This window comes from Telmatobacter bradus (assembly GCF_048629425.1).
In the GTDB taxonomy this organism is placed as follows: domain Bacteria; phylum Acidobacteriota; class Terriglobia; order Terriglobales; family Acidobacteriaceae; genus Telmatobacter; species Telmatobacter bradus.
Genome location: NZ_CP184532.1, coordinates 4,434,929 through 4,489,329 on the forward strand (window position 1 = coordinate 4,434,929; position 54,401 = coordinate 4,489,329).

Consider the following 54,401-nt stretch of genomic DNA (forward strand, 5'->3'; position numbering starts at 1 on the left):
TTCGGTCCCGCGAAAAGCCTGCTCAGGCCAGCCGCCAGACCACCAGGAATGCACTATGGAAGAACGCGACTTTTTTACAGAAACCACCGAAGTTCGGACCCATACGCTCCTCTGCCCCCGATGCGGTCAGAGCGGGGAATACAAGGTGAACTGGATCGTTCGCAGAAAGCGAGCCCAGATTCCCCGAGGAGCCGATGAGCGCGACCGAGCTCGTTTTGCCAAAGCTCAGTCCTATATGGTCCGCCGCGACGACAAACTGGCCTGCGCCAACATCCGCTGCCGTAAGCCATTTGAGATCAACTCACTACAATCCATTGCCTTTCTTACTGATTGAAATCGAGATTTCCTCGGTTTTTCTCGGGGTTTCAGGCCTGATCTGCTCTTCCTTTAGCGAATAACAAATTCAGGCCTCCAACATCTGTTAGAAAATAAATGGCTTACCGATGAAGTTTCTGGAAATATCCATTCGGACCCATAACTTCAAACAGAACACATCTTCCCTATGCCAGTCAGAAGCTTGTAAATCAATGTATCCATGACCTTTACAAGATGGACAGCAGTCAAAACTTCTATTTACGAATAGAACATATATTTATATTTTTCAGCAACTTACAATTTTCCTCTAATTCCCCATCCACGCTCAAACACATACCACAAAGGCACCCTTTGCCCCACCGACTCATAGCCAAAACAGAAGACGACTGGGGGCGGAGAATCCAGCTATTTTGTCTGCGGTCAAGCGAGCCTGCGTTCACAGCAATGAGTGGATCCTGCACTTGCAAAAATGATCTGGATTTATACGGCTTTTATCGGGAGAAAATATGCGCCTTCACGACCGACTATAGGCTAACCTACTGATTTTATGTGAAGTGGTGCACAAACATCAGTGCAGATAATTTTCTAACCTTCTCAAAATTCTTTCAGACACTCCCGTCATGCCTTCAACACGACAGTTTTAGTGCATTTTTGGAATACACCTAGACTTTGTGAACGCTTTTCGGAGTACCTTTTTCTTGATGAAAAAGATACTTGAGAGCATGCCTTCGATCTTCCGAGCAGATTTAGCTCGAAGGATCCAGACGTGCGAGCAAGCCAAAGACGTACTTAGGCCAACCTTTGCTTTGCTACGGCCCAAGGAGCAGAGAGTCTTAAAATTCGGGACAATTTGGGGAAGTATGGGGTTTTGTCCGCAGAGAGACTGCGTCTTCACCGTCTTCAAACTCTTAACCTGTTGATTTTTGCTACAGAACCGCACTTATTTCGGTGCATAATTTCGGCTAACCCAGTCAGAAAATCTGCAGGTCACCTACCAGAGGTCTAATCTGCAGTTTTCGAGTGCAATTCCCACGGGCCCTCTCCCAAAGAGTCCCGCTTTACGATCGTGGGCACCACCGAATTTCTTCGAGCGCAGTTACAATCGTCTTTCATCGACTTGCTTTTTTTTCAACATCATAAGGAGAATCCATTGACCCCGACCCCCAAGGGAAGAATGCCGCTGGACGACTTGCTCGTCTTTCATCGGCTCACCCGTTCCCTGACCTCAAGCTTTGATCTGGACAAGATTTTGCACACCATTCTGGAGCACATGGAGCAGACCATAGAAGCGGAACTCTGGACGCTTCTGATGCGGCAAGAGGAGGCGGATGAGCTGTACTATGCAATTGCTGCGGGGGGTGAACAGAAGGCGCTGAGTGGACTGCGGGTCAAAGTTGGCGAGGGAATTGCGGGCTGGGTAGCCGAGCATGGCGAAACCCTGATTGTGCCGGAGGCCAGCCACGATCCACGCCTGCAGGCAAGCAGCAGCGCCAAGCCACAGATTGTGCGCTCGGTGATTGCCCTGCCTCTGCGCGGCCGCAAGGGGATTCAGGGAGTTATCGAGATCTACAATCCGCACACTGAGCAGATGACCGACTACGCCATCGCGTTTTTACATATTCTGGCCGACCATGCGGCCATCGCCATTGAAAATGCGCGGGACGTGGCCCGTATACAGCAACTGACAATTACAGATGACACAACGGGGCTCTACAATGTACGGCATCTTTACGAAGTACTGACCCGTACACTCAATGAAAATCTGAGCCAGCACAAACCGCTGAGTTTGCTTTTTCTGGATCTGGACCATTTCAAACTGGTGAATGATGAGCATGGCCACCTGGTTGGCAGCGAACTGCTGGCGCGCGTCGGTCAGAAACTTCAGCAGCTAAGCCGCAAGCAAGACTGGTGCTTCCGTTATGGTGGCGACGAGTTTGTGATTCTTTTGCCAGAAACCAGTCAAGCCGAAGCTATGCATCAAGCCAACAAGCTATTGCGGCAACTGATGCAAGCGCACTTTGCCCTGAAGAACGGCCCCGTGCTGACGGTAAGCGCCAGCGTAGGTCTGGCCACGGCACCCGTAGATGGGCAAAGCATGCATGCGATCATCGGACAGGCTGATGCGCGTATGTACGAGGTAAAGAACAGCGGGCGGGGGCGCGTAAGCGCAGGCTGACAGAAAATGCGCAGGCAAGTCCATCGTCCGCATTCCCTTCCGAGAAACCTGCCCATTTTTCTTCGGTTTTTCCCGGATTTCCTCCACAATCACATGCTTCCAGCGAGCCAGGTACGCTCATTGTAAAAGGTTTCCAGTGTGCAATTCGGCGTAATTACCTAGTTTTCATCCAGTTTTTCGATATGGTCGATGATAAGCAACAACGCCTGACCTTTGCCTAGTTTCAGGGTCAAACCGGCGTTGCTGACTGGCATGCACGCCAGTCGGCTTCCGGGCGCGGAGTTCGGCTCATTTTTGTACCAGGGCAGCGTAAAGTCGTAACGCCAGCAAGCCTGTGACAAAAAATCAACAAAATGAGCCAGAATTTTCTTGACGACACACTCTCTATTTTATAGAGTTCTCTACGTAAGACCGGTTCACCGGTATCTCTTCCTGTGAGGGCACCATGAGCGAAGCTATCGACACACGCGAATTGCACGACCGCCTGGAATTGATCGAGTCCATGATTGCCGAGGGACGGCGCAAGACTGAAAGCTGGGGTTGGACCTTTGTACTGTGGGGCTTTGCCTACTTTGCAGCCATTGTCTGGTCGGGCTGGGCTCAGGTTCTGTTTCCGATGCCGCGGCTGGCGGGCAGCCAGTGGGCATGGCCCGCGACCATGCTAGGCACAGCCGCACTAACGCTGCTGATCGGACAGAAAACTGGCCAACATGAGGCGATAAACACGCTTTCGCGCACAATAGGCTCGGTCTGGATGGGGGTGGGAGGCTCGATGCTCGTGATCTTCCCTGCGCTGGGCATCTCCGGCCGCCTCGACACGCATATGTTTGTCGCTCTGGTTGCCACCATGCTGGGCGGAATCAATGCTGCCTCGGCTATGATTCTTCGCTGGAAGTTGCAGTTTTGCTGCGCCGTGGTCTGGTGGCTGACCTCGGCAGCGGCCTGTTTTGGTTCCGAGCGTCAGCTGCTGGTGGTGTTTCTTACCGCGCTGTTTCTGAGCCAGATCGTCTTTGGCGTGTATGTAATGATCCGGGACGGGCAAGCGCGTCGCGAGGTTCGCCATGGCTAAGCAGCCCGAGTTGCCGGAGCTGAATCCGGTGGTACATGGCAAGCTGCGTCTGGCCGTGCTGAGCCTGCTGGCCGGTGTGGAGCAGGCCGAGTTCACCTGGCTGCGCACAAAGACCGGCTCAACCGATGGCAACCTGGGCGCGCAGTTGCTCAAGCTGGAAGAGGCCGGGTATATCGCAGTGGAAAAGAAATTCGTGGAACGCAAGCCACAGTCGGTATACAGCATGTCCGAGGCTGGCCGTACGGCGCTGAGCGAGTACGTAGCGGCGCTCCGGCAGTTGCTGGGCGGAGCAATCTAAAACACATACCTTCGGCCTGCACCAATTCCGAAATACTCAAACGTTTTGGTCAAAAAGTAGTTGGGGGCAATTCCCCTGCCCCAAACATCTCCAGGAGGTCACAATGCAAACGAATCTAACCGCAAATCAACTGAGTGGCCGCGCCACGGGCGCGCTGTTCTTCGTCGGCTTTGGCACGCTTTGGCTAGGGCTTGCTTTGGTTGCACGGCAGCAGATGAATGCCGCCAGCATTACCGCCGTACTCTCGGGCGCAGTTGTGCTGGCTGCGGCTGCTCTCGGGCTGCTGCGCATCGCCGGGCGCTTTTCGCGCGTACCGGAAGACCCTGCGGTTGGCCGCGCCTTCAATCGCATCAACGCGCTGCAATGGATCACGATAGCACTGGTGGTGGCGGCGTTTTCCCTGCTGCACATCAGCCTGTATGCACTCTCAGCCATCACCGTGATCGTAGGCCTGCACATGTTTCCGCTGGCACGGCTCTTCCGCTATTGGCCACATCATTTGAGCGGCGCACTGCTGACAGCCTGGGGTGTTGCAAGCATCTTTGTAGCCCCAGCCGGCAGTCTGCAAAGCGTGACAGCCTTTGGAACAGGGTTACTGCTATGGCTAAGCGCGACGATGACGCTCGCGCTTGCCTGGCGGCTGGCCCTGCGCTCAGACCGCGCCGTTGCTGCCTGAGCTCTCCATCCCCAACCGCACCCGCTGCATGATGTTCAGGTAGTAGGCGAGGTTGTGGATGGAGTTCAGGGTGGCCGAGAGCGGCTCACCGGCCTGCATCAGGTGGCGCAGGTAGGCACGGGTGTAGCGGCGGCAGACCGGGCAGTTGCAGTTCGGGTCGGGCGGATTCTGATCCTCGGCATACTGCTTGTTCTTGATGTTGACGCGGCCCTCGCTGGTGAACAGCAGCGCATGGCGGGCGGCACGGGTGGGCAGCACGCAGTCCATCATGTCTACGCCCAGCTTGGCGTACTGCTCAATCTCGTCGGGGTAGCCTACGCCCATCACATAGCGCGGCTTGTCCTTGGGTAACAGGGGCAGCACTTCCTGAATCATCTCGAGCGTCAGGTCGCGCGGCTCACCCACGCTGAGGCCACCGATGGCGTAGCCGTCAAAGTCCATCTCCACTAGCCGCTCGGCGCACTGCTTGCGCAGATCGGTGTACATTCCACCCTGCACAATGCCGAAGAGGTTCTGCCGCTTGCCCGTATTCGCATCGAACCACGGCGTGTTGTGGCGATTGGCGCGATGGTGCTCAAGCGACCGCTTGGCCCAGGCCATGGTCAGGCGCAGGCTCTCTTCGGCGCGGCTGCGTTCGGCCGGATATTCCGTGCACTCGTCAAAGACCATGGCAATGTCCGCGCCGAGGGCGATCTGCACGTCCATGGAGTGCTCGGGGGTGAAGAAGTGGCTGCTGCCGTCCAGGTGGGAGCGGAATTTGACGCCGTCGTCGGTCACCTTGCGCAGCTTGGCCAGCGAAAAAACCTGGAAGCCACCCGAGTCGGTGAGCATGGCGCGATCCCAGCTGATGAACTTGTGCAGTCCGCCCATGCGGGAAATGGCCTCGTGACCAGGACGCAGGTAAAGGTGATAGGTGTTGCCGAGGATGATCTGAGCGCCCAGCGTCTCCAGCACGTCCTGGGGCACGGCCTTGACCGTTCCGGCCGTACCCACGGGCATGAAGACCGGGGTTTGGACCGTCTGGTGGGGCAGCTCAAGCGTGGCGCGCCGTCCACCGGCCGCCGTTTCGTTCAATACGTTGAATGCAAGACTCACCAGAAGATTTTACCCGTGAAGGAGGGAACGGACAGCGGTCAGGTAGACCGCGTCTGCGGGAAATTCCCGTAAAGACTCAGACGACGCGCACTTCCAGCCGCTTACCGAGGGCACGCAGAGCCTGATCGACGCGATCAATGCGGGTGTTGTGGCGGATGTTGGTCAGGCGATTGACCTCCTGCGGAGTGGTGTCCATGCGCCGCGCCAGCTCCGCCGGTCGCACCTTTTGCGCCAGCATCTCGTTGAGGAGAAGAACCTTGGAAGACAAGGATGGAGAAAGCTCCACTCCATGCTGGCCTCGCTTTGCACGCGAAGGCGCTGGAACGGGACGCTGATCTTCAAAATAAAAATCCAGCGCCGATTCCAGGGCGTCTGCAGCATGCAACAGCGCATCATCTACGTCCTCTCCCTGAGTAATCGCTTCGGGAATATCTGGAAAGGTTACAACATATCCGCCCTCTTCAGCTTCGTCCAAATTCACGGGATAGCGCACGATACCTCCTCCTACTTCAGCCCCAGTTGTCGTTTGACTGACTCCACAAGGCATTTCTTCAACTCCTTGGCGTGCATGGGCAGGATGGAACGCTTTCCGTTCAGCTCTACATGAAAATGCGAACCCTTGCCCGGAGTAAACGTTGCGCCCTGCTTGATCAGCCGCCGTTTAAACTCGCTGCTCTTCACGGCAGAAGCATAAACAAAAATGCTTATATATTATAAACATTTTTGTTTATATTTTCGGGAGTATTTCTGGTGAAATGCGGCGGGTCAGCCCTAGGGGTTCGGAAGTGGGTCTTCGAACAGGAAAACGTCACCGGCTTCGTCCCGGGCGCGCAGCCCATCCAGCAGCTCTGAAATCGTGCGGTGGGAGCGGGGATCGATCAGGTCAGGAGCGATTTCGACCAGTGGAACCAGCACAAAAGCGCGCTGACGCAGGCGCGGATGGGGAATTTCCAGATCATTGCCGGCCATGACCACATCGCCGTAGAGCAGCAGGTCAAGGTCGAGCGTGCGCGGTCCATTGCGGAAACTCTTCAGGCGCTCACGGCCGAACTCGCACTCAATGTACATGGTGCGGGTGAGCAGTTCGTGAGGCGCAAGCTTGGTTTCCAGCTCGACTACCGCGTTCACAAACCGCGGCTGGCCGCTGAAGCCCACTGGAGCGGTGGAATAGTAACGGGAACGGGCTGTCACCTGCCCGAGCTCGGACAGCCGTTCGGTGGCTGCGGCCAGCGTCTGTGCCGGCGATCCTGCCACGCTGGGCAGGTTGCCACCCATTCCGATGTACACCTTCACCATTCTCCTAGAAAGTATAGCTTTATTCTTCTCGCAAGGCCTCCATAGGCTCAATCGCCAGCGCCCGGCGGGCAGGTAAAAGCGAGGCCGCCAGTCCCACAATGGCAAGCGCCACGGCCACGGCGGCATAGGTCCAGCCATCCACGGGCTGCACTCCATACAGGTAGCTGGCCAGCAGACGGCCTGCCGCCAGCGCCAGCCCGAGACCGGCAACAAGGCCGGAACCCACCAGAATCGCCCCCTGCCCAAGCACCATGCGCGATACGCTCTGGCGGCTTGCGCCCAGGGCCAGACGCAGGCCAATCTCACGACGGCGATAGCCCACCAGCTGCGACAACACACCGTAGAGCCCGGCAAAGACCATCACCACCGCCAATCCTGCAAACGAGGCCACCAAATACAGGCCAAGCCGCTGGTTAAACGTGCTTTTCTCCACCGTCTCCTGCATGGAGACAAAATCGTCCAGCGCGTAGTCGGGGGCGTTCTGGTGGAAGATCGAGCGCATCTCAGCAGCCACAGGCACTTCGGCCCGGGTACGCACGGTAAAGCTGACCACCGTCTTGAGCAATGCCTGATAAAAGACCGACGTGGTGGGAACCTGCTCATAGGGAAGCAGCGCCAGCGGCATGGGAGCCACGCCCACGCTCTTGTCCACCTGATCGCCAAGCACGCCGACGATGGTGTAGGACTTGATCATGCCCGTGCTTTTGCCACCCAGATCGATCTGGCGGCCCAGCACGTCGCCCTGGGGAAAATACTTCTTCGCAAAAGTCTCGTTGACCACCAGCACGAAGGGCGCGGTAAGCGTGTCTCCAGTGTCGATCATGCGGCCGCGCACCACCGGGGTGCCCATGGCGTGGGCATAGTCGCTGCTCACCGCGGAAACCCGCGCCTGACGCTGCTCATTTTTGTCGCGGACCTGGCCCACAATATCGAATCCGCTATTCAAATCCATGCCGGAGAGCGGCGGCGCAGTGGCCAGCGCGGCCGACTCCACTCCGGGCGCATGGCGAATCTGTTCAAGCAGTGGCCGATAGACCGTGCCAGCCACCGAAGCCGGAGCATTGCCGGAATCCTCCGAAACGCTCATCCCAGAAAAACCGGCGGCATCGGCCGGCATGACGGTAAAAGTGGTCAGATGCTCCGCGTCAAAGCCAAGATGCGAGCGCTCCAGATTCCAGAGCGTGCGGAAGAGCAGGCCCGCACCCACCAGCAGCAGGACCGAAAGCGCCACCTGCCCTACCACCAGCCAGCTTGTCAGCTTGCCGCTGACCGAACGTGTGCCCAGTCCGCGGGAGGCCGTCTGCAACGCCTGCTGTGGATTGGCCCGCGCCACCAGCAGGCCGGGCAGCGCCGACGAGCAGAGCGTAGCCAGACAGGCAATGGCAGCCAGCACCAGAATCACCGTCCAGTGAATCGCCAGCTCATTCGTGCGGGGAATCGTATCTTCAGGCAGCTTATGCAGCGCCACAATCGCCAGTTGCGCAATGCCAATGCCTGCCACCGATCCCATCAGGGACAACAAAAATCCTTCCGCGAACATCTGGCTGACCAGACGCGCACGCCCCGCGCCCAGAGCGGCGCGCACGGCAAACTCCTGACGGCGCCCCAGGCAGCGGGCAATCATCAGGTTGGACACATTGGCGCAGGCGATCAGCAACACCAGCCCCAGCGCCGCAAAGAGCGCCCACAGCACGGGCCGCACGTTGCCCGTGAGTCGCTGCTGGTAAGAAATGACATGGAACTGCCGCGGATCGGTTCCAGCATCGTGCGGCATGTGCGCCGCCACGCTGCTGATCTCCTGCTGCAACTGATTCAGGCTCACGCCTTCGCGGATTTTGCCGGCGATGTGAAAGAACTCGTAGCCGCGATCCTTGAGCATCTCAGCCGAGGGCTGCAGGGGCAGCCACAGACCTTTGCTCAGGTCAGTTCCCACCGATTCAGGAAAACGGAAGCTGGCCGGCATAACGCCCACTACGATATGCGCCTGCCCACTCACGCGAATTGTCTTGCCCACAATGCTGGGGTCGGCGGCAAAACTCTTGCGCCACAGGCCTTCGGAGAGAATCACCACATTGGGGCCACCTGCCTGCGCTTCAGCCTCGGTAAAGCCACGGCCCAGCAGCGGCTGCGTGCCCAGCATGGTAAAGCTGTTGGCCGTCACGCGAGGTGCAACCACGCTCATCGTTTCGCTCGGCGTTTCCACCACGCCAACGTCTTCCGAGTAACCGGCCAACGCATCGAAGGAGCGCACACCGTCGCGCAGATCGCGGTAGTTCAACCAGGAAGTCGAGTAATCCATCTTGGGGTCAGTCCCTGGAGTAACCGCCACCAGCCTGTCTGCATTCGCGTAACCCAGCGGCCGCAGCAGCACGCTCTCAATCACCGTAAAGATGGCCGTGTTGGCGCCAATGCCCAGCGCCAGCGTCAAAATCGCCAGCAGGGTTACGCCGGGCGTTTTACGCAGTTGCCGGAGTGCGAAGCGCATGTCTTGCAGGAATCGTTCCATGAAAGTTTCCCCTTTTCCGTCCGTCGCCCTAAACAAAGCACGTTGCCTGCCGAACTCAAATCCGCATACAGTTCCCAGTTTTTCAAAGAGTTACACCACACGTCGGAGGCAGTACAGGCGGTCAGTTGCTGTTCAAGAACGAGAATGGGTTGTCCGCAAACGAACACCTCGGCCCGCGCCGCACGCCCTGACCAGTGCAACTGCACGCCGCAGACAGAATGCGCCGCCTGCTTGGCCGATTCCTGTCTGGCCGACTCCTGCCTGACCTGTTGCCCCGGTTGCTGCGGCAAGCTGGCAGACGTGGCCGCTGTCCCCGGCATGGCCACTGCCCCGGGCGCACCCAGCACCAGAACCAGGAACACCAATTGCACCCCGCGCAACCAGACCGACAGAACAGATTCCCGATTCCCCACAGCTTCCTCCTGCACTCAATCTTGTCGTAAGGAATTGCACGTAGACGACCAAATGAGCCCGCGAACAAAGCTTCCGCTTTCTTCCACTTGCGGCAGGAACACATTCCAAAACGAGAGAAAACTGTGCGGAAATGCGTTCCGCTGTCCGCAAACGGACACTCAACTGCCCTCCGTCGCGCACCAGTGGGAAGCGCCGGGCCTGATCTGCTAGCATCGATCTTTCGGAGACGAATCACCATGGATGCTCTGCAGAACGTGGGCCTTGGCGCCCGCCGCAATGAAGACATCGCGCTGGACCTGCTGAAGTTTGTGGCGGGCACCACTGGCGCGGGCAAACCCAGCCTTCCCACCGCCGGCTTTGCCGGTTCGACCACCCCCAAGACCGAAGATCAGGTGGCCCAGCTTCTGGAACTCTACAGCCGCTGCCTGAAAGCGGTGGAAGGAAAAGAACAATAAGCTCCATGAGCCCAGTACGCATTGCTGTTGCCGGTGCGGGAGCTTTTGGCCGCAATCATCTGCGCGTTTATCGTGAGCTGGAGACAGCCGGTGCGGGCGTTGCGCTCGTGGCCGCACTCGAGCCCGATGCCAAGCGCGCCGCAGAGATCCAGGCCAACTACGCCATTCCCGTCTTTGCCACGGCCTCTGAGCTGCTTGCCGCCGATCTGAAGCTGGACGCGGCCAGCGTGGCCGTCCCCACTGTTTACCACCACGCCGTGGCCTGCGAATTGCTTGCAGGCGGGCTCGATCTGCTGATCGAAAAGCCCATCGCGGCAACGCTTGCCCAGGCCGATGAGATCATCGCGCTGGCTGAAAAGCATGGCCGCATTGTGCAGGTGGGCCATCTGGAACGCTTCAATCCGGCCATCGTCGCAGTTGAGCCTCGTTTGCGCCGTCCCATGTTCTTTGAAGCCCACCGGCTGAGCATCTTTACGCCGCGCGCGCTCGATGTGGACGTAGTGCTCGACCTGATGATCCACGACCTCGACATTGTGCTGCGCTTTGCCAATTCGACGGTGCGCGAAGTCCGTGCCGTGGGTCTGCCCATCCTTTCGCCCAAGGTGGATATTGCCAACGTGCGGGTGGAGTTCGACTCGGGCTGCGTGGCCAACTTTACCGCCTCGCGCGTCAGCACGGAGCGAGTGCGCAAGCTGCGCTTCTTTGAGCCGCGCCAGTACGTTTCCGTCGATTACGCCCGGCAAGATCTGCTGGTGATCGGCATGGACAACAAGATTCCGCCAGAGATTGCCGCCGCCATCGCCAGTGGGCAGATGAGCGCCGCAGCCCTCGCGCAGTTGGCCGCGCAGTTCGGCCACAAGGCAGCCGACGGCCCTGAAGCCGCACTGGGCCCGGGCCTGAGCTTTGCCAAGCCCAAGGTCACGATCGGCGAACCGCTCAAGCTGGAACTGCAGTCGTTTGTGGAGTCGGTGCGCACCCGTCGTGCACCACGCGTGACTGCCCCGCAGGGCCGTGCCGCGCTGGAGTTGGCGCTGGCCATTCAGACCAGCATGAACGAACACGCCGACCGCGCCGGACTGCACAACTTCTTTCTGGCCAGCGCATAGTTGAGCCTTTCAATCAGATCCAGAGAAAACCAAGAAAAAGCTCCCGGGGAAGGCATTCCACGGGAGCTTTTTTCAGGCCTGATTGGCAGTGTTTCATGCTTTCCCAGGTCCCAGAAGCGGGACCTGGGGCACCCAGCGTGGATACAAATTCAAACGGTCACCACACCTAGACCGCCGCCGTCAGCTTTTCGCGGGTCAGTTCGTTCCAGTTGGCGATGGCCTCCGGCATGGGCGGGCTGAGCGTGCCGGGAGCCACGCCTTCTATCGCCGACTGCGGATCAACCACGCCCTCGCGGTTGCGCAGCACGCCCTTGATCCAGCCCACGGCCGCCAACCCCTGCTTGCCGCTGAAGGTCTGCTCAATGTAGAACCAGCGATCATCCCAGCAGATCATGCGCGAGGTGATGGAGTAGCGCGCAAACAGCGGCAGCGAGCGGCGATAGGTGAGCCAGGCCGCACCGATCATGGGCTGCCAGCGGGAACGCACAATGTGCTCAAGCAAACGGGTGCGGGCCAGCAGATGGGTACGCGCGTAGTCCATCACGTTCAGATAGCGCGCATTGTTCATGTGTAGATTGATGTCGATGTCATTGGGCAGCACGCGCAGGTAGAGCGTGTCTTCGTCGAAGATGCCCAAGGGCGGCAAGGGACGGATGTGCTCACGAATGGCAAGGGCAGGAATGCGGACAAAGTTGATGAAATGGGACATGCCGACTCCTTGCCGCCAGTCTATAGGAACGCAGCGTCATTTTTAGAGCATTCTGGGCTTCCCCCTCAGCAATCCGAAATGCCTCTCCACGGGAATAGTCAAAAGCAGGAGTGGCGCGGCAGGGCTCTGATCGGCGAAAATCCTTGCGATGGATTCAATCACACGACGCAATTTTCTTGCCATGACCGCAGCCCTGACCACCGCCGCAGTACCCGGCTTTGCCGCCCGCCACAGCAGCCACGCTGCGGCCCCCGCTCCGGCTGCACCCAAGCGGAAACGCATCTTTGTGGGCTCCGGCGGAGAAGATGGCGTGCTGGCCTATCACTGGGATCCAACTACTGCCGAGCTGATTCCCATCGGACCCGCCGCCAAGGTCTCTCACATCAGCTGGATCGTCCCCTCGTTCATGAACGAATACCTCTTCATGGCCGCTGAACTGGAGAGCTTTCAGGCGAAGCCCACCGGCGCGGTTTGCAGCTTCCGGCTGCTGCATGGCGACCTGCAACCAGTCTCTGCCGTGAACTCGGCCGGCCTGGGCACCTGCCATGTCGTGCTGGACCCCACCGGCCGCATGCTGATTGCCAGCGACTACGCTGGAGGCAACGCCGCCAGCTTCCGCGTGCATCAAGGCGCGTTGAGCGAGATCGTCTGGCAGGAACACTACACCGGCCACGGACCAAACAAGGACCGGCAGGAAGCTGCGCATGCCCACTCCGCCATCTTCTCGCCCGACAACCACTACGCTTATGTGAACGACTTGGGCGGCGACGCCATTCACATCTACAAGGCGAACGTGGCCACAGCCGAACTGACGCCAGCGGGAATCTATCGCAGCGCCCCGGGCGCGGGACCGCGCACCCTGCACTTCCACAACAACAACCACACCGCCTATAGCGTGAATGAACTGGATTCCACCGTGGACCAGCTGGAGTGGAACCGCGCCGACGGCAGCCTGACACTCGTCCAGCGCATTGCCCTGCTGCCCGAGGGCTACACCGGCCCCACACGGGCCTGCAACGTGGTCTTCACCCGCGATGGCAGCTTTGCCTACTTTGCCAACCGCGACAACAACTTCCTGTCGAGCTTCCGCGTGGAGGCAAAAACCGGCAACCTGGCGCCGATCAAGCGCACCAGCTGCGGCGGCAAAACACCCCGCGATCTGGTGCTGGACCCGACCGAGAAGTGGATGCTGGTGGCCAATCAGGATTCCAACCAGATCAGTGTCTTTGCCCGCAATCCCGTAACCGGCGAGCTGGCCGAAGAGGGCAAGAACTTTGCCGCCGCAACGCCGATGCGGATTCTGTTCACGTAGGGCGGCAGCAAGTCAGCGAGTTAGCAAGTCAGCGTTGTTCGCTAGTTCGCCGCGCCCTAAACGGTGCGGCGGTAGTCTTCGATTTCAGCAATCACCTGCTCCAGCACGCCCGCCCAGTCACCCTTCTGCTTTTGGCGCACCAGGCAGACCGAGGGGTACCAGGGCGTGGTTGCGCGCTCCTGCATCCAGCGCCAGTCGCTCTGCCAGGGAAGCAGCATCCATACGGGCTTGTTCATGGCTCCGGCCAAGTGCGCGATGCAGGTGTCCGTGGTCACGACGCAATCAAGCGTGGCGATCAGCGCGGCGGCTTCGCTCAGGTCTTTCTCCTGGCTGGAGCCATCTTCCACCCGCACTTCCTCAGGCAACTCGGCCAGTTGCGCGGCGGCCTCACCCTTCTGCAGTGCAAACCAGCGAAACCCTGGCGTACGCAGGAGCGGCAACAGCGTACAAAGGTGCATGCTGCGCCTGCTGTCGGCCTTGTAGCGCGGATTGCCTGCCCAGGCCAGTCCAACCCTTGTCTGACGGCCATCATCGGCAAATAGGGCCCTCTTGACGGCAATCGCGGCCTCTTCCGCCCCCAGATAAGCGCCCGGCCAAGGCACGGAATCGACCGTGGTGCCAAAGACCGCAGGCAGACTCAGCAGCGGGCACTCCAAATCGAACGGTGCCATCGGTTCACCCAACACGGAAACCTCGGCCAGCCCCTCGCGCACAATCCGCAGGGAGCGCAGCAGCTCCGCCACCGGCTTTTGCACCACCAGCAGCGGACGGCCACCCCGCTCCACCACCAGCTCGGCATAGCGGCAGAACTGAATCGTATCGCCCAGGCCCTGCTCGGCGTGGAGCAGCACGCGCTGGCCCTTCAGGCATTCGCCCTTCCAGCGCGGCTCATCAAAATGGCGCGGCTTCAGGTGCACACCGCGGAAGTTCCAGCGCATCTCGTAGTCGCGCCAGCCCTGTTCCCACTGGCCCATGCGCAAACGGGTCAGGGCCAGGTTATACAGTGCACCGGGATTCTCAGGATCGAGCCGGGCAGCCAGCGCTTGCGCCTCCAATGCCTCCTCCACACGACCCAGATCCAGCAGCGTATTGCCGCGATTGGCCGAGGCCGGTTTGTGGCCCAGCGCTTCCGCACGGAGAAAGATTGCAATGGCCTCTTCGTAGAGGCCCTCGTTGTGCAGCAGAATACCCTGCATGTTCAGGGCTTCTTCATGCTGCGGATTGCGCCAGAGCGCCCAGCGCAGCCAAGCCCATGCGCCGGCCCGATCATTTTCAGCCAAACGGAATTGGCACCAGGCCACCAGCGTCTCCACCTGATCGGGCTGCAGCTCGATGGCCTTGCGCAGATACTTTTCCGCCTCTTCCGGACGATTGCGGTCACGTTCCAGCAGGCCCAGATGGATCCAGCCCTTCAGCAAATCAGGACGCAGTTCCAAGGCTCGTTTCAGGGCTGCTTCCGCAAAAACATCCTGATTCTGCTCCCGCAACAGACAGCCCAGATTCAGCCATGCAGCAGCGTGCTCGGGTTGGGCAAACAGAACGCGACGATAACGCAGCATGGCCTCGTGATTGCGCCCCATGCGCCCCAGCACAAAGCCCGCCGCAAACTCGCCCTCGGGCAGACGGGGCTTGAGCGTCAGCGCCTGCTCGTAGGCCGCCAGTGCCTCTTCGTTTTTGCCGAGGAATGCCAGCGCATTGCCTAGCCCCAGATGCGCAGCAGCCTGCGCGGGATTTTTCCGCAAAACCAGACCAAACTCAGCTGCAGCCTGCTCGGCCTTACCCTCGGTCAAACGCAGCTCCCCCAGCCCCATGCGCGCCAGCGGATCCATACCGTCCATGCGAATGGCCTGCATGTAGGCCGCTTCCGCCTCCTCAAACTGCTGATCAGCGGCCAGTGCCTGACCGAGAGTCACCCAGGCGGGAATCATCTGCGGAGCGGCCTGCACACCGGCCCGCGACATCTGCACGGCGGCGGCCGTCTGTCCGCTGGCCAACGCCACCAGTCCCATGCCCAGCAACGCTTCGGCGTTCTGCGGATCGCGCCCGAGCAGCGTCTGATAGTCCTGCGCCACTTCCATCAGGTGGTCGGTCAACAGCCGGGGTTCCTTCTCTTCTTTCGTAGCTTTCGCCTCGCACAACGGTTCCTCAACGAGCATGGCGCTGACCATCTCCATCCGCACAGCCTCCAGGAAAGAACAGAAGAGAAGCACGCACGTTCCACGTGCAGGAAGCTGCGGTAAAGATCAGAATTTTTCAATGCTGCAGAGCATTCTCTGCAGGAGTGGCAGCACAGAACGGCTCATTGCGCTTGGTTTGAGTGTGGGACTCCATCTCCATGAGAGAAGGCCAAGAATCTTGGCTTTAAATAAGGCTCACTTAAGAATCACCCCCTCCGTTCCAGCAATGATCGCTTGAACCGGCGGAGCTATGATGAAGCTGTGCAACGTCCCGCGCGACTCGCCGACCTGTTGGCCAACGCCATCACCCATGGACTGGGTGCGGGGTTGGCAATTTTTGGAGCTGGCTTTCTGACTTCAGCCTCCCTGCGTGGCCCGGCTCGCTGCGTGGTGGGCTGTGCCGTCTTCAGCGTCACGCTGATCCTGCTCTACATCTGTTCCACCCTCTACCACTCCTTTGAGCGGACGCGACTACAGAAGATCTTTCGGGTGCTGGACCACTCGGCGATCTACCTGCTGATTGCCGGCACTTACACGCCCTTTGCGCTAGTCAGTCTGCATGGATCGCTGGGTTGGACGCTGCTGGCGGTTCAATGGGCTCTGGCGACGGGTGGCGTAGTCTTCAAGCTCTTTCTGACGGGGCGCTATGAGTGGCTGTCAGCCTCGTTCTATCTGGCACAGGGCTGGCTGATGGTGGTGGTACTCCATCCCATGCAGCTTGCCGTGGGCTGGAGCGGGCTGGCGTGGATCGGAGCAGGCGGCGTGGCCTACACAACAGGGCTTCTCTTTTACGCCTTTGACCGGCGGCGCTTCTTTCACGCCACATGGCACCTGTTCGTGCTGGCCGGCAGTCTGGCGCACTACTTTGCCGTGCTGTGGTTTGTTGTGCCACCGCAAAAATAAACCCGGAGGAATCGCGCCGTCATGCTGGCGCTGAATTCCTCCGGGGCTGTTCTTTCATCCTCCCGGGCAAAAACTCCGGGCGTCTTTTTTACCAGCGAATACCGAAGGTGACGGGAATGATCTCCGTGCCCTTGCCGACGGTGACCGGGGAAAGATACGGGTTCACAGAATAGGTTCCTGCCGGGCTGAAGACGTGCAGGTAGCGGGCCTCGGCAAAGAGCTTCATGCGGCTGTCATGGAACTCGCCACCCAAACGGCGCTGATAGCCAAGACCAATGTTGACGCCGCCCTGATTCGTCGAGAAGTGGCCCACCACCTGGTTTGCCGTCTCGTAGTCACAGCCGTAGTAGTCGTCGCAGTAGAGGTCCACCTCGGGATAGGTAAAGTTGGTCATCTTGCGATAAAAGCCGCCGCCACCAGTGACGTAGAGGTCATTGGCCCGCTTCGGAAAGAGGCTGACAACCGGCTCCAGACCAAACGACCAGATGTGCGCATTGCCGCCATTCGCGGCGTCATCATAGGCGCTGCTGTAGGTTGAACCAATCAGCGTGCCGGGCAGCTTGGAGTCGATGAACTGATACTCGGCCAGCACGGCAAAACGGGGGCTGAAGTTATATCCCGCACCCACGGTAAAGTTTCCACCCCAGGTAATGTACGGCGAGGAATCGCTGGTGGGCGCGTTGAAACCGCCGCCGAACTCCAGCGCATAGCCACGGGCCAGCTTGTTCTTCCATTTGTTCTGGCTGTAGTGATTGTCCTTCCCGTAGCCAGCAGCAGCAGGCATGGAAGCCATGCCATCCGCAAAACTCAGTGCCGGCAGGCTGGAACTGGACTCCGACGCAGACACCGATGCCGACGCCGAAGAGGCACCAGAAACAGCCGCAGGCTCAGCCAGCGCCGAGCAGGCGACACACACCGCCATAGCTGCAAATACACTGACAGACCGCTTGAGCAACATCCAATAAGGGTTTGACATATCTAGACCTCGATTCAAGAATTTCCTTTCCACTTTCACCTACTCCGACGAAGAGTCTGTGCTCTCCGTGTACCGACTTAGACCCGAGGTGCGCGCCAAGGTTGCGCGACTCATCATAAAACAAAGAAACAGATAAAGTTAGGCAAAACCGAAGAAGGAGAATTGTTCTCTGACTAGAAATCAGACCAAATTTGTCTTAGTTTGTGTTGAATCAAGACCAAATTTGTCGTAGTTTAAAAAGGGACCGGGGAAACTGACTCTTCGGATCTGGATTTAGAGGGGGAACTCCGCCACTGTCTTTTGGCGAAGCGCATGGCGGAGCGCCCCGGTATCGACAACCGTGCGGCTGGCGATGTGCCTCTCAGCATAGGCGCTTTCGCTCCGTCACGCAAGAGAGGACTGGATGACACAACTTCTGCAATTAACTCATTTTCATACGTTTAAAAAACTCCCCCTGGCTTTTCTCTTCCTTCTTTGCGCTTGGAATGCGCAAACCCTTGTGGCTGCGCCGCTTTCTGGCTCTGCGAGCGAAACCGTTTGCAGTCTAAAAACCGGCGCTGCGATTGACTGGCCGGTAACCGTAAGCGATGCCCAGGGCGCTGCTCTGGCGGGCGCACAGGTGCGGCTGAGTTGCGGAACGGTCGTTCTGCAAGCACGCACCAACGCCACCGGTCAGGCAGAGATCAATGCACAGCCGGGACGCTGGCAGTTGAGTGTGGAGGCTCCTGGTTTCGCCACCAACACTGAGAGCGTCGTCCTAGACGGCCCGACCAGCAAGCCACTGGCGGTGCGCCTGCGCGTGGCCTCAGCCAGTGACACCGTGACGGTAGTGGCAGACGCTGGTTTTATAGCCACCACCAGCAATACCGGCAGCAAACTGGATGTGCCCCTGATTGAAGTGCCGCAATCGATTTCGGTGGTCAACCGGGAGCAGTTGGAGGCGCGCGCCGTAGACACGGTAAACGCCGCGCTTTACTACACGCCGGGCGTTGAAACCGACCAATACGGCGTGGAACAGCGTTACGACTGGATGCTGATCCGCGGCTTTTCGGCCGACACCTATGGCATCTTCCGCGACGGCATGCGCTGGAACTCGCTGGCCGGAAAGATGGACCCGAACGAGCTGGAGAGCGTGGAAGTCCTCAAGGGACCCAGTTCCGTACTCTACGGCGAAGCGCCTCCGGGAGGCTTGGTGAATCTGGTCACGCGCCGTCCGCCGCAGCAGCCGGTGCACACCATTACGGGAGAGTTCGGCAGCTACGACCATCGCCAAGTGGTGGCTGACTTCGGTGGTCCCCTCCCCAAGAACAAGTCGCTCACTTATCGTCTGACGGGACTCGTGCGCAACAGCGGAACGCAGGTGAACTACACGCCCGATGATCGTCGTCTGATTGCACCGGCACTCAGTTGGCGCCCCTCGGCCATGACCGACGTGACGCTGCTGGGCGACTGGCAACACGACCAGACTCGCTGGAGCCAGTTCCTGCCCGCTTCCGGCACGCTCTACAACAACAATCCCAATGGCTTGATTCCGATCAGCACTTTTGTGGGCGAGCCGGACTGGGAGCATGTTTATCGCGAGCAGGCCTCGCTCGGCTGGATTGCCAACCACCGTTTTGCCGACGGCTGGACCGTAGCCCAGAACTTCCGCTTCCAGCACATCAACTTTGAGGGCAGCACAGTCTACGGTCTAGGCTTTGACGGCACCAGCACCACCATGCTGAGCCGCTCAGCCGACACCTATCCGCAGATCAACGACATCTACACTCTGGACACCCGCACCACCCGCCACTTCCGCACTGGCAACTGGGAGCACACCTTCCTGGGCGGCTACGACTTTGTCCACATGATGACCCAAACCCGCGCCTCGTACGGTGCGGCCACCGACATCAACGTCTACCACCCGGTCTATGGCGGAAGCATCGGCACCCTGACGCCCTACAACTACACCGGCCTGCTCACCGAGCAGCATGGCGGCTATCTGCAAGACCAGATCAAGCTGCGCAACAAGCTGGTGTTCACCCTTGGCGGTCGCGAGGATTGGGCTATCAGCGACGACACCAACCACCTGACACCCTCCAGCTCAACCCATCAGAACGACTCCAAGTTCACAGGCCGCGCCGGCGTAACGTATCTGGCCAGCAACGGCATCGCGCCTTATTTCAGCTACTCCACCAGCTTCCAGCCCACCTCCGGAACAAACTACTACGGCCAGGCCTACAAGCCGTCCGACGGCAAGCAGGAAGAAGTGGGCGTGAAGATTCAGCCCCACACCTGGAATGGTTTTGTGACCGCTTCGTACTTCAACATCGACCAGACCAACGTGCAAACCACCGACCCCAACAATCCGCTGAACACAGTGCAGACCGCACAGGTGAACTCGCGAGGCGTGGAGCTGGAAGCCCTGGCCAACGTGGCCCGTGGCCTGAATCTGCATGGCGGCTACAGTCTGGTGCGCACCGACACGGGCGGCGGACTCTGGGAGCCGCAAGCGGCCAAAAACCAGGCCTCGCTGCTGGCCGACTACACCACCCCCAGCGGCAAGCTGGCCGGGCTCGGCGGCAACCTGGGCGTGCGCTTTGTGGGCCGCAACTTCGGTGACAGCGCCAACACCCTCTCCATTCCCGGCTTCACGCTGCTGGACGCCGCTCTGCGCACCGACTGGCGCCTGCTCCGCTTCAGCGTAAACGTCAGCAACCTGCTGGACCGCCGCTACATTGCCACCTGCACCGGCACAGCCTATTGCGACTATGGCTATGCCCGCGACGTGAAGGGCTCCGTGCAGCTGCACTTCTAGTCAGAGCAATGGCCCAGTCAATCAGAACCAATCGCAAACTGCGCGGGATGCTCCTCCAGATGCACCTCTGGGTGGGCATCCTCGCGGCCCTCTACCTTACGCTGATGGGCCTGACCGGCGCGTTGCTCGTCTTTGAGGACGAGTTCACGCAGAGGTCTCTGCCCTTGAGCACAGCGCCCACCTCCACTTCCCAGCTTCGTCCCGCCCAGGCACTTGCGGCAGCCCAGTCCAGCGCACCCCACACGCGCTGCACCTTCCTCAGCTTTCCTGCGGAGGACCTTCCCTTCTACCGCGTCTGGCTGCGGAATTCCTCCGGCCAACAGAGTGTCATTCTGGTGGATGCGGCCACCGGCGCACTGCATTCCGGCTTTCATCCATGGATTGAAACTGTCCACGATCTGCATGTGTACTTGCTGCTGGGTCCACGCGGACTGGTTGTGAATGGCTTGGGCGCTACCTGCCTACTGCTGCTGGCGCTCACCGGAATGATTCTCTGGTGGCCGGGGCGCGCACGCCTGCGACAGGCCGTCCGCGTCAAGTTCTCTGCCAGTTGGCGCAGGATCAACCACGACCTGCACAATGCCGTGGGCTTTTGGTGCATTCTTTTTCTCTTCTGGTGGGGAATCTCAGGCGTGTATTTTGTCTGGCCCGCGCCGTTTGCCCGGGCTGTGGACGCAGTCTTTTCGGTCCGCGCCATGCGCCCGCCTGCCGTACCAGCCGATCAACCCGGCCCCGGCGTCAGCCTGGACAGCATCGTGGCCGCCGCACGGCAGGCCGAACCCCTTGGAAGCATCAGCGGCGTGGCTCCGGCGGATAAACCCGGCGAATCCACCATCGTCTACGTGGACACTGGCCGCCCCGGCGACTTCTCACACCGCGCGATTCTTTACTACGGGGCAGCAACGGGCCGTCTACTTGCCGTCTGGCACTACGGCCAAAATCAGACCGTAGGCGACTGGATTCTTTGGGCCATGCATCCGCTGCACTTCGGAAATCTCTGGGGTTTGGGACCGAAGATTCTATGGGCACTGGCCGGGCTCACCCTGCCCCTGCTCAGCGTCACCGGCCTGCTCATGTACTGGAACCGCAAGCTGCGTTCCCTTCTGCACCGCCCACGCTGAGTTTTACTACCAGCGCAATCCGGCGCGAATCGGCATGAGCGTGATCTGCCCCAGATTCGACGTTCCTGTGTTGAAGCGGGAAAAGCGGCCCTCGGCATAAAGCTCCAGCGGGAGGTCGGGATAAAGGCGATGGCGCACGCCCACTCCACCCGTGTAGAGCGGCGCATGCAGGGCATTGAAGCTCTGGCCGCTGATTCCCATGGTCACACTGCTGACCGGGCCAAGGTAGGCATCGCCCACCTCCGCCAGCAGATACGGCGAAAGATAGGCCTTGGGGAAGGCAATATAGGCCGCGCCCAGCGAAGCCGAAAAGTTCGTATTGCTGTAGCTGGTGGGCAGTCCGCTGCTCGAATAGGTGGTGCCGTTGAGCCAGAAGAACTGCGCCTCGGCCAGCAGATTCCAGTGCGGGCCAAGGTGATCGACGGCTCCGCCCGCCACTTCATAGCCGGAATTGAAGTAGCCGTTCCCCTTGCCGAGGACGGGCAAATAGCCCCCACTCAGCTCAACGCCAATGCGATCCCAGAAGTGCTCGCGCGCCACGGGAAAGCCCGGCTGCTCGCCTTTGGCGTTGCCAATGCTGTTGATCGTAGCCGCCTGCTGGTCATCAATCTGGCTGGAGCTTTGCCCCGCCGGTGCGCCAGCCTGAGCCTGCGCCAGAACAGCAACGGAAAGTACAAGGGCGGAAGAGAATAGCCGAAAGAAAAAGGACAAGAAAGCCTCCTGAACGTAAGTTGAGGCAGATGAGAGGATTCAGTTACGCGCCGGGTACATTTTGTTCTGCGAGATTGACGATTACCGCAGGAGTCACCCCCTGGGAAGCACTCCTGAGCCGTGCGAAGTGCGACTTCAGGCAAGAATAGCGCCAATCCCCAGCAATGCCGCAGCCTTCTCCAGCACAGCATCGCGCGTCCAGAGCTGCACGCCCGGCGTGAGCAGGCAGGCGGCAAGCAGATGCGCATCGATTAGGCCAAGACCACGCGCATACAGTGCATGCGACTCGATCAAGCGCCTTACTTCACCAAGCTCAGCCGGACGTATAAGGACAGCGCGGGCAAGCTCCATTCATCGAACAGCTTTAGCGGTTCAGACTTGCTTGTCTTGGCGAAGCTGGCCGACATTGCCCACACACAGGCCATCTTGCACGGCCGCGAGGCGACGAAGGCCGCAACGGCAGCAGCCGCAGCGGCGGCGGCCGGAGCCGGAGGCGTAGAGACTGCGGAGCAGATTGAGGCCGACACGGCCGAGATGATCCCGCCCACCGAGTGAGCGCAAGTGACAGAGGGCCTTTCGTTTATCAAGCCCGCTCGCTTCCGCCCTTCGCTTGTGCAACTCCGCGCCGTTCCACGGTGACGGCAAGCCGTCAGGTTTTGACAAACGAAAGGCCCTCTGTCGGTTTGGTCTCCATGTTTTTTCAAGGACGCGGCAAATGCGCCGCATCGTAACGTCATATGACTGTGAAGAAGAATAAGGCGCAAAAGTTCCCTGCCAACGCAGGGCTGAACCCGTGTAGTAGTTTTCTCATTGGTTCAAAAGAAGACGTTCCCCGCCAACGCGGGGCCGTGAATCGAAACACAAGGCGGGGGGATCGTTGCCCCTCGCCTTTCTTTGATCTACGGTCCGAAGGCAAGGCCCGGTTTTCCACCAACGGAAAAAACGAACTAGGGCTATCCTTTAGGGAGTGGTGCTTCTAAGCCACACAACAACGCCCTGTCGGCCAAGACAGGGCGTGTTGAACTTACATAGGAGGGAATGTGCCATACACAAACCCAACTGGATGGAGAAGCTAAAGCAGCTTCTCGTTCTTCTCGGTCAAGCTATCGGCCTTGCTGGACAGATCATCAGTCTATACAACAAAATCCGCTAGTAGCGCCAAGAAGTGAAACCGTGACTCTCTAACCAATGGCATGGCTAGAGATCAGCAGGCCCTTGGTTCTCGTAAAACCGGGGGCCTTTTTATGCCTACATGAAGTTTGGCAGAAAAGCGCAGAATAATCAACCAATCAGCTTACATGCGTATTTGTTAAACTCATTAAATTCAATCAAATACGATGCGCTCATTTTTTTACTCGCCTCATCAAGGACAAGGCGGGCAGAAATTAAGACCCTCCGAAGTGTTTGGCGTCTTCATCGCTTTCCGTGACGTTCAGCCACCCGCACCTGCCAAAGCGACTCAAGCAAGGCAAACTTCTGCTCTCGATTGCCCAAGGACCCCAGCGCCAGTTCAGCAACGATGAATGGATGCATGGCAATCGCACCATCGCGCAGCAAATCGGCCAGGTACGGTTGGATACCACGGAAGAAATCGATCCAGATGGAAGTGGCGGCCAGAATCACAGCAGATCGGCCCGCAGGCGCTTGACGGATTCAAGCTGCGGATCACTGCCACCAAGGGCAGCCAGACGGCGCGAGGCCTCCTGATGCACCAGAGCGCGTAATCCCTCGCGCACCAGCGCGTTGCGCTCGCTAATCCCGGAAAGCTGACCCGCCTACCGCAGCAAATCGTCGTCAATGGCGATGGTTGTACGCATGGAGTCCTCCCGCGGCTCAATATTAGCACCAAACAATGATGAATTTGGTGCAAGATGCTTGTCCACAAAAAACAACGGCCGGAGCTTTCGCTCCGGCCGTTGGCTGACTTGCTGACTCGCAGGCCAGCGGACTTCCGCTTATCCCTGAATGTCGAACTGCTCAGGATGCAGCGTTGCGTCGCTCTTGACCAGGATGTTGCGCCCGATCAGCTCCTCGAAGTCGTTGATCCAGGAGCTGCTGTTCTGCTTGAGCACCTTGACCGTCTCGGGGTGCACGCGGAGGAGCACATCGGCACTCTCGAAGTGCTTCTTCATCTTGCGCAGTTCCACCCAGATCTCGTTGCAGACCGTGGCCGGGCTCTTGACCATGCCGGTGGCCTGGCAGGTGGGGCACGGAACGCTCAGCGTACGTTCGAGCGACTGCTTGACGCGCTTGCGGGTGATGGCAACCAGACCAAAGTCGTTGAACTGCAGAACCTTGGTCGGGGCGCGATCGCTCTTGAGCGCTTCTTCCAGAGCGGCCAAAACCTTGAAGCGGTTCTTGCGCTCGTCCATGTCGATGAAGTCGATGACGATGATGCCGCCGAGGTCACGCAGACGGATCTGGCGGACGATCTCCGGCACCGCATCAAGATTGGTCTTGACGATGGTGTCTTCAAGACGCGCCGACTTGCCCACGTACTTGCCGGTGTTGATGTCGATGGCCACCAGCGCTTCGGTCTGGTTGATGACAATCGATCCACCACTCTTGAGCCACACCTTGGAACGCAGCGCTTTGGAGATTTCGTCCTGAATGCCGAAATGCTCGAAAAGCGGGGTTTCCTTGGTGTAAAGCTTGACGCGACGCACCAGGTTCGGCGAGAAGCGATTCAGGAAGCGCACAATGCGCTCGTAATCGGCTTCGCTATCGACCCAGATGTTGCTGAAGTTGCTGCTGACCTGATCACGCAGAATGCGCTCGATCAGCGACAGATCGTGATAGATGAGGGCAGGCGACTTCGACGTGTCGGAGCGCTGCTTGATCTCAGCCCAGAGGTTGAGCAGGAAGCGCAGATCGGCGCGCAGCTCTTCTTCGCTGGCTCCCTCGGCGGCGGTGCGGACGATGAAGCCTCCGCTGGCCTCGCCCCGCTCGTGCACCAGAATCTTCTTCAGGCGATGACGCTCTTCGTCCGAAGCAATCTTGCGGCTGACGCCCACGTGCGAAACCGTCGGCATAAAGACCAGGAAGCGGCCGGGAAGGGCGATGTGCGAGGTAATGCGCGCACCCTTCTTGGCGATCGGTTCCTTGGCGATCTGCACCAGAATCTCCTGACCCGGCTTGAGCAGGTCAGTGATGACGGGCAGGTCGGTGGTCTGCATGGAACGGCGCGAAGGACCACGGCGGTTGCTGCCGGGCTTCTGCGGCTGATCGCCACGGCCACGACGGCCACGGCCACCACGCTCACGACGCTGCTGGCCAGCCTGCTGCGGAGTAGCTTCGCCCTCTTCCTCCTCGCCATCCTCGTCGGCATGCTCATCCAGATCAAGGCCGATGCGGTGGTCAAGGTGGGCTTCCTGCAGCATCTCGCCCAGGTCGCCGGTACGCATGTGCGCGGGCAGCGAATGCTCTTCGAACTCCTCGCCCTCGCTCAGCTCTTCCTGAAATCCCGCAGCCTTGCTCTTGGCCGCTTCAGCCGGCTTTTCTTCGTGCTCATCGTCCTTCTTCTTGCCAAAGCCGAAGAGGCGGAAGCCGCTGGGAGCGGAGGGATCAACATGGTGCGTGGCGGAAGCATCCTGCACTTCCTCAAACATTTCTTCGTCGGCTACGGCTTCAATCTCGATCTGAGGCCGCGCGGCCTTAAGCGAGGCGGAGTCTTCCACCACAGCTTCCGGCTCGTTGCCACGATGGCGCGCAAGCGACTCACCGGGAAAAAGACCAACGCCGTTCCACTCAATGGGGGTTTCAATCAGCGTAGCGGGCTTGAAGCTGGGCTGCGGACGAACCGGGGCTGCCGATACGGCCTTGGGAGCCTCTTCCGCCGGCGTGCCACCGTACTTGGTAAGCTGTTCGCCGGGCAGAACAAAGGCTGCAGGCTCGGCCACACGGGCTTGGCGGGGCTTGCGGGCAGGCGCGGCGACGGGCGCAGCAACAGGCTCAAGGACGGGTTCGGCTGCCGGAACATAAGTAGCTTCGGCCACCGACTCTTCCTCAAACTCTACTTCGGGCTCAACCTCGTGAGCAGCAGCCCGAATGGAGTGCCGGTGCTCGATTTCGGGCTCGGCCTCAATCTCTTCTACCTGTTCGGTGGCGGGCTCAGTGGCCTCAACCGTCTGCTCTTCACCGGCCTGACCACGACCACGGCCACGGCGACGGCGACCACGCCAACGACGACCACCACCCACGGCACCTTCGCCCTGCTCTTCGCTGGGCTCGACCGCAACCTGCTCTACCACAAGGGCAGCAGGCTCAATGAATTCTTCCACCTCAGCCGGTTCTTCCAACTGCGGCTGGGGCTGCGCCTGACGCTCACGACGGCGCTCTTCGCGACCCTCGCGGCGCTCTTCCCGGCGGCTGGGACGCTCTTCCTGCTTCGGACGCTCTTCCTTGTGGCGGACTTCACGCGGCGGAGTATTGGCGCCGCTGACGGCAGCCTTCTCCAACTCGTCGGTATCCTCGGTCTCTTCGATGTCCATGAAGTCGGTAACGTAAAGGAAAGCGTCCCGCTCCAGACCAATATCCACAAAAGCCGACTGCATGCCGGGCAGCACGCGGGTTACGCGGCCGTTGTAGATGGACCCGGCCAGGGTGTACTCATTTTCGCGCTCGTAATAAATCTCCGAGAGCTGGTCGTCTTCCAGAATTGCAAGCCGCGTTTCGTGCGGCGTGCTGGAGATACAAATCTCTTTTGCCATCGTACCTTTCCGTCCAGCAGCCTGAGATCAGGCAGCGTGGACTCGCGGCAGGCACGGAAGGAAGCGCTCAGAAGCGACAGGCGAGAAGATGAGCGAAAGGAAAGAACCGAAAGAACCAGACGCGACAGCTGCGGCACGCTGCGCCTGTAAAGGCGGAGAGCCGCGGCGATAGCCCGGATGGGCCTGCCAGTCGCATCTGAGGAAACGGTGATCCATGTACAGAGATTTTGTGGCCAACCGGGCCGGCAAAGCCGGCGGGGCCGTTCCGTCCGAGGCGTTCCATGGAAGCAGAAATGCCATCGAAGCCAGGCAGATCTGCCATAGCGCTCCGAGGTACTCGATCCAGGATGATAGCCGCCCGGGACATCCCCGTCTCTGCGTGCTCATATACCCAAATCCTGCCGGCTGAGGTCCGTCCGGACCTTACCGGCGAAAAACTTAAAATCAACCTCCCTGGGGCCGGGCCGATGCCGAAGCAACCCAGGAGAAGAACCTGCGAGGAAGTTTTTCCAGGCTATTGCAACCCGAAAAAACCTCAGTTCACGAACCTGCGCATGCGGACGTTCATTGCCACACCCAGCGCCAGGAAGGTGAACAGCACCGAAGACCCTCCGTAACTCAAAAGTGGCAACGGGATTCCGGTGACTGGCATAAAACCGATGACCATGCCCACATTGACCAGAATCTGAAAGGTCAACACAGCCACTGCCCCCATAATAATCAGGGAACCGGGCAGGTCGGCGGCCGTTTGAGCGTTTTGAATCAAACGCATCAATATGGAGAAGTATAGCAGCAGGATGAAAACTGCGCCCACAAATCCGTGCTCTTCACTAAAGGCAGCAAAAATGAAGTCAGCATGGGGAATCGGCAGGAAGTCTCCCTGCGTCTGGGTCCCCTTGGCCGTTCCCTTGCCCCAGATGCCGCCTGAGCCGACCGCAATCTTCGACTGCAACAACTGATAGCCGGAACCGTGGGGGTCGCTATTGGGGTCAATAAAGCTCGCAAGGCGCTGTTTCTGGTAGGGTTTCAACACCTTACCGCTGGACCATACGCCCCCCACCAGCGCCAACCCGGTCAAGCCCAGAATCAGGCCCTGACGAATGTTAATGCCGCCCAGGAAGAGCCCGGCCACCAGAATCGGCATATAGGTCAGCGTGGTTCCAAGATCGGGTTCCTTGATGACCAGCAGCATGGGTACGCCCACCATCAGAAAGGCCCGGCCAATTTCGCGCCAGCTCAAGCTGCGTCCGCCCAGGTTGGAAAAGTAGCGTGCCACCATCAGGATCAGCACCAGCTTCATCCACTCCGAGGGCTGAAAAAGCATGGGTCCGAGCTTGATCCAGCGCCGCGCACCCAGCGCCTTGTGGCCAATATGTGGTACCAGCACGGCGGTCAGCGCAAAGAGGAAGAATCCATAGGCCCAGGGAGCAAAGTCCAGCAGCCGGTGGTAGTCGATCTTGGCAAAGATGAACATGGCCACCAGTCCACCGATAATCCAGCAGAGCTGTTTGGTGTGGAAGCCCACGTATTTGGTGTGCAACGTGGCCGTGTAGATCTCCAGCACCGAAAGGGTGCAGAGCAGCAGAATCATGCCAAGCAGCGGCCAGTCGAAGTCGCGAAAGCTGAGAAAGCGGCGCATCAGGGCTGCTCCTCCCGGAAGCGGATGGGTTGCCAGAAGTGAAGCCAGGCCGGAACGTGCGGCAGAGCGGTGGCCAGGGACGTGACCGGCTGCGGGTCGGGCTTTACAAGATAGCGGCCTGAATGGAGTGTTTCCGTGGCAGGGCGACCATGTTTGCCTGCCACCGGTGTGGACCAGACCGCGCCCATCTCCACCGGTTTGTCGGCCGGGGCGTTCTTGCCGCTGTCATCGCCGTCGCCGTTATTCTGCGAAGGCTGCTGCGGCTTGGGCTGCGGAACCAGATTGTTTTCCTTGCGGCGCTGCTTGGTCACGTAAGCGCTCACTACCTTGGCGGCCACCAGCGCGGAGTTCGAGCCCCAGTCACCATGCTCCTGCAGTACCACAATGGCAAACTCGGGATTGCGCCGCGGCACCATGCCCACGAACCATGCGTTGGGCGTCTTGGAACCACCCTTGACGTGGGTATCGCCCGCGCCTGTCACCTGCGCCGTACCGGTTTTTCCGGCAAAGTCGATGCCTTCCAGATGGGCGGCGGCAGCCGTACCGGTGGTGGTGGCGGCGGCCATGCCTTCGGTGATCGTCATCCAGGAATCATCGTTCAGCGGAACCTGCTTATCGCCCGAGCCGGGGAAGGTGTCGGTAATGGCCTGCCGCCAGTCCTGCGGCAACTGATTGGTGTCCACCAGATGCGGCCTGACAAAGTGGCCCTTGGATGCCAGACCGCTGAGCGCGCGCAGCAACTGCAGCGGCGTAGCCTGGGTTTCTCCCTGGCCAATGCCCACGCTGATGGTGTTGCCCGCGTAGTACTTCTGGTGATACGTCTTCATCTCCCACTGCGTGCTGGGCATCAGGCCGGACATCTCACCGGGCAGGTCAATGCCGGTCTTCTGCGAAAGGCCAAAGCTGGTGGCGTAGCGGGCGATGGTGTCAATGCCCAGACGCTGCGCCAGAGCGTAGAAGAAGGTGTCGCAGCTGAGCGGAATGGCCTGATGAATGTCGAGATTGCCGTGATGCTTGTCGCACTTGAAAAAGCGGCCATAGAAGGTGCCGCCGCCCGAGCACATCACGTGCATATCCTGCGCCACACCCTCCTGCATGCCAGCAGCCGACATGATGATCTTGAAGGTGGAACCCGGCGCCAACTGATCCTGAATGGCCTTGTTCATCAACGGATGGTTGGGGTTGGTGATCAGCTGATTCCACTCGGTGCGACCAATGCGCACACTGAAGGCGTTGGGATCAAAGCTGGGATGGCTGACCAGCGCCAGAATCTCGCCATTGCGCGGATCCATGGCGATCACCGCGCCATTGTTTTCGCCCAGCGCCAGCTCGGCAGCGCGCTGAATATCAATGTCGACGGTCAGCTTCAGATCCTGACCTGCCTTGGCGTGCTGGGTACGCAGGTAGCCAACCTCGCGACCGTGGCTGTCAACAACCACGTCGCGCGATCCATCTTCGCCGCGCAGCAACTGGTCATAGGTTTCTTCAATGCCGGCCTTGCCCACCACGTCGCCCGGCTCGTACCACTGAAAACGCGGGTTGTTCAGATCCTCTTCGCTGACCTCACCCACATAGCCGATCAGGTGCGAAGCAAAGCCATCGCGCGGATACAGGCGGCGATCTTCGCCAATCGTCTCCAGCTCGGGCAGTTCGTTACGATGCGCCTCCACAAAGGCCTGCTCGTCGGCGGTAATGTCCTGCTTGATGGGAATCGGCTGATACTGCGGCGAGTTGCGGTAGTGGAAGAGTGTGGCCCGCAGCGTATCCAGATCCAGATGCATACCCTCTGCAATCAGCGGCAGATCGGCATCAACGTTCTTGGCCTGCTCGCGCACCAGAAAGCAGGATACCGAGGGGTAATTGTCCACCAGCAGGCGGCCATCGCGGTCAAAAAGCTTGCCACGGGCAGCCATGATCGGCTCCTTGCGGATGCGGTTCTGCTCAGCCAGCTGACGGAAGTTCTCAGCTCCCAGAATCTGCAGCCGCCAAAGCTGTGCGCTGAGCGCCAGCATCATGGCCAGAATGCCATACTGGACCACCGCCAGCTTGACACTATGGATCTTTTCGCCGCCTTTGCCGTAGCCTTCAATCATTTTCTATTTCACGATCCCCGCACACTGCCCGGCCGCGGGAAGAACTCTGCTGAGGCCAAGGCCCCGACCCTTTTCAATCGCCGAACGACAGAACACACCGCTCCCAGACGCACATACTCGAACCCTGAGCCGATCCTTACCGCCTGCAACACAGCTCGCCCGCCGGAACTAATCCCGGATCTGGAGACGGTCAAGCAGGGGAAAGAAAAAGACGACCAGCAGCGAATTGCCAACGGCCCGGAAAAGTTCGGCAAACCAGCGCCACTCCAGCGAAAAGCCCAGCAGCACGCTGTAGATAAAGACGTACAGAGCGCTCGAAAGCAGCGAAAGCAGAAAGACCAGCAGCAGGCGGATCGACTGATTCTCAACATCGATGCGTACGCCCACCGAAGCGGCCAGAAAACCCACCGCCGTTTTGGCAATGCCGTTGATGCCAATGGCATGATGCGACAACGCGTCTTCGAGTAAGCCCATCACCACGCCCATGAACGTACCCTGGATGGGGCTGCGGCGGGCCATGGCAAAGTAGGCCACGACGATCAGCGGGAAATCGAACCACGCATAGGGCCCCAGCACGCGCGGCAACCAGGCCTGCAACACCAGCGCGATCAGCGGCGTCATCACGTAAACCAGAAACGGATAGTGGCGGATATCCACATCGCGCCGGGTATCGGAACCGAGTACCTGAATCATTCCTGATTCCTCCCTTGCGCCGTTGCCGCAGCCGGATGGGTGGACGGGGCCGGACGTACTGTTGTCGTGCTCTGGCCGGAGCCATTCAGTTTAGCCACGGGCCGCTGGCCGTTTGCAGTCGGCGTCAGCGGCTTTGCGCCGGAAGTGGCGGGCTTTGCGCCTGTGGCTGCTCCCGTAGGATGCCCCGCTGCCGCGCCGGTCTGTCCGGCAGCATGCTGCGGCGCATCAGGGGCAGGCGTATGGCTGAAGCCAACTGCGCCTGCCGGGCTGAAGCGGTCACTGTGCAGCGCCGCCTGCGGATGCGTGGGGCCAATCGGCGTAGCAGCCGGCGTAGGAGCTGGCGTTCCGTCAGGCAGCGCGGGCGGTGCCGGCTGATTGGGATCCTTCAGGCCAGGCAGTCGCTCGGCCATGATCTCGCTGGCCTTCTTCTGCTCCTGCAGCGTATTCAAATCGGCCTGCTTGAGCATTTCGCTGGTGCTCACGTCCTGCTGCTGCTGATCGTTGAAGCGCGACCCCAGCGCGGTAATCACCAGAACCTCGTCCAGACGGTCGATGTGGGCCGCGGGAGCAAGCATCACCAGAACACAGCTGTCGCGATCTGGATCAGGCACAACCTTCTCCACCACGCCCACCGGAAGCCCTCGCGGGAAGATCAGATCGCCGCCCGCCGTCAGCACCTTTTCGCCGGGCTTGATGCGGGCGTCGCTCATGACGCCCACAATCTCCAGCTGGCCACTGGCATTGCCGCGCAGAACGCCGCGAATGCGGGTGGTTTCCAGAATCACACCTGCGCCCGAGCTCTGATCATTGATGACCAGCACCTGCGCCGTGTGCGGAAACACGTCGCGCACCTTGCCCACAATGCCGTCAGCCGTAACCACGGCCATATCGGTCTTGAGCCCGTCGCTGCTGCCCTTGTCGATCCAGAACAGCCGCGACTGATCGCTGCCGCTCGATCCGATGATCTGGGCTGGAGTTGTGGAATAAAGATAGCTTTGCTGGAAGCTGAGCATGGACTGCAGACGCTGGCCCTGTTTGGCGTCTTCCATCAGCGAGGCCTGCTCCAAACGCAGCCGGTCAATGGTGTGCTGCAGGTCCATATTCTGCTGGCGCACATTCTGCAGGTCAACGTAGTTCTGCCACAGGTCAATCAGGCCCAGCTTGGAGTAGTGAATGCCGTGTTCGGCAGGAGCCACAAGGCTCTCCGCCCAGTAACGGAGCAGGCGCACACCTGGGCCATCGCCCTGGGTAAGGACGCTGCGACCGTCCGCGGTGCGACGCACCTGCACGGCCAACCCCACGATCTGCACCATCAGGACGATAAACAGAACGAGCAGGTTCCGGTAACGGCTAAAGAAGGATTCCATGGAAAGAAGGTTCTAGGTGTTAAGGGCTAGGTGTTAGTAGATAGGTGCAAAAACTTAGCACCTAGCCCCTAACACCTGGTCCCTGTTTTTAGTCGATCTTGATCTTGCGCAGCAGGCGGAAGTCGGAAAGCATCTTGCCGGTGCCGAGCACAACCGAAGCCAGCGGATCATCGGCCACCGAAACAGGCAGGCCGGTTTCTTCGCGGATGCGCTTGTCCAGATTCTTGATCAGCGCACCACCGCCCGTAAGCACTATGCCACGGTCACTGATGTCTGCCGAAAGCTCCGGCGGAGTGCGTTCAAGAGCTACGCGAATCGCATTCATGATGACCGCAATGCACTCCCCGAGCGCCTCACGGATCTCACTGTCGTCAATGGCGATGGTCTTGGGCACACCTTCGATCAGGTTACGGCCCTTGATCTCCATCGAGAGGGGCTTGTCCAGCGGATAAGCCGAACCAATCTCCATCTTGATGTGCTCGGCCGTACGTTCACCTATCAGCAGGTTGTACTTGCGCTTCAGATAGTTGGTAATGGCTTCGTCCATCTGGTTGCCGGCCATGCGGACCGAGCGCGAATAGACGATGCCACTGAGCGAAATGACGGCGATGTCGGTGGTGCCGCCGCCGATGTCAACCACCATGTTGCCCGAAGGCTCGGTGATGGGCAAGCCCGCACCGATGGCGGCCACCATGGCCTGCTCCACGAGGTAAACCTCGCTGGCCTTGGCGCGATAGGCCGAGTCCTCGACCGCGCGCTTTTCCACCTGGGTGATCTCCGAGGGCACACCGATCACAATACGCGGATGCACCAGCATCTTGCGGTTGTGTGCCTTCTGGATGAAGTAGTTGAGCATCTTTTCGGTCACCTTGAAGTCGGCGATGACGCCGTCCTTCATCGGCTTGATGGCCACGATGTTGCCAGGCGTACGCCCCAACATCTCCTTGGCCTCCTTACCCACGGCCTCCACTTCGCCAGTGTTCTTGTTGATGGCGACGATGGAGGGCTCGTTGACCACGATGCCTTTGCCGGCGGCGTAAACGAGAGTGTTGGCGGTGCCGAGGTCGATGGCCAGATCGCTCGAAAACATGCTAAAGAGCGAACGCAAGCCGTGCGACCGTGAAGTGCGCGATGGATAACCGTTCAATGACATTGGGAAACCGAATCTACCTCAACGTTATTGTACGGCCTCTTGGGCTATAGGGCGGTTCGCACCGTAAAACACGGCAAAAATCCGCGCCTATCCGGCCAAATATCGGTGTAAAACGCGTGCAAAACTCCCCTGCGGGCACCGTAAGGCTCCCGGGAAACCCTCCCTGCCCTCTTCGTACCCCCTCCGCTGGGTTCTGGACTGGGCACGGAGGATTTTTTTACACCACACTTTCCCCTCATCGAGCTCACCAATCTGCCGATACAGAAATCGAACAGCGGGGCCACCCCCTTGCCCCGTCTATGGGAGGTTGAACATGCCGGTTGTCATGGCTTACATGGTGCTGGAAGGTACCACCAAACTAGCCCTTGAGGAAGCAGTTCGCGAAGCCCTCAGTCAGGGATGGCAGCCGCTGGGCGGCGTTTGTATTGCCGGAGGCGTCTACTATCAGGCGATGATCGGCGCCTGACCGTGGCCCACCCCCCGAATACGCCTGAGCCTGTGCGCGGCAAAACCCGGTTGCGCACAGCGCCATGCGTCCCATTGGACTCTCTTTGTTAAACCCGCGACTCCAGCACATCCCGCAAGGCAAAGCTGGTTTCCAGCCGCACCACCCCCGGAAGTCGGCTCAGTTCGCTCTGATGCAAACGGCCGTAGTCATCAATGCCAGCCACCCGCGCCACCAGCATGTAGTCGTACTGCCCGGCCATCAGGTGGCAGGCCACAATGTCGTGGCAGCGCCGCACCGCCGCCTCAAAAGCTTCCAGCACGGCTGCCGATTGCCGCTCCAGCGTTACGCGAATGTAAACCAGACGCCGCTTGCCCAGCAGGCGGTCGTCCACCATCGCCCGATAGCCACGGATGACCCTGCTGGCCTCCAGCGCCAGAATCCGGCGGGAAGCAGCTGATGCAGATAGCCCTACCGCCTCGCCCACCTCGTAGTTGGTTGCCCGCCCCTTGCGCTCCAGAAAATGCAGAATCGCCACATCCAGCTCGTCCAGTGTGACACTTTCGGCATTTCGCGCGCCTATCGGAGGTTTTTCATCTATCTGTGCCATATGTAACTCCTCCTGCTCACAATTCGTGCTCTTTCGGCCTTTTTATCACAAACTTTGCACACATCGCTCCCCCGAATCGCCGTAGCATGCAGAAATCAGTGCGTGCTGTCCGTATGCCCCCCGCGGCTTCCCGCTTGTGCAAGCAAAACTTCCACGAGTTGAGATGAAAAGGAGATCCGCCATGTTGATTGGAATCCCCAGAGAGATCAAGGACAATGAGGCACGCGTCGGCCTGACCCCAGCCGGAGCAAAAGCTCTGGTAGACGCAGGCCACACGGTGCTGATCGAAGCCAGCGCAGGAACACAGTCCGGTTTCCCCGACGCTGATTACAGCGCCGCCGGCGCGCAGATCCTCGCCGAGGCCGAGCAGGTCTGGACCAGAGCCGAGATGATCGTCAAGGTCAAGGAACCGGTGGAGGCCGAATACCGCTTCTTCCGCCCCGGTCTGGTGCTGTTCACCTACCTGCATTTGGCTCCGGTGCAGACGCTAACTGACCAGCTGCTCACCTCGCAGGTGATCGGCATTGCTTACGAAACGGTGAAAGATGCGCGCGGCGCTCTGCCGCTGCTGCAGCCCATGAGCGAAGTAGCGGGCCGCATGAGCGTACAGGTGGGCGCAAATTATCTGGAGCGGGAGCGTGGCGGACGCGGCATTCTGCTGGGCGGCGTTCCGGGCGTTCCTCCGGCCAAGGTCACCATTCTTGGTGGCGGCATTGTGGGCACCAACGCAGCCCGCATCGCCGTGGGCATGGGCGCGCAAACCACCCTGATTGACCTGAACCTGAACCGCCTGCGGGAACTCGACGACCAGTTCGGCGGCCGACTCTACACCCTAGCTTCGAACAGTTACAACATCGCCCAGGCCACCCGCGAGGCGGATCTGGTGATTGGCGGCGTGCTGATTCCGGGCACGACAGCTCCCAAACTCGTTACCCGCGCGATGGTAGCCCAGATGAAGCCCGGCGCGGTCATCGTCGATGTGGCCATTGACCAGGGCGGCTGCATTGAAACAGCCAAGCCCACCACCCACTCCAACCCCAGCTACATAGTGGACGGCGTGGTGCATTACTGCGTCACCAACATGCCCGGCGCGGTGGCCCACACCTCCACGCTGGCCCTGACCAACGCTACCCTGCCCTATGTGCTGCGGCTTGCCCGTCTGGGCGCCAGGCAGGCGCTCCAGCAGGACCCTGGCCTGGCCGAGGGACTGAACACTTGGCTCGGCCAGCTCACCTGTCGCGGTGTGGCCGAAAGCCAGCAGCGGGCATTCACTTCTGCGGCTGAGGTCATTGCCGCAAGCTAGAGTCCAACAGCTCCAAGTACCACTTCGAGGATTGCGGATAATCAACCGCAATCCTCGCTTTTTTTGCCCGTAGAAGATTTTCTGTAGCGCTTTTAGTCACTTCATGTAGCGCATCTAATCACTTCAAAGAAAAACTTTTAAATGCCGAAAGTCTATTCGTAGCTGCCTTCAGAGGGGCGTGCGCGTGGTCATCGGCATGCTTTTTAACCCGTCTTCCCTGCGGATCGAGAACTATCTCGACCGCGATAACGCGCGCCTGCAAAACACTCTGCGTCAGCTTGCCTCCGGCAGCAAGCTGAACTCGGCAGCCGACGATCCGGCGGCAATCTCACTGGCCAGCGGCATGCACGCCAACGTGGCCGCTCTGAACCAGTCAACCGCCAACATCGAAGAAGATACTGGCGTGCTGCGCGTGGCCGATGGTGCGCTCAGTCAGGTAACCAGCCTGCTGAACCGCGCCATCACCCTGGCCACGGAAAGCTCCAACGGCACCCTGAACCAGAGCCAATTGGACGCGGCCAACGACGAGTACCAGTCGATCCTCTCCGAAATTTCGAACATTGGCAAAACCACCACCTACAACCAGCAGTCAGTCTTTGGCACCACGCTCGACGCTTATGTGGGCGACTCCACACTGGCTGGTTCAATGATTGACTCGTTGCACTTCAGCCCACTCACCCTCAGTCACCTGGGCGATTCCGGCGGATCCGTCAGCATGATTCCGGCCACCGACACCACCTCCGCCAAGCTGAGCTATACGCCCGGCTCATCGGTTGACTTGAGCCATACCGATATGAGTACCACGCCCAATGCCCAGTCCACGCTGTATCTGCTGAACAGCGCCATTGCCTCGGTTTCAGCGCAGGATGGCTACCTGGGCACGCAGATCAACACCATGACCGCAGTCAGCTCCATCCTGAACACCCAGTCGGAGAACACACTGGCGGCGCTTAACGCCATTGAGGGCGTGGACTACGCCAAGGCGACCTCGGATCTGGCCAGCGAACAGATCATGATGCAAGGCGCAATCGCCTCACTGGCTCAATCCAACCAGATGTATCAGGATGTTCTGAAGCTGATTCAATAGTTGAATTCATTCCCCACTGACCCGCTTGAGAGTTTTGCCCACCTGCGCTTCCACATCACGAACCTTGCCGCGCAGCCTTCCGGTGGCTCCCTTGCGGTCGTCAATGGTAATGGTGGTCAGCACACGATCGGAAAGCTCCCGCATGCGGCGGTGGCACTGCATGATCGTTTCCATTACAGCGGCTTCTTCGCCTTCCACGATGGTCTGCATGGGGCCCAGCTGGTAATCCAGCCCCGAGGCATCAACAATCTTCAGCGACTCGGCCACCAGATGGCTGACGCTTTCACCCTTGGTCATGGGAACAGCGGAAAAACTGGCAAGCATGACGACTCCTTGGGCGCAAAAACGCTGCGCGCGAAAAATGAACAGGAGTGTCAGGAGAAGTGTCGAAGCGGAAGGAAAAACTTCCCACGCCGGCATGATCCGGATCGGGTGTGAGGGTATCTTCTCAGCCTCATCCTGCAAGGCACCCCTGTTTCTGGCTTTATTGTAGCTCTTCGGCAAAAAGAAAGCGGGCACACCACTCACGTGGTGTGCCCGCTTCTTCATTCAGCAAGAACAAGGATTACCTGGACGGTCCGTCCCGGCAAGTTCCCTAAGCAGCTTCTTCGCCGCCCTTGCCTTCGTCCTTCTTGGCCGCTTCCATAGCTTCTTCAAGCTCTTTGCGCTTCTTGGCCTTGAGGTCGGCGCTCTTGGCGCGCTTGGCACCAAGTTCCTTTTCGGCTCCGAGGAGCTCGAGGAAGGCCTTTTCCGCGCCGTCGCCCTTCTGGAAGCCGGTGCGAACGATGCGCAGGTAGCCGCCCTGACGATCGCCGTAGCGAGGAGCCACGGTGTCGAAGAGGCGGGTGACGGCCGTGTCGGTCTGGAGGAAAGCCAGAGCCTGACGGCGGGAGTGCAGATCAGCCTTCTTGCCAAGGGTGATCATCTTTTCGACGAGCGGGCGAACTGCCTTGGCCTTGGCCACGGTGGTCTCAACGCGATCTTCGACGATGATGGACGTGACCAGGTTGCGCAGCAGGGCGCGACGATGGCTGGTGTTACGTCCGAGTTTGAAACCTGCATTGCGATGGCGCATGAAAATCTCTCCGAATTCAGCTTCTAGCTTCTAGCCTCTAGCTTCTAGCTTTTCTCGCCTGAGGCAGTTCCGGGGCTACCCGGAACTGCCTCAAGCTGGAAGCTAGCAGCTAACAGCTAGCAGCTGTACTTAAAAGTTCTCGGTCTCGGTGGGCAACTGCAGGTCCACCGAATCCAGCGGCTCGTCTTCGTCTTCGAAGTGGCCGTAGCTGGCCGCCAGCGCCGTCGCCGGAGGTACGCTCGTCGGCCCCGGAACCGCATTGCCCTGCTCGTCGATCTTCATTCCCAGCGACAGACCCATCTGGGCCAGGATTTCCTTGATCTCGTTCAGGCTCTTGCGACCGAAGTTCTTGGTCTTGAGCATCTCCGCTTCAGTCTTCTGCACCAGCTCGCCGATGGTCTGGATATTGGCGTTCTTCAGGCAGTTGTAGCTGCGAACGCTGAGTTCCAGTTCTTCGACCGAGCGGTTGAGGTTGTCGTTGCGCAACAGCACGCGGCCTTCTTCGCCACGGCTCTCGGCTTCGATTTCCTCTTCGAAGTTGATGAAGATGTTCATGTGGTCCTTGAGCAGCTTGGCTGCCAGGCCCACGGCATCGGCGGGAAGTACGGCACCATTGGTCCAGACTTCCAGCGTCAGCTTGTCGTAGTCGGTGATCTGACCCAGACGGGCGGCATCCACCACATAGTTGACGCGGCGCACTGGCGAGTGCACGGAATCAACCGGGATGAAGCCCAGACCGAGGTCAGCATCGAAGTTCTTGTCCGCCGAAACATAGCCGCGTCCACGCTTCAGACGCATTTCCATGTCCAGCTTGCCGCCTTCCGAGACGGTCGCGATGTAGATATTCTTGTCGAGGATCTCGACATCGCCATCAGCTTCAATCATGCCGCTGGTGACAACGCCGGGCTGATCGGCACGCAGATAGAGCGCCTTCGGTCCCTCACCCTGAAGCTTGAAAGGAACCTGCTTGAGATTCAGGATGATGTCGGTAGCGTCTTCGACCACGCCCTGAATCGGCTGGAACTCGTGCAGCACGCCCTCGATGCGAATCGCGGTAACTGCTGCGCCCTCAATGGAGCTAAGCAGGGTGCGACGCAGAGCGTTGCCAATCGTCGTGCCAAATCCACGCTCAAAGGGCTGAGCGCTGAACTTGCCGTAAGTGTCGGTAAGCGTCTCGGCATCCACTGCCAGGCGCTTCGGCTTTTGAAATCCTCTCCAAAGCATATCGTCTCGTTTCCCGTCCGGCAGGTACGTCGCGAAGCATTCTGCGGCGGCCGGACAAGTTCTCCTTCGGTTTGAAATGCAGCTTCCAGCCTCTAGCTTTTAGCTCCCAGCTTTTTCTTGCAGATGTAAGCCACAGAGGCTTTGATCTGCAGAAAAAGCTAGAAGCTGGAGGCTAGAAGCTAGCAGCTATTACTTGCTGTACAGTTCGACGATCAGCTGTTCGTTGATCGGCAGATTCACGTCTTCACGCTTGGGCAGATGCAGAACGCGGCCGCTCATGTTCGCGAAGTTAGCTTCGAGCCATGCCGGAACCGGGTTCTGGGCGGCGTACTGCACACCCTGCTCAACGATGACCAGCTTCTTGGCGGACTCACGGATGGCGATTTCGTCGCCTACCTTCACCTGGAAGGAGGGGATGTTCACCTTCTTGCCATTGACGATGACATGACCGTGACGAACCACCTGGCGGGCCTGACGACGGCTGATGGCAAAGCCCAGACGGAATGCAACGTTGTCCAGACGACGCTCGAGCTGCTGGATGAGCAATTCGCCGGTGACGCCGGGGGCGCTGCTGGCCTTCTCGTAGTAGGCGCGGAACTGGCCTTCCAGCGTGAAGTACATACGCTTGGCCTTCTGCTTTTCATGCAGCTGCAGGCCGTAGCCAACGATCTTGGGCTTGCGGTCCTTGCCATGCTGTCCAGGGGGGAAGTTGCGCTTTTCGAGCGGGCAATGCTCGCTCGCACACTTGGTGCCCTTCAAGAAAAGTTTCGTGCCTTCACGACGGCAAAGGCGGCAGACTGCTCCGGTATAACGAGCCATGGTATCTCCTGACTTCGGATGACGGCCGGTTTACACGTCGGACAGCTTCCAGCTTCTAGCTACTAGCTCCCAGCATTTTCATGCTTGGGCTAGTCATGGTGGCTAAGGCTTGAGGCTGCCGGTTGGTTTCATCCCGGCCCAAATTTACTTTTAGCTTTCGGCTGACAGCTTCTAACTCCTTACTCGATTCTGCGAGGCGTGACGCCATCAACAAAATAAGCTGGGAGCTAGAGGCTGGCAGCTAGAAGCTGCGTACTTACACGCGGCGGCGCTTCGGCGGACGGCAGCCGTTGTGCGGAACCGGAGTGACGTCGCGGATGGACTTCACTTCGATACCGGCGGCAGCCAGTGCGCGGATCGCCGACTCGCGGCCCGATCCAGGACCGGCAACGCGAACGTCGACCGAGCGCAGACCGTGATCGCGGGCCATACCAGCGGCGTTCGAGGCAGCCTGCTGGGCCGCGAAGGGAGTTCCCTTGCGCGAACCGCGGAAGCCGAGCGAACCCGAGCTCTTCCAGCTGAGCGTGTTGCCCATCTGGTCGGTAATGGTCACGATGGTGTTGTTGAACGAGGCCTGAATGTGGCAAATACCGTACGGCACATTCTTCCGCTCGCGCTTCTTGAATTTTTTGTTCTTGGCGGCCTTGCCGGCGCCCTGCTGTTGTTTCGCCATTAGGTCTTCGCCGTCGCTTTCTTCTTGCCTGCCACAGTGCCCTTACGCGGGCCCTTGCGAGTGCGGGCATTGGTGTGAGTGCGCTGTCCGTGCACGGGGAGGGAGCGACGGTGACGGGTGCCACGGTAGCTCTGAATGTCGATCAGACGCTTGATGTGCATCTGGATGTCCTTGCGCAGGTCACCCTCAACGCCACCTTCGTCTTCGATCACCTGACGGATGCGGTTTACCTCGTCTTCGCCCAGATCCTGAATCTTCTTGAAGGCATCAACCTGAGCCTTCTCAAGGATCTTGAGCGCGCGCGGATCGCCGATACCGTAAATATAGGTAAGCGCGATCCGAGCCTGCTTGTTGCGGGGCAGATCGACGCCAGCAATGCGTGCCATTGGAATTCCTTCGTGGTACGTGTTATGTGCCCCCGGCCTAGCGCCGGTTCGCACAGGTTAAGCTTCACACTCCGAGGTTCCTCGCAAGCCTTGATTCAAGCTAACTAGCCTCTGTGCAGTTCGCAGCTCTTCCAGGTTCAGCCGTTTCCGCCTGATTCCCGGTCACCGCCCTCTGCAGGGAGTGTTCTGCGATCGCCAGTCTGATTAGCCCTGGCGCTGCTTGTGCTTTGCGTTTTCGCAAATCACCCGCACCACACCGTGGCGCGTGATGACTTTGCACTTAGTGCAAATCTTCTTTACCGATGCACGGACTTTCATTGGACTGCCCTTCTCCGTGAACTCCACAAGGAGAACGCGGATGGAGTAGAGGAAGCTGCTAGCTTCTAGCTGCCAGCTCTCCCTCTCTGTTGCAGAGCTCTTCGCATCGCGAAGGCCCTATTTCAGCCGCGCTACTCACTTCAAGCTGGAAGCTAAAAGCTGGCGGCTAAAAACTTATTTGTAGCGGTAGACGATCCTTCCGCGGTTCAGGTCGTAGGGGCTCAGTTCCACGGCTACCCTGTCGCCGGGAAGAATGCGGATGAAGTTCTTGCGCATTCTGCCTGATACGTGGGCCAGCACCTCGTGGTTGTTCTCAAGCTTGACCTTGAACATGGCATTGGGCAGAGTCTCAACGACTACTGCCATCACCTCAATCGCGTCTTCCTTCGACAAGCCGCATCCTGCTTCTGCCGGAGATCTTTTGCTCCGGCCCGGTTATACCAAGCCTTACAGCTCGGTAAGAATCCTCGCTCCGTCGGCGGTGACCGCCACGGTGTGCTCAAAATGAGCACTCAAACTCTTATCCTTGGTCACGGCCGTCCAGCCATCCTTGAGCACCTGCACGTCATAACCGCCAACGTTGACCATGGGCTCGATGGCGATAACCATGCCCTGCTTCAGGCGCAATCCGCGTCCCGGCTGACCGTAATTCGGCACCTGGGGATCTTCGTGCATGGCCGTCCCAATACCGTGGCCCACAAAATCGCGCACGACGGAGAAGCCATTCTCTTCTACAACCTTCTGCACGGCCCAGCCCACGTCTCCGAGGGTTGCACCGGGCTTGACCACGTCGATGGCCGCATAGAGCGACTGCTCGGTCACCTTCAGAAGCTTTTCCGCCTCTGCACTGACCTTGCCCACCGGAATGGTCGTGGCCGAATCGCCACAGTAGCCCTCGACGAACGCGCCGAAGTCCACTGAAACAATATCGCCTTCCTGAAGGATCCGCTTGGCAGAGGGGATGCCGTGCACCACCTCTTCATTGACCGAAGCGCAAAGAACTGCGGGGTAGCCGTGATAGCCCTTGAACGCCGACTTGGCACCAAGTTCCTTCAACATATCCTCGGCGGCACGATCCAGATCCTGGGTCGAAACGCCGGGCTTGACTACCTGATGCAACATGTCAAGAATCTGGCGGACCACCCGGCCCGCTTTACGCATTTTCTCGATCTCAGCTGCTGACTTCAGTACAACGGCCAATGCTTTTTCCAGTTCCCAGTTCGCAGTTCCCAGTTTTCAGTTTTTGTCTGGCCAGGCCAGTCTTAGAACTGCAAGCTGCGAACTGCAAGCTGTTTTACACGCAAAATCCCGCCTGAGAGTACTACGCTAAGCGCGCAGCTTCTCTACGGCGGCTACGATTCCGGCAGCAATCTCGCTGATCGACCGGTCTCCATCCACTTCAGCGAACCGACCCTTGCCACGATAATGCTCGATGACCGGCGCGGTCAGGGCTTCATAAGCGCGCATGCGCTCCTGGAAGACCTGCTCGGTATCGTCCGCCCGGAGCGCAAGCTCCGAACCTTCCACATCACAGAATCCGTCTTTTTGAGGCGCATTCATGTAGATGTTATAGATTCTCTGGCAGACAGGGCAGTTCCTGCGCCCCGTAATACGGCGCAATAGCTGATTATAGCTCACCTGAATGGCCACGGCAACCACCGGAAGGCTGGTGGTCTGCTGGGCGAGTCGCCCATCGAGCCAGTCGGCCTGCCCGAGCGTACGCGGGAAACCATCAAGAATGTATCCATTGGCAGTGTCCGGCTCAGCCAGACGGGCGGCCACCATTTCATTCACAAGCGAATCGGGAACCAGTTCCCCACGGCCCATGAGTTCCTTGGCGGTCTTGCCCAGCTCTGTACCCCGAGCCACATTGCCGCGCAGCAGGTCGCCGGTTGAGATCTGCGGAATTCCCCAGATCTGTACCAGCTCCTTGGCCTGGGTGCCTTTGCCCACACCCGGCGCGCCTAACAAAAGAATCGGGCCGGGGGCGGATTTGACCTCCGCCGCCCGGCCATTCTGCACATTCGATACAGCGGTAGACATTACCAGGTCTTCCTTCCGCGAATGCGACCGGAACGCGGGGAAAAGCCGTCATAATGACGCATGATCAACTGCGATTCGATCTGGTTAACGGTGTCCATAGCCACACCCACCACGATCAGCAGCGAGGTGCCGCCAAAGTAGAAGTTCACGTTCATACCGTGAATCACCCAGTTGGGCAGGCTTTCGAAGAGGTGACCAACCAGCCAGAGCTTATCCAGGCGGAAGCCCGAGATCAGGAAGGTAGGCACCAGAGAGATAACGATCAGGTACAGCGCTCCGACCAGCGTAAGACGCGTCAGGATGTCGTTGATGAAATCCGAGGTGCGCTTTCCGGGGCGGATGCCGGGGATGAACGAACCCGACTTGCGGAAGTTGTCCGCAATGTCGTCCGGCTTCATCACGATCGAGACGTAGAAGTAAGCAAAGAAGATGATGCCGAGAACCTGTAGGATCTCGTACCACGGATAGCCGGGCTGCAGAGCCTCCAGCAGGGGCTGCAGGAACTTGTTGTTCTGCACCCACTCCACTGAACGGAGCAACATCGGCACCGACAGCAAGGAGCTCGCGAAGATGACTGGCATCACGCCGCCCGAGTTCACCTTCAGCGGCAGATGGCTGCTTGCGCCACCCATCATGCGGCGGCCGACAATGCGGCGGGCGCTCTGGATGGGGATGCGGCGTTCACTGCGCTCGACGTAGACGATGAAGGCCACCACGGCCACCATGCCAACGATCAGCAAGCCTACGATCAGAATCGACAGAGAACCCCAGGCGTCGGTCTGCACCTTCTGCACCAGGTCGGCTGCGCCGCGGGGCAGGCCCGCGATGATGCCGGCAAAGATCAGCAGGCTCATGCCATTGCCAATACCACGATCGGTAATCTGCTCGCCCAGCCACATAATGAAGGCCGTGCCGGTGGTCAGCGTAAGCACCGTGAGCAGAATAAAGGCCGGACCAGGGATCAGCACCAGGCCCTGCTTGGTCAGAAGGGTGGCAATGCCGATCGACTGCACAGCGCCGAGCACGACCGTAACGTAGCGGGTCCACTGGGTAATCTTGCGACGGCCCAGCTCGCCTTCCTTTTGAATGCGGGCCAGCGGCTCATAGACGACCGTGAGCAACTGAAAGATGATGGATGCCGTAATGTAGGGCATGATGCCCAGGGCGAAGATCGTCATACGGCGCATGGTGCCGCCGCTGAACAGATCCATCAGGCCCAGCGAGGAGCCGTTCATGGAATTGAACAGCAGCTCCAGCTGATGGGTGTTGACGCCAGGGGTAGGAATCCAGGCGCCCAGACGATAGACGGCCAGAATGCAAAGCGTGAACAGAACGCGCTTGCGCAGATCGGGAATCCGGAAGATATTGAGGAATTTCTCAAGCATGCTCGATAGTCCGCTTCAGGCGTTGCCGCCGATCATTTCTTTCGATGTACGGCCGGAAGGCACTTTCCCGGCAAAGGCATGCTACCGATGCCGGGGGAAATGCGCAATGCGAGCCGTCACAATGATACTACTTGGCCTCGACAGCCTCGCCGCCCAGAACGATGGCCTTACCACCGGCCTTGACGATCTTTTCGGCAGCCGACTTCGAGAACTTGTGCGCCTGGATGGTGAGAGCGGTGGAGATTTCGCCGGTGCCCAGAATCTTGATCAGGGCCTTGCGCGACGAAGCCAGTCCAAGCTTCTTGTAATCCTCAATGGCAATCTCGGTCACACCCAGCTCGGCAATGCGATCCAGATTGATGACCGTGTATTCCACGCGGAAGATGTTGGTGAAACCGCGCTTGGGCAAACGGCGATGCAGCGGCATCTGGCCGCCTTCGAAACCGCGCATCATGCTGGAACCGGTGCGCGAACCCTGGCCCTTGTGGCCGCGGGTCGAAGTCTTGCCCATGCCGGAACCCATACCGCGACCGACACGCTTGCGCGCCGTGTTGGCGTTCTTGGGCGCACGCAGATTTGAAAGATTAATTGCCATGATTTCCTCGCTCATACGCCAAAGAGCGGCACCGTGGCCGCTACTTTGACTCGCGTTGTGGGCGACCCGAAGGCTGCCCGCCGTTAGCTTCTAGCCTCCAGCTTCTAGCTTTATCGTGGCCAAACTGGCCTGGAACTGCACGACAAAGCTAGAAGCTAGTAGCTGGAAGCTAGCAGCTATGATTAGTCGAGAATCCGGACCAGGTGAGGGATCACCTTCACCATGCCGCGGATCGCGGGAGTATCTTCACGCTCGACGACCTGGTTCAGGCGGGTAAAGCCCAGACCCTTGACCACCAGCTTGTGCTTGACCGGGGTGGCGATCTTCGAACGGTAATACTGGATACGAATCTTTTTGGTTTCCGCCATGATTAAAGCTCCTCTACCGACTTGCCGCGCATGTTGGCCACTTCGGCCTTGTCACGCAGCTGAATCAGTGCGTCAAAGGTCGCCTTGATCACGTTGTGCGGGTTGGCCGAACCAAGGCTCTTGGTGAGCACGTTCTGCACGCCAACCGAGGTCATAACCGCACGGACCGCGCCGCCAGCGATGACACCGGTACCTTCAGGGGCCGGCTTCAGCAGAACCTGGCCCGAGCCAAAACGGCCCAGAACCTGGTGCGGAATCGTGGTCTCGGTCAGGTTTACCTTGTACAGGTTCTTCTTGGCCGATTCAATTCCCTTGCGGATGGCCTGAGGAACTTCCTTGGCCTTGCCGGAACCATAGCCAACCACGCCCGAGGCTGCGTCGCCTATCACCACCAGCGCGGCAAACGACATGTTCTTGCCGCCCTTAACCACCTTCGTCACGCGATTGATGGCCACCACCTGATCCTTCAGGTTGTACTGGGTGGCATCGAGTTTCTTCTTCAAAATCGTCATTGCTCTCGTCTGTCCTTCCGGGCCGCCTAGCGCCCCCTCGGAAACTTTCCCAGCCTCTAGCTTTTAGCCGCCAACTCCTGGCTTTTTCAAGCTGGAGCAAACTGCATGTCTGCTACAGAACAGGCTAGAAGCTAATAGCTGGAAGCTAGTAGCTGCCTCTTAGAACTCGAGTCCCGCCTCGCGAGCTGCATCGGCAAGTGCCTTGATGCGCCCGTGATAGAGGTAACCGCCACGGTCGAAAACCACCAGCTTGACACCCTTGGCAACGGCCCGCTCGGCTACAACCTTGCCGATTTCCTTGGCCGATGCAATGTTGCCGCCGGTCTTCATCTTCAGCTCAATCGACGAAGCCGAAACCAGCGTCACACCTGCCTGATCGTCGACCAGCTGGGCGTAAATATGATTCAGCGAGCGATAGATATTCAGACGGGGACGCACAGCCGTGCCCGAAAGCTTACGGCGGATGCGCGTGTGAATGCGCTGGCGGATCTCATTTCTCTTGGTCTGAGTAATCATGATTCCTCTTCCTATCAGCGGAGCCGCCTTGCGACCCCGTTCGGTTGGGAGACAGCTTCCAACTTCTCGCTCCCAACTCTTCCTTGCCGGGGCAAAAGATGCCACCCACAGGAAAAGCCAGGAGCTGGAAGCTAGCAGCTGCTCTTACTTACTTCGAGCCCGTCTTGCCGGCCTTCTTCTTCAGCTTCTCACCGGTGTAACGCACGCCCTTATTCTTGTACGGATCGGGCTTGCGCAACGAACGCATGTCAGCGGCCACCTGGCCGACCTTCTGGCGATCGATGCCGCTGATCGTCACATGGGTCTGCTTGGGGTCAATCGCGACTTCGATGCCGGTGGGCAGCGGGAACTCGATCGGGTGCGAATAGCCGAGCGTAAAAACGACCGTCCCCTTACCCTTCATTTCCACACGGTAGCCAATACCAACGATGTCCAGTTCCTTCACCCAGCCCTTGGTCACGCCTTCGACGGCGTTGAAAACCAGAGCGCGGGTCAGGCCGTGGTTGGCAGCGAACTTATCGCTCTCGCGCACCACGTGCAGGACGTTATCCTTGGTCTCGAGCGAGATGCCCTTGGCGATCAGGGCAGTTACCTTACCCTTAGGGCCTTCGACGGTCGCTACGTTGCCTTCGACCGTGTACTTGACGCCGGCCGGCAGAGCGATCACCTTTTTACCAATACGAGACATTCTTTTAATCCTTGTGGCTTGCGAGTCCCGTCGCTTGCGCGCCGTTCCACTGCAGCCGGAGCCGGGCAGAAAGCCCGGAAGCTTCTAGCTTTTAGCCCTCTAGCCTCTAGCTCGTTTCACTGACACGTAGGAACATGTCTTGGCGATCAGAAGCCGGAAGCTAGTGGCTGGAAGCTGGAAGCTGTTTGGTTACCACACTTCGCAGAGCAGCTCGCCGCCGACGCCTTCACGACGGGCCTGACGGCCAGTCATGAGACCCTTGGGGGTGGTCATGATCGAGATACCCATTCCGCCCTGCACGCGCTTGATCTCGTCACGGCCGATGTAAACACGGCAACCGGGGCGGGAAACACGGGCCAGATCGCGGATTGCGGGCTCGGCGCCAGCGTACTTCAAGTACACGCGCAGAACCTGCTTGCCGTCTTCTTCCTGGGTCTTATAGTTCGAGATGTAACCCTCTTCCTTGAGGATACGGGCAATCTCGGCCTTCAACTTGGAAGCCGGCACATCCAGCTTCTGATGACGTGCCCGGATTGCATTCCGGATGCGCGCCAGAAAATCCGCTACAGGATCGCTCAGACTCATTCCTTCTCCTTCATCCCCCGTTCGCCCGGATCATCCAGGAACCAGCGGGAATGGATCAAACAGTTCTCAGTAAACAGTGGTCAGTAGTCAGTTTACAGGAATGTGGATGGAGCTCAAACCTACGACCATAAGTGGCCTGTTTTCTGTCCACCGTTCACTGTCCACTGTCAGCAGATCTTTACCAGCTCGACTTGACGACGCCGGGGATCTCTCCCTTGAGCGCCAGCGAGCGGAAGCACAAGCGGCATACGCCGAACTTGCGCAGGTAGCCTCGCGGACGGCCGCAGAGCTTGCACCGGTTGTGCTTGCGGCAGCTAAACTTCGGCTTCCGCGCGTCCTTCACCATCTTTGCAGTGGTTGCCATAATCCCTCAAATGCAGCTGCTAGCTGCAAGCTACTAGCCTTTAGCTACTAGCTTCTAGCTTTCTCCGGCTGCACTTGCGCGCAGCCGGAATGAAATCTCTTCGCCCAGCCCCGACTTCCTGTCTGGCCCCAAAAAAGCTGGAGGCTGGAAGCTAGAAGCTGAAAGCTGCCTTACGCTCCCTGACGGAAGGGCACGCCAAAGGCCTTCAGCAGGGCGCGAGCGCCGGCATCGTCCTTGGCCGAAGTCACGATCGTGATGTTCATACCCTTCAGCTTTTCCACCTTCGAAATGTCGATTTCGGGGAAGATCAGCTGATCGCGCAGGCCGAGCGTGTAGTTGCCGCGACCGTCGAAGCTCTTCGACGAAACGCCACGGAAGTCACGCACGCGGGGCAGCGCGGTGGAGATCAGACGATCCAGGAACTCGTAGGCCTTTTCATCGCGCAGCGTTACCATGGCGCCGATCGACATACCCTCGCGCACCTTGAAGGCGGCAATGGACTTCTTGGCCTTGGTGGTCACCGGCTTCTGACCGGTGATGGCGGCCAGATCTCCAACCAGAGGATCGAGCAGCTTGGAGTTCTGCGTGGCTTCGCCCAGACCCATATTGATAACAACCTTCACAAGCTGGGGAACGGCCATCGGATTCTCAATCGCCAGTTCCTTCTTCAGGGCCTGCTTGATCTCCGCGTGGTACTTTTCTTTCAGACGTGCTGCCATTGCTGTTTCCTTTCTTCCGATCTTCGGAGTGGCCCGAGGGCCGTATACCGCTACGGAAGGTTTCAGTGAGCTTCTAGCTCAATTATGGTTTGGCCAATGCCCCCGCCTCAGCATGAAAAGCTGGAGGCTGGGAGCTAGCAGCTAAAAGCTGCTCTTACTTCTTGGTGGGCAGCGCCTGACCGCACTTCTTGCAGATGCGGACCTTGCTCGTGCCTTCCACCTTGTAGCCCACGCGGACGGGTCCGCAGCTGGGGCACACGATGGCGACGTTCGAGACGTTGATCGGCGACTCCTGCTCGGCGATGCCGCCCTTGGTGCGCTGACCCTGCTTGCCCGACACGGTCTTCTTGACCACGCGGACGTGCTCGACCAGAACGGTTCCCTTTTCAGGGATCGTGCGCAGCACGCGACCGGTCTTGCCGCGGTCTTTGCCTGTGAGCACCTTGACCGTATCGTTGCGATGAATATTCAAACTCGGCATCTCTTCTCCAAAAACAGCTACTAGCTTCTAGCTACTAGCCTCTAGCCATTCACCCTTGACTCGCCTCTGATTCCAAAGCTAGGAGCTAGAAGCTAGGGGCTGAGGGCTGTTCTTACACAACCTCAGGAGCCAGCGAAACGATCTTGAGGAACTTCTTCTCACGCAGTTCGCGGGCCACAGGACCGAAAACGCGCGTACCTACCGGCTCGTTAGCGTCGTTGATGACCACAGCCGCATTCTCGTCGAAACGGATATAGGTGCCATCCTTGCGACGATATTCCTTGTGGGTGCGGACGATTACGGCCTTAACGACCTTGCCCTTCTTCACGGTGCCATCTGGCGAAGCTTCCTTAACGGCAGCTGTCACCACATCGCCCAGACCAGCCTTTTTGCCCAGTCCGCCGCCGAGGGGCAGAATCACTTGCAGCTTGCGGGCGCCGGAATTATCGGCCACCGCGAGCATGGTTCTCATTTGCACAGCCATGATTCAGTCTCCTTCTCGCCCGCGCTACTTGCTTTCAGCCGGCTTGGCTTCTTCGATCTGCGCCAGTGAGGAGCGGCGCACGATCTCTTCGAGTGCCCAACGCTTCAGCTTGCTGGTCGGACGCGTCTCGCGAATGCGAACCACGTCGCCCATACGGGCCGAGCCCTGCTCGTCATGCGCGTAGAACTTCTTGGTCGAACGCACGATCCTCTTGTATTTGGGGTGCGCCTTGCGCATCTCGACCGCGACGACAATCGTCTTTTCCATCTTGGTAGAGACGACCTCGCCTACCTTCTCATTGCGCCGCGTTCCCGCGGCCTGTTCAGTCACCGCCATTAGCGCGCTCCCTTCTTGTTCGCCGCTTCGCTGCTGATCCCAAGCTGACGCTCACGCGCCACCGTCTTGATCTGCGCGATCTCCTTGCGCAGCTCGCGGAGCTTCTTCACTCCGTCGTTCTGCCCGAGCGAGATCTGAAAGCGAAGCCGGAAGACCTGCTCGGCCGAGGTCTTCTCCGCCGCCTTCAGTTCTTCGTCGCTCAAACTGCGAATCTTAGCTAGTTCCATCTCTGATTCTCTCTCCGGGGCGTGCGGCCTGATGGCCGCCGTTCCCCCATTCCTCTGTCGCCTTACTTGGCGGCCACGGCGGCCGTCTTCTCGACGCCAGGCCGCAGGACGAACTTCGTCTTCAGCGGCAGTTTGTGCGAGGCCAGGCGCATTGCCTCCTCGGCGATCTCCGGTGCCACGCCTTCCATCTCGAACAGAATCTTGCCCGGACGGACGACGGCCACCCAGTGGTCGGGAGCACCCTTACCGGAACCCATTCGGACTTCGGCAGGCTTCTTGGTAATCGGCTTATCCGGGAACAGACGCAACCAGATCTTGCCACCGCGCTTGATGAAACGCGTCATCGCAATACGGCTGGCTTCAATCTGACGGTCGGTGATGTAGCCACACTCCATCACTTTCAGTCCATATTCGCCGAACGCCAGCGAAGAACCGCGCCAGGCCTTGCCACGGCGCTTGCCCTTTTGCTGCTTGCGATACTTCACTTTCTTTGGCATCAACATAACGAAACCCTCAAAAGCAGCTACTAGCTTTTAGCTATTAGCTCCTAGCTTCATTTCTTTCTCGCAGCTGGCTCGCCAGCTCCCAGCTAGAGGCTAGAAGCTAGAGGCTAAAAGCTGCCTTTAGAACACCGACGTGCTGACCGCAGGCGCCTGGCGCCGCTTCTGCTCGTAGATGTCGCCGCGATAGATCCAGGTCTTGACGCCGATTACGCCGTAGGTGGTGTGTGCCTCGGAGAAACCGTAGTCGATGTCGGCGCGCAGCGTGTGCAACGGCAGACGGCCCTGCAGGTACCACTCTGAACGGGCAATTTCATTGCCATTCAGGCGGCCCGACACGCGCACCTTGATGCCCTTGCAACCGAAGCGCAGTGCCGAATCCACACTCTTGCGCATGGCGCGGCGGAAGCTGACACGCTTCTCCAGCTGGAGAGCGATGCTCTCGGAAACCAGCTGCGCATCCAACTCCGGCTTGTTCACTTCAATAATATCGATGAACACGTCGCGGTTGGTACGCTTGGCCAGTTCGCCCTTGAGCTTCTCGATCTCAGCGCCCTTGCGGCCGATGATGATGCCCGGACGCGCGGTGCGGATCAGGAAACGCAGCTTGTTGCCGGGGCGCTCGATTTCCACCGAGCTAACGCCGGCAGCCTTCAGCTTGCTGCGCAGCTCAGCCTTCAGCTTGACGTCCTCGACCAGCAACTTGTCGTATTCGCGCTCAGAAAACCAGCGCGAACGCCAGGGCTTGTTGACCCCCAGCCGGAATCCGTAAGGATGGACTTTCTGTCCCATGCTTTATCCCTCAAACTCTTCCTGGCCTACTACTCTTCGGCCTTTTTCGCGGTCGCCTTCTTGGCGGCGGTCTTCTTCACAGCAGTCTTCTTTGCCGGAGCCTTCTTGGCAGCGGCCTTCTTGGTCTCGGCAGCCTTGGAAGACTCCTTAACCTTGGTCACCACATCGTCCTTCACAGGACGCTCAGCTACGGTGATGATCAGATGCGTGAGCCGGCGCTGATAACGATAGGCGCGGCCCATAGGGGCAGGGCGGATGCGCTTCATGCGCGGACCCTCGTTGGCCAGGGCCTGCTTGACGATGAGGTTATCGACGTCCAGATCGATGCCCTTCTCGCCGGCCACGTACTTCGCATTGTCGATCGCCGAGGTCAGCAGCTTGTGCACCACCGGCGCAATGCGCTTCTTGGTAAAGGCTGCCGTCTCCAGCGCCTCTCCGACCCCGCGGCCCTTGATCAGGTCCAGCACCAGGCGCGCCTTCTGCGGCGATACGCGCTGGAACTTGGCCTCGGCCCGGTACTCTTTTGTCTCGACTGCCATTGGTATGCCTTCCTCAACTGCGGGCAGCGCGGCCTTTGCCGCCTGCTCCAGGCTTCACTTGACTTCCATCGCCCCCACGCAGCCCGTGTTGGACCCGTGACCGACTCGGAAGCCTCTATTCTTACCGGGCCTTGGCGCCAGCCTCGGACTTGCCTCCAACGTGCCCCTTAAAGGTACGCGTCGGCGCAAACTCGCCCAGCTTGTGACCCACCATGTTTTCGGTCACATACACCGGCACAAACTTCTTACCGTTGTGAACCGCAATGGTGTGGCCAACAAACTCCGGAAAGATCGTCGAACGGCGCGACCAGCTCTTCACAACCTTCTTGTCGTTAGCCTGGTTGAGCGCCTCGATCTTCACGAAGAGGTGCCCATCGACGAACGGGCCTTTCTTTGTCGAACGTGCCATAGAACTTAGCTCCTAGCTTCTAGCCGCCAGCTTCTAGCTCATCCTTGCTTAAGCTGAACTTAGGCTGCTGCCTGAATCTGTTTCCTGCGGCCGCCTAACGCTTGGTCAGGCGGCCCGGAGATTACTTCGACCGGCGGTTGACGATGAATACGTCTGTCCGCTTGTTGTTGCGGGTCTTGTAACCACGCGTCGGCTGGCCCCACGGCGTCACCGGATTACGGCCGCCCGAGGTCTTACCCTCGCCGCCGCCATGCGGGTGATCAACAGGGTTCATCGTGACGCCACGGTTGGTCGGGCGGATGCCCTTCCAGCGGTTACGTCCGGCCTTACCGATCGAGACGTTCTCGTGCTCGGTATTGCCTACCTGACCAATCGTGGCCAGGCAGTCCACCAGCACCCTGCGGGTCTCGCCCGAAGGCAGCTTCAGCAGAGCGTAGTCGCCTTCCTTGGCAACCAGCTGGGCCTGCGCACCGGCCGAACGGGCCATCTGCGCACCCTTGCCGGGGCGGAGTTCGATCGCGTGCACCGTCGTACCGGCCGGGATAAAGCGGAGCGGCAGAGCGTTGCCCACCAGAATGTCCGACTCGGGGCCAGACTGCACCGTCGCGCCAACCTTCAGGCCTACTGGCTGCAGAATGTAACGCTTGTCGCCGTCCAGATAATGTACCAGCGCAATGCGGGAGGAGCGGTTCGGATCGTACTCGATCGTCGCCACCTTGCCGGGGACGCCGAACTTGTCACGTTTGAAGTCGATCAGGCGGATCTTCTGCTTGTGACCGCCACCGTGGTGACGGATTGTCAGATCGCCCGAGTTGCGGCGGCCGCCCGTACGCTTGCGCGTCGTCAGCAGCGGCTTATGCGGCTTGGACGTCGTCAAATCGTCGTTGACCAGCGCAGTGTGAAAACGCAGCGTCGGCGTAACCGGTCTGAATGTCTTGATTGCCATCGTCTTTGTCCTAAACGAGCTTCTAGCCGCTAACTTCCAGCTGCTGGCTCGTTCTGCTTTTCCGGAAGCACCTGCGCGCTTCCGATAATCCTTCACGATGGGCTGCTTCCTGCTACTCTTCAGCCCATCCCGCCTGTCTTTTCGCCTCGCCACCAAGAAGCTGGCAGCTAAAAGCTAACAGCTAAAAGCTGTTTTTTACAGGTTGC

The 54,401-nt window shown here is 59.3% G+C and carries 63 protein-coding genes, 1 pseudogene and 1 riboswitch (1 of these 65 cut by a window edge); of the genes and pseudogenes, 16 read left to right on the forward strand and 48 right to left on the reverse strand.

What is annotated here, in order from left to right; all coding sequences use genetic code 11:
- Positions 1-55: 55 nt before the first annotated feature.
- The 5 genes from ACOBR2_RS18305 (at position 56) to ACOBR2_RS18325 (ending at position 4,534) form a co-directional block, all read left to right on the forward strand.
- Positions 56-334, forward strand: a complete 279-nt coding sequence (locus ACOBR2_RS18305) for a hypothetical protein (RefSeq protein ID WP_420237527.1) — start codon at positions 56-58, stop codon at positions 332-334.
- 1,131 nt (positions 335-1,465) lie between these two features.
- The gene (locus tag ACOBR2_RS18310) at positions 1,466-2,491 is read left to right on the forward strand and encodes a diguanylate cyclase (protein ID WP_420237528.1); all 1,026 of its coding nucleotides are present in this window, start codon (positions 1,466-1,468) and stop codon (positions 2,489-2,491) included.
- A 445-nt stretch (positions 2,492-2,936) separates the two neighbouring features.
- Positions 2,937-3,560 (forward strand): hypothetical protein, encoded by a 624-nt coding sequence (locus tag ACOBR2_RS18315; protein WP_420237529.1) that lies wholly within the window; start codon positions 2,937-2,939, stop codon positions 3,558-3,560.
- Complete coding sequence (locus ACOBR2_RS18320; RefSeq protein WP_420237530.1) at positions 3,553-3,858, forward strand: winged helix-turn-helix domain-containing protein; 306 nt, start codon at positions 3,553-3,555, stop codon at positions 3,856-3,858. The genes ACOBR2_RS18315 and ACOBR2_RS18320 overlap by 8 nt, the downstream gene beginning before the upstream one ends.
- Before the next feature lie 103 nt (positions 3,859-3,961).
- Positions 3,962-4,534: a hypothetical protein gene (locus ACOBR2_RS18325; RefSeq protein ID WP_420237531.1), complete on the forward strand. Its 573-nt coding sequence runs from the start codon at positions 3,962-3,964 to the stop codon at positions 4,532-4,534.
- Here the strand turns inward: ACOBR2_RS18325 and tgt are convergent.
- From tgt to ACOBR2_RS18355, 6 genes are all read right to left on the reverse strand, one after another.
- Complete coding sequence (gene tgt, locus ACOBR2_RS18330) at positions 4,511-5,629, reverse strand: tRNA guanosine(34) transglycosylase Tgt (protein ID WP_420237532.1); 1,119 nt, start codon at positions 5,627-5,629, stop codon at positions 4,511-4,513. The genes ACOBR2_RS18325 and tgt overlap by 24 nt on opposite strands.
- Before the next feature lie 76 nt (positions 5,630-5,705).
- Positions 5,706-6,122, reverse strand: a complete 417-nt coding sequence (locus tag ACOBR2_RS18335; RefSeq protein WP_420237533.1) for a type II toxin-antitoxin system HicB family antitoxin — start codon at positions 6,120-6,122, stop codon at positions 5,706-5,708.
- An 11-nt stretch (positions 6,123-6,133) separates the two neighbouring features.
- Positions 6,134-6,310, reverse strand: coding sequence for a type II toxin-antitoxin system HicA family toxin (locus ACOBR2_RS18340; RefSeq protein WP_420237534.1), 177 nt, complete (start codon positions 6,308-6,310; stop codon positions 6,134-6,136).
- A 90-nt stretch (positions 6,311-6,400) separates the two neighbouring features.
- Positions 6,401-6,925, reverse strand: coding sequence for a 2-amino-4-hydroxy-6-hydroxymethyldihydropteridine diphosphokinase (gene folK, locus ACOBR2_RS18345; RefSeq protein ID WP_420237535.1), 525 nt, complete (start codon positions 6,923-6,925; stop codon positions 6,401-6,403).
- A 19-nt stretch (positions 6,926-6,944) separates the two neighbouring features.
- Positions 6,945-9,431 carry an ABC transporter permease gene (locus tag ACOBR2_RS18350; RefSeq protein WP_420237536.1) on the reverse strand — a complete coding sequence of 829 codons (2,487 nt, stop codon included), beginning with the start codon at positions 9,429-9,431 and terminating at the stop codon, positions 6,945-6,947.
- The gene (locus ACOBR2_RS18355) at positions 9,368-9,844 is read right to left on the reverse strand and encodes a hypothetical protein (RefSeq protein WP_420237537.1); all 477 of its coding nucleotides are present in this window, start codon (positions 9,842-9,844) and stop codon (positions 9,368-9,370) included. Before ACOBR2_RS18355 ends, ACOBR2_RS18350 begins: the two co-directional genes overlap by 64 nt.
- Before the next feature lie 237 nt (positions 9,845-10,081).
- Here ACOBR2_RS18355 and ACOBR2_RS18360 point away from each other — a divergent pair, with 237 nt between their 5' ends.
- The gene (locus ACOBR2_RS18360) at positions 10,082-10,300 is read left to right on the forward strand and encodes a hypothetical protein (protein WP_420237538.1); all 219 of its coding nucleotides are present in this window, start codon (positions 10,082-10,084) and stop codon (positions 10,298-10,300) included.
- 5 nt (positions 10,301-10,305) lie between these two features.
- On the forward strand, positions 10,306-11,406 hold the full coding sequence (locus ACOBR2_RS18365; RefSeq protein ID WP_420237539.1) for a Gfo/Idh/MocA family oxidoreductase: 1,101 nt from the start codon (positions 10,306-10,308) through the stop codon (positions 11,404-11,406).
- A gap of 166 nt (positions 11,407-11,572) precedes the next feature.
- Here the strand turns inward: ACOBR2_RS18365 and ACOBR2_RS18370 are convergent, their stop codons facing one another.
- Positions 11,573-12,115, reverse strand: coding sequence for a thioesterase family protein (locus ACOBR2_RS18370; RefSeq protein ID WP_420237540.1), 543 nt, complete (start codon positions 12,113-12,115; stop codon positions 11,573-11,575).
- Positions 12,116-12,263: 148 nt separating this feature from the next.
- On the opposite strand from ACOBR2_RS18370, the gene ACOBR2_RS18375 reads away from it, so the two are divergent.
- A complete protein-coding gene (locus ACOBR2_RS18375; RefSeq protein WP_420237541.1) occupies positions 12,264-13,427 on the forward strand; it encodes a lactonase family protein in 1,164 nt (387 codons plus the stop codon).
- Between the two features lie 56 nt (positions 13,428-13,483).
- Here the strand turns inward: ACOBR2_RS18375 and ACOBR2_RS18380 are convergent, their stop codons facing one another.
- A complete protein-coding gene (locus ACOBR2_RS18380) occupies positions 13,484-15,601 on the reverse strand; it encodes a tetratricopeptide repeat protein (protein ID WP_420237542.1) in 2,118 nt (705 codons plus the stop codon).
- 264 nt (positions 15,602-15,865) lie between these two features.
- On the opposite strand from ACOBR2_RS18380, the gene trhA reads away from it, so the two are divergent.
- Positions 15,866-16,507 carry a PAQR family membrane homeostasis protein TrhA gene (gene trhA / locus ACOBR2_RS18385; RefSeq protein WP_420237543.1) on the forward strand — a complete coding sequence of 214 codons (642 nt, stop codon included), beginning with the start codon at positions 15,866-15,868 and terminating at the stop codon, positions 16,505-16,507.
- Positions 16,508-16,595: 88 nt separating this feature from the next.
- Here the strand turns inward: trhA and ACOBR2_RS18390 are convergent, their stop codons facing one another.
- Entirely contained in the window at positions 16,596-17,300 is a 705-nt protein-coding gene (locus ACOBR2_RS18390) for a hypothetical protein (RefSeq protein WP_420237544.1), read from the reverse strand.
- On the opposite strand from ACOBR2_RS18390, the gene ACOBR2_RS18395 reads away from it, so the two are divergent.
- From ACOBR2_RS18395 to ACOBR2_RS18405, 3 genes are all read left to right on the forward strand, one after another.
- On the forward strand, positions 17,299-17,472 hold the full coding sequence (locus ACOBR2_RS18395; RefSeq protein ID WP_420237545.1) for a hypothetical protein: 174 nt from the start codon (positions 17,299-17,301) through the stop codon (positions 17,470-17,472). The genes ACOBR2_RS18390 and ACOBR2_RS18395 overlap by 2 nt on opposite strands.
- 414 nt (positions 17,473-17,886) lie before the next feature.
- On the forward strand, positions 17,887-20,280 hold the full coding sequence (locus ACOBR2_RS18400) for a TonB-dependent siderophore receptor (protein ID WP_420237546.1): 2,394 nt from the start codon (positions 17,887-17,889) through the stop codon (positions 20,278-20,280).
- A gap of 47 nt (positions 20,281-20,327) precedes the next feature.
- A complete protein-coding gene (locus ACOBR2_RS18405; protein WP_420237547.1) occupies positions 20,328-21,401 on the forward strand; it encodes a PepSY-associated TM helix domain-containing protein in 1,074 nt (357 codons plus the stop codon).
- Between the two features lie 6 nt (positions 21,402-21,407).
- Here the strand turns inward: ACOBR2_RS18405 and ACOBR2_RS18410 are convergent, their stop codons facing one another.
- Both ACOBR2_RS18410 and ACOBR2_RS18415 read right to left on the reverse strand, forming a co-directional pair.
- The gene (locus tag ACOBR2_RS18410) at positions 21,408-22,112 is read right to left on the reverse strand and encodes a hypothetical protein (RefSeq protein ID WP_420237548.1); all 705 of its coding nucleotides are present in this window, start codon (positions 22,110-22,112) and stop codon (positions 21,408-21,410) included.
- Between the two features lie 135 nt (positions 22,113-22,247).
- A complete protein-coding gene (locus ACOBR2_RS18415) occupies positions 22,248-22,406 on the reverse strand; it encodes a hypothetical protein (protein ID WP_420237549.1) in 159 nt (52 codons plus the stop codon).
- Here ACOBR2_RS18415 and ACOBR2_RS18420 point away from each other — a divergent pair.
- Positions 22,392-22,667: a hypothetical protein gene (locus ACOBR2_RS18420; protein WP_420237550.1), complete on the forward strand. Its 276-nt coding sequence runs from the start codon at positions 22,392-22,394 to the stop codon at positions 22,665-22,667. The two genes, ACOBR2_RS18415 and ACOBR2_RS18420, sit on opposite strands and share 15 nt — an antisense overlap.
- A gap of 858 nt (positions 22,668-23,525) precedes the next feature.
- Here the strand turns inward: ACOBR2_RS18420 and ACOBR2_RS18425 are convergent.
- From ACOBR2_RS18425 to ACOBR2_RS18455, 7 genes are all read right to left on the reverse strand, one after another.
- The gene (locus tag ACOBR2_RS18425; RefSeq protein ID WP_420237551.1) at positions 23,526-23,735 is read right to left on the reverse strand and encodes a hypothetical protein; all 210 of its coding nucleotides are present in this window, start codon (positions 23,733-23,735) and stop codon (positions 23,526-23,528) included.
- 332 nt (positions 23,736-24,067) lie between these two features.
- Complete coding sequence (locus ACOBR2_RS18430; RefSeq protein ID WP_420237552.1) at positions 24,068-26,821, reverse strand: Rne/Rng family ribonuclease; 2,754 nt, start codon at positions 26,819-26,821, stop codon at positions 24,068-24,070.
- A gap of 535 nt (positions 26,822-27,356) precedes the next feature.
- Entirely contained in the window at positions 27,357-28,460 is a 1,104-nt protein-coding gene (gene rodA / locus ACOBR2_RS18435) for a rod shape-determining protein RodA (protein ID WP_420237553.1), read from the reverse strand.
- Positions 28,460-30,553, reverse strand: a complete 2,094-nt coding sequence (gene mrdA, locus ACOBR2_RS18440) for a penicillin-binding protein 2 (protein WP_420237554.1) — start codon at positions 30,551-30,553, stop codon at positions 28,460-28,462. The genes rodA and mrdA overlap by 1 nt, the downstream gene beginning before the upstream one ends.
- Positions 30,554-30,721: 168 nt before the next feature.
- On the reverse strand, positions 30,722-31,246 hold the full coding sequence (gene mreD / locus ACOBR2_RS18445; protein ID WP_420237555.1) for a rod shape-determining protein MreD: 525 nt from the start codon (positions 31,244-31,246) through the stop codon (positions 30,722-30,724).
- A complete protein-coding gene (mreC, locus tag ACOBR2_RS18450; RefSeq protein WP_420237556.1) occupies positions 31,243-32,613 on the reverse strand; it encodes a rod shape-determining protein MreC in 1,371 nt (456 codons plus the stop codon). Before mreC ends, mreD begins: the two co-directional genes overlap by 4 nt.
- 88 nt (positions 32,614-32,701) lie before the next feature.
- Positions 32,702-33,766, reverse strand: a complete 1,065-nt coding sequence (locus tag ACOBR2_RS18455) for a rod shape-determining protein (RefSeq protein ID WP_420237557.1) — start codon at positions 33,764-33,766, stop codon at positions 32,702-32,704.
- A gap of 313 nt (positions 33,767-34,079) precedes the next feature.
- Here ACOBR2_RS18455 and ACOBR2_RS18460 point away from each other — a divergent pair, with 313 nt between their 5' ends.
- Positions 34,080-34,232: a DUF1737 domain-containing protein gene (locus ACOBR2_RS18460; protein WP_420237558.1), complete on the forward strand. Its 153-nt coding sequence runs from the start codon at positions 34,080-34,082 to the stop codon at positions 34,230-34,232.
- Positions 34,233-34,320: 88 nt separating this feature from the next.
- Here ACOBR2_RS18460 and ACOBR2_RS18465 read toward each other — a convergent pair whose 3' ends face one another.
- Entirely contained in the window at positions 34,321-34,821 is a 501-nt protein-coding gene (locus ACOBR2_RS18465) for an Lrp/AsnC family transcriptional regulator (protein WP_420237559.1), read from the reverse strand.
- 181 nt (positions 34,822-35,002) lie between these two features.
- Between ACOBR2_RS18465 and ald the strand changes: the two genes are divergently transcribed.
- A complete protein-coding gene (ald, locus tag ACOBR2_RS18470; protein WP_420237560.1) occupies positions 35,003-36,124 on the forward strand; it encodes an alanine dehydrogenase in 1,122 nt (373 codons plus the stop codon).
- 178 nt (positions 36,125-36,302) lie between these two features.
- Positions 36,303-37,211, forward strand: a complete 909-nt coding sequence (locus tag ACOBR2_RS18475) for a flagellin (protein WP_420237561.1) — start codon at positions 36,303-36,305, stop codon at positions 37,209-37,211.
- A 6-nt stretch (positions 37,212-37,217) separates the two neighbouring features.
- Here ACOBR2_RS18475 and ACOBR2_RS18480 read toward each other — a convergent pair whose 3' ends face one another.
- The 29 genes and pseudogenes from ACOBR2_RS18480 to ACOBR2_RS18620 form a co-directional block, all read right to left on the reverse strand.
- On the reverse strand, positions 37,218-37,535 hold the full coding sequence (locus tag ACOBR2_RS18480; protein ID WP_420237562.1) for an MTH1187 family thiamine-binding protein: 318 nt from the start codon (positions 37,533-37,535) through the stop codon (positions 37,218-37,220).
- Between the two features lie 64 nt (positions 37,536-37,599).
- Positions 37,600-37,695: riboswitch (TPP riboswitch) on the reverse strand.
- Positions 37,696-37,938: 243 nt separating this feature from the next.
- A pseudogene (rplQ, locus tag ACOBR2_RS18485) lies at positions 37,939-38,286 on the reverse strand (50S ribosomal protein L17); the annotation flags it as partial.
- Positions 38,287-38,415: 129 nt separating this feature from the next.
- Entirely contained in the window at positions 38,416-39,510 is a 1,095-nt protein-coding gene (locus ACOBR2_RS18490) for a DNA-directed RNA polymerase subunit alpha (RefSeq protein ID WP_420237563.1), read from the reverse strand.
- 189 nt (positions 39,511-39,699) lie between these two features.
- A complete protein-coding gene (gene rpsD, locus ACOBR2_RS18495) occupies positions 39,700-40,329 on the reverse strand; it encodes a 30S ribosomal protein S4 (protein WP_420237564.1) in 630 nt (209 codons plus the stop codon).
- 256 nt (positions 40,330-40,585) lie between these two features.
- On the reverse strand, positions 40,586-41,002 hold the full coding sequence (rpsK, locus tag ACOBR2_RS18500; protein WP_420237565.1) for a 30S ribosomal protein S11: 417 nt from the start codon (positions 41,000-41,002) through the stop codon (positions 40,586-40,588).
- The gene (gene rpsM, locus ACOBR2_RS18505) at positions 41,002-41,388 is read right to left on the reverse strand and encodes a 30S ribosomal protein S13 (protein WP_420237566.1); all 387 of its coding nucleotides are present in this window, start codon (positions 41,386-41,388) and stop codon (positions 41,002-41,004) included. The genes rpsK and rpsM overlap by 1 nt, the downstream gene beginning before the upstream one ends.
- 204 nt (positions 41,389-41,592) lie before the next feature.
- Positions 41,593-41,706: a 50S ribosomal protein L36 gene (gene rpmJ, locus ACOBR2_RS18510; RefSeq protein WP_420237567.1), complete on the reverse strand. Its 114-nt coding sequence runs from the start codon at positions 41,704-41,706 to the stop codon at positions 41,593-41,595.
- Between the two features lie 174 nt (positions 41,707-41,880).
- On the reverse strand, positions 41,881-42,099 hold the full coding sequence (infA, locus tag ACOBR2_RS18515) for a translation initiation factor IF-1 (protein ID WP_420237568.1): 219 nt from the start codon (positions 42,097-42,099) through the stop codon (positions 41,881-41,883).
- 54 nt (positions 42,100-42,153) lie between these two features.
- Entirely contained in the window at positions 42,154-42,906 is a 753-nt protein-coding gene (map, locus tag ACOBR2_RS18520; protein WP_420237569.1) for a type I methionyl aminopeptidase, read from the reverse strand.
- 126 nt (positions 42,907-43,032) lie between these two features.
- The gene (locus ACOBR2_RS18525) at positions 43,033-43,749 is read right to left on the reverse strand and encodes an adenylate kinase (RefSeq protein WP_420237570.1); all 717 of its coding nucleotides are present in this window, start codon (positions 43,747-43,749) and stop codon (positions 43,033-43,035) included.
- On the reverse strand, positions 43,749-45,134 hold the full coding sequence (gene secY / locus ACOBR2_RS18530) for a preprotein translocase subunit SecY (protein WP_420237571.1): 1,386 nt from the start codon (positions 45,132-45,134) through the stop codon (positions 43,749-43,751). Before secY ends, ACOBR2_RS18525 begins: the two co-directional genes overlap by 1 nt.
- Before the next feature lie 127 nt (positions 45,135-45,261).
- Positions 45,262-45,723: a 50S ribosomal protein L15 gene (rplO, locus tag ACOBR2_RS18535; protein ID WP_420240039.1), complete on the reverse strand. Its 462-nt coding sequence runs from the start codon at positions 45,721-45,723 to the stop codon at positions 45,262-45,264.
- A gap of 188 nt (positions 45,724-45,911) precedes the next feature.
- A complete protein-coding gene (gene rpmD, locus ACOBR2_RS18540) occupies positions 45,912-46,097 on the reverse strand; it encodes a 50S ribosomal protein L30 (RefSeq protein ID WP_420237572.1) in 186 nt (61 codons plus the stop codon).
- A 2-nt stretch (positions 46,098-46,099) separates the two neighbouring features.
- The gene (gene rpsE / locus ACOBR2_RS18545) at positions 46,100-46,609 is read right to left on the reverse strand and encodes a 30S ribosomal protein S5 (protein WP_420237573.1); all 510 of its coding nucleotides are present in this window, start codon (positions 46,607-46,609) and stop codon (positions 46,100-46,102) included.
- Between the two features lie 159 nt (positions 46,610-46,768).
- Positions 46,769-47,125, reverse strand: a complete 357-nt coding sequence (gene rplR, locus ACOBR2_RS18550) for a 50S ribosomal protein L18 (RefSeq protein WP_420237574.1) — start codon at positions 47,123-47,125, stop codon at positions 46,769-46,771.
- 148 nt (positions 47,126-47,273) lie between these two features.
- On the reverse strand, positions 47,274-47,813 hold the full coding sequence (rplF, locus tag ACOBR2_RS18555; protein WP_420237575.1) for a 50S ribosomal protein L6: 540 nt from the start codon (positions 47,811-47,813) through the stop codon (positions 47,274-47,276).
- A gap of 189 nt (positions 47,814-48,002) precedes the next feature.
- Positions 48,003-48,398 carry a 30S ribosomal protein S8 gene (gene rpsH / locus ACOBR2_RS18560; protein ID WP_420237576.1) on the reverse strand — a complete coding sequence of 132 codons (396 nt, stop codon included), beginning with the start codon at positions 48,396-48,398 and terminating at the stop codon, positions 48,003-48,005.
- A gap of 178 nt (positions 48,399-48,576) precedes the next feature.
- Positions 48,577-48,762 carry a type Z 30S ribosomal protein S14 gene (locus ACOBR2_RS18565; RefSeq protein WP_420237577.1) on the reverse strand — a complete coding sequence of 62 codons (186 nt, stop codon included), beginning with the start codon at positions 48,760-48,762 and terminating at the stop codon, positions 48,577-48,579.
- Positions 48,763-48,932: 170 nt separating this feature from the next.
- Positions 48,933-49,481 (reverse strand): 50S ribosomal protein L5, encoded by a 549-nt coding sequence (gene rplE / locus ACOBR2_RS18570; RefSeq protein WP_420237578.1) that lies wholly within the window; start codon positions 49,479-49,481, stop codon positions 48,933-48,935.
- Positions 49,482-49,635: 154 nt separating this feature from the next.
- On the reverse strand, positions 49,636-49,962 hold the full coding sequence (rplX, locus tag ACOBR2_RS18575) for a 50S ribosomal protein L24 (RefSeq protein WP_420237579.1): 327 nt from the start codon (positions 49,960-49,962) through the stop codon (positions 49,636-49,638).
- Positions 49,963-50,074: 112 nt separating this feature from the next.
- A complete protein-coding gene (rplN, locus tag ACOBR2_RS18580) occupies positions 50,075-50,446 on the reverse strand; it encodes a 50S ribosomal protein L14 (protein ID WP_420237580.1) in 372 nt (123 codons plus the stop codon).
- Between the two features lie 24 nt (positions 50,447-50,470).
- The gene (gene rpsQ / locus ACOBR2_RS18585) at positions 50,471-50,782 is read right to left on the reverse strand and encodes a 30S ribosomal protein S17 (protein WP_420237581.1); all 312 of its coding nucleotides are present in this window, start codon (positions 50,780-50,782) and stop codon (positions 50,471-50,473) included.
- The gene (gene rpmC, locus ACOBR2_RS18590) at positions 50,782-51,009 is read right to left on the reverse strand and encodes a 50S ribosomal protein L29 (RefSeq protein ID WP_420237582.1); all 228 of its coding nucleotides are present in this window, start codon (positions 51,007-51,009) and stop codon (positions 50,782-50,784) included. The genes rpsQ and rpmC overlap by 1 nt, the downstream gene beginning before the upstream one ends.
- 62 nt (positions 51,010-51,071) lie before the next feature.
- Positions 51,072-51,512 (reverse strand): 50S ribosomal protein L16, encoded by a 441-nt coding sequence (rplP, locus tag ACOBR2_RS18595; RefSeq protein WP_420237583.1) that lies wholly within the window; start codon positions 51,510-51,512, stop codon positions 51,072-51,074.
- A gap of 120 nt (positions 51,513-51,632) precedes the next feature.
- A complete protein-coding gene (rpsC, locus tag ACOBR2_RS18600; protein ID WP_420237584.1) occupies positions 51,633-52,301 on the reverse strand; it encodes a 30S ribosomal protein S3 in 669 nt (222 codons plus the stop codon).
- Positions 52,302-52,330: 29 nt separating this feature from the next.
- Positions 52,331-52,840, reverse strand: a complete 510-nt coding sequence (gene rplV / locus ACOBR2_RS18605) for a 50S ribosomal protein L22 (protein WP_420237585.1) — start codon at positions 52,838-52,840, stop codon at positions 52,331-52,333.
- Positions 52,841-52,961: 121 nt separating this feature from the next.
- Positions 52,962-53,249, reverse strand: a complete 288-nt coding sequence (gene rpsS / locus ACOBR2_RS18610; RefSeq protein WP_420237586.1) for a 30S ribosomal protein S19 — start codon at positions 53,247-53,249, stop codon at positions 52,962-52,964.
- Between the two features lie 121 nt (positions 53,250-53,370).
- Complete coding sequence (rplB, locus tag ACOBR2_RS18615) at positions 53,371-54,195, reverse strand: 50S ribosomal protein L2 (protein WP_420237587.1); 825 nt, start codon at positions 54,193-54,195, stop codon at positions 53,371-53,373.
- Positions 54,196-54,390: 195 nt separating this feature from the next.
- Positions 54,391-54,401, reverse strand: the final stretch of a protein-coding gene (locus tag ACOBR2_RS18620) for a 50S ribosomal protein L23 (RefSeq protein ID WP_420237588.1). 283 nt of this gene lie beyond the right edge of the window; 11 of the gene's 294 nt are visible here — the last part of the coding sequence; its start codon lies off the right edge, out of view; its stop codon occupies positions 54,391-54,393.

Coding starts and splice junctions, on each gene's coding strand:
- ACOBR2_RS18460 (WP_420237558.1), top strand. CDS start 34,080: ATGCCGGTTGTCATGGCTTACATGGTGCTGGAAGGTACCACCAAACTA.
- ACOBR2_RS18390 (WP_420237544.1), bottom strand. CDS start 17,300: ATGGCTTCCATGCCTGCTGCTGCTGGCTACGGGAAGGACAATCACTAC.
- rplX (WP_420237579.1), bottom strand. CDS start 49,962: ATGCCGAGTTTGAATATTCATCGCAACGATACGGTCAAGGTGCTCACA.
- ACOBR2_RS18525 (WP_420237570.1), bottom strand. CDS start 43,749: ATGTCTACCGCTGTATCGAATGTGCAGAATGGCCGGGCGGCGGAGGTC.
- rplE (WP_420237578.1), bottom strand. CDS start 49,481: ATGGCAGCACGTCTGAAAGAAAAGTACCACGCGGAGATCAAGCAGGCC.
- folK (WP_420237535.1), bottom strand. CDS start 6,925: ATGGTGAAGGTGTACATCGGAATGGGTGGCAACCTGCCCAGCGTGGCA.
- rpmD (WP_420237572.1), bottom strand. CDS start 46,097: ATGGCGGAAACCAAAAAGATTCGTATCCAGTATTACCGTTCGAAGATC.
- ACOBR2_RS18420 (WP_420237550.1), top strand. CDS start 22,392: ATGCGACTCGATCAAGCGCCTTACTTCACCAAGCTCAGCCGGACGTAT.
- mreD (WP_420237555.1), bottom strand. CDS start 31,246: ATGATTCAGGTACTCGGTTCCGATACCCGGCGCGATGTGGATATCCGC.
- ACOBR2_RS18320 (WP_420237530.1), top strand. CDS start 3,553: ATGGCTAAGCAGCCCGAGTTGCCGGAGCTGAATCCGGTGGTACATGGC.
- ACOBR2_RS18430 (WP_420237552.1), bottom strand. CDS start 26,821: ATGGCAAAAGAGATTTGTATCTCCAGCACGCCGCACGAAACGCGGCTT.
- rplF (WP_420237575.1), bottom strand. CDS start 47,813: ATGTCTCGTATTGGTAAAAAGGTGATCGCTCTGCCGGCCGGCGTCAAG.
- rplB (WP_420237587.1), bottom strand. CDS start 54,195: ATGGCAATCAAGACATTCAGACCGGTTACGCCGACGCTGCGTTTTCAC.
- ACOBR2_RS18350 (WP_420237536.1), bottom strand. CDS start 9,431: ATGGAACGATTCCTGCAAGACATGCGCTTCGCACTCCGGCAACTGCGT.
- ACOBR2_RS18480 (WP_420237562.1), bottom strand. CDS start 37,535: ATGCTTGCCAGTTTTTCCGCTGTTCCCATGACCAAGGGTGAAAGCGTC.
- ACOBR2_RS18565 (WP_420237577.1), bottom strand. CDS start 48,762: ATGGCAACCACTGCAAAGATGGTGAAGGACGCGCGGAAGCCGAAGTTT.
- ACOBR2_RS18400 (WP_420237546.1), top strand. CDS start 17,887: ATGACACAACTTCTGCAATTAACTCATTTTCATACGTTTAAAAAACTC.
- rpsH (WP_420237576.1), bottom strand. CDS start 48,398: ATGAGTCTGAGCGATCCTGTAGCGGATTTTCTGGCGCGCATCCGGAAT.
- mrdA (WP_420237554.1), bottom strand. CDS start 30,553: ATGATTGAAGGCTACGGCAAAGGCGGCGAAAAGATCCATAGTGTCAAG.
- secY (WP_420237571.1), bottom strand. CDS start 45,134: ATGCTTGAGAAATTCCTCAATATCTTCCGGATTCCCGATCTGCGCAAG.
- ACOBR2_RS18315 (WP_420237529.1), top strand. CDS start 2,937: ATGAGCGAAGCTATCGACACACGCGAATTGCACGACCGCCTGGAATTG.
- ald (WP_420237560.1), top strand. CDS start 35,003: ATGTTGATTGGAATCCCCAGAGAGATCAAGGACAATGAGGCACGCGTC.
- ACOBR2_RS18365 (WP_420237539.1), top strand. CDS start 10,306: ATGAGCCCAGTACGCATTGCTGTTGCCGGTGCGGGAGCTTTTGGCCGC.
- rplR (WP_420237574.1), bottom strand. CDS start 47,125: ATGATTACTCAGACCAAGAGAAATGAGATCCGCCAGCGCATTCACACG.
- rpsE (WP_420237573.1), bottom strand. CDS start 46,609: ATGACGATTTTGAAGAAGAAACTCGATGCCACCCAGTACAACCTGAAG.
- ACOBR2_RS18465 (WP_420237559.1), bottom strand. CDS start 34,821: ATGGCACAGATAGATGAAAAACCTCCGATAGGCGCGCGAAATGCCGAA.
- rplV (WP_420237585.1), bottom strand. CDS start 52,840: ATGGCAGTCGAGACAAAAGAGTACCGGGCCGAGGCCAAGTTCCAGCGC.
- rpsC (WP_420237584.1), bottom strand. CDS start 52,301: ATGGGACAGAAAGTCCATCCTTACGGATTCCGGCTGGGGGTCAACAAG.
- rplP (WP_420237583.1), bottom strand. CDS start 51,512: ATGTTGATGCCAAAGAAAGTGAAGTATCGCAAGCAGCAAAAGGGCAAG.
- ACOBR2_RS18360 (WP_420237538.1), top strand. CDS start 10,082: ATGGATGCTCTGCAGAACGTGGGCCTTGGCGCCCGCCGCAATGAAGAC.
- rpsK (WP_420237565.1), bottom strand. CDS start 41,002: ATGGCGAAACAACAGCAGGGCGCCGGCAAGGCCGCCAAGAACAAAAAA.
- ACOBR2_RS18395 (WP_420237545.1), top strand. CDS start 17,299: ATGCCATCCGCAAAACTCAGTGCCGGCAGGCTGGAACTGGACTCCGAC.
- rpmC (WP_420237582.1), bottom strand. CDS start 51,009: ATGGAACTAGCTAAGATTCGCAGTTTGAGCGACGAAGAACTGAAGGCG.
- rpsS (WP_420237586.1), bottom strand. CDS start 53,249: ATGGCACGTTCGACAAAGAAAGGCCCGTTCGTCGATGGGCACCTCTTC.
- rodA (WP_420237553.1), bottom strand. CDS start 28,460: ATGCGCCGCTTTCTCAGCTTTCGCGACTTCGACTGGCCGCTGCTTGGC.
- ACOBR2_RS18405 (WP_420237547.1), top strand. CDS start 20,328: ATGCTCCTCCAGATGCACCTCTGGGTGGGCATCCTCGCGGCCCTCTAC.
- ACOBR2_RS18370 (WP_420237540.1), bottom strand. CDS start 12,115: ATGTCCCATTTCATCAACTTTGTCCGCATTCCTGCCCTTGCCATTCGT.
- rpsD (WP_420237564.1), bottom strand. CDS start 40,329: ATGGCTCGTTATACCGGAGCAGTCTGCCGCCTTTGCCGTCGTGAAGGC.
- rpsQ (WP_420237581.1), bottom strand. CDS start 50,782: ATGGCGGTGACTGAACAGGCCGCGGGAACGCGGCGCAATGAGAAGGTA.
- ACOBR2_RS18325 (WP_420237531.1), top strand. CDS start 3,962: ATGCAAACGAATCTAACCGCAAATCAACTGAGTGGCCGCGCCACGGGC.
- rpsM (WP_420237566.1), bottom strand. CDS start 41,388: ATGGCACGCATTGCTGGCGTCGATCTGCCCCGCAACAAGCAGGCTCGG.
- rplN (WP_420237580.1), bottom strand. CDS start 50,446: ATGGCTGTGCAAATGAGAACCATGCTCGCGGTGGCCGATAATTCCGGC.
- ACOBR2_RS18375 (WP_420237541.1), top strand. CDS start 12,264: ATGGATTCAATCACACGACGCAATTTTCTTGCCATGACCGCAGCCCTG.
- ACOBR2_RS18305 (WP_420237527.1), top strand. CDS start 56: ATGGAAGAACGCGACTTTTTTACAGAAACCACCGAAGTTCGGACCCAT.
- ACOBR2_RS18380 (WP_420237542.1), bottom strand. CDS start 15,601: ATGGAGATGGTCAGCGCCATGCTCGTTGAGGAACCGTTGTGCGAGGCG.
- mreC (WP_420237556.1), bottom strand. CDS start 32,613: ATGGAATCCTTCTTTAGCCGTTACCGGAACCTGCTCGTTCTGTTTATC.
- ACOBR2_RS18455 (WP_420237557.1), bottom strand. CDS start 33,766: ATGTCATTGAACGGTTATCCATCGCGCACTTCACGGTCGCACGGCTTG.
- rpmJ (WP_420237567.1), bottom strand. CDS start 41,706: ATGAAAGTCCGTGCATCGGTAAAGAAGATTTGCACTAAGTGCAAAGTC.
- ACOBR2_RS18490 (WP_420237563.1), bottom strand. CDS start 39,510: ATGCTTTGGAGAGGATTTCAAAAGCCGAAGCGCCTGGCAGTGGATGCC.